This is a genomic window from Streptococcus sp. ZY171113, from assembly GCF_057748235.1.
Genome location: NZ_CM173243.1, coordinates 633,945 through 691,615 on the forward strand (window position 1 = coordinate 633,945; position 57,671 = coordinate 691,615).

Consider the following 57,671-nt stretch of genomic DNA (forward strand, 5'->3'; position numbering starts at 1 on the left):
ACCAAGACAAGGAGACCTACCTGATTAAACTCCAAAGCCCTTTGGATAGGGAAGCTTTCTTGGCCAATCCTGTTTACTACAACCTTCTAAAAAGCTACATCGGTCAGGTTGCTTTGGAGGAGTTGACCCTGAACCTACCGCAAGGATTGGTTGACCTGACCAAACCCTTCTCAGCTGTCTTTACAGACCGAGGGGAAGTCTACCATCGCCCTCGGACAGCTAAGGTGGATTTTGAACTGGCTTACTTCAAGGAACAGATGGCTAGGGACGGCCTGACTTTTACTGATGAGACCAGCGATGTGTTGGCCCTCTATCACCTATCAGAGGAGCGTGGCTTGACCTGGTTTGAACTCTATCAGCTGGCTAAGGCGACGGTTGTTGATAAAAAGATTAGCCTGAACCGCCTGAAAACCCAGCAGGGCCTGTTGAGCCAGGCGATTAGCCCCCAATCATCAGGGAGTACCCAAGAAGGGCAAACTAGCTTGAAACCCAACGAGTTGGCCCTCATCAAGACGGCCAAACGGCATTCTGCTGAGGACTTTCTGAAAATTTGGAAGCAGGAAAAGCGGGCTGTGGTGATTAAAGAAGAACGGGATTTGTTGAAAGAATTGGGACAACAAGGTTTTCTTGACCCCGTGATTAACATCATGGTCTTTCGGACCCTGCAACGCACCCAGTCAGCCAACCTCAACCGTGTCTTTTTGATGAAATTGGCCAATGATCTCAATAGCCGAGGCATCAAGACCCCAGAGGAAGCGCTAGCTCACCTGACCAGGCCCCTTGGTCGACCAAACCGACCAGCCCCAGACAAGGCTAGTACGACCAATGTGCCTGCCTGGAGTGACCAAGATTACAAGAATGACACCAGCCAGGAGGAACAGGCCCGTTTGGAAGCCTACAAACAGCAACGCCTGGCTGAATTAGAAAGGGAGGACTAAGGATGCAAAAAATTGGCGACAGCCTCCGAGGGAGGGTTACGGATTTTCAAGAGCGTCAGGCCCAGGTGCTGGCTCAAGTCCTGCAAGACCCAAGAATTTCGGCTTTTATCGCTGCTAACCACTTGGACCAAGCCACTATCGAGCGGAGCTTGTCCAAGTTCAACCAATACCTCCAAGAGTGGGACAAGTATGCCCAGGGGTCGCCTGACTACCTGGCCAAGGGCTACGAGCCCATCTTGACCATGAACGAGGGCTATGCGGATGTGAGTTATCGAGAAACCAGAGAACTGTTGACCCAACAAGAGGGGCAGGCCGTTCAAGACCGAATTCGCTTGATTAACTTGCCCAGGTCCTACCGTCAGGTGCGTTTGGCAGCTGTTGATCTGGATGACAGCAAGCGAATAGCTGTTTTTGATGAGCTGATGACCATCGTCAAGGCCTATCCCAAGGTGACAAAGGGCCTTTATCTCTATGGGGATATGGGCATTGGCAAGTCCTTTTTGATGGCAGCTTTGGCCCAAGAATTGTCCCAAAAGAAGAAGGCCCAGGTGACCATGCTCCACTACCCAACCTTTGTGGTGGACGTGAAAAACGCCATCTCGTCAGGGTCAGTTAAGGAGCAGATTGACAGCATCAAGCTGGCTCCTGTGCTGATTTTAGACGATATTGGGGCTGAAAATTCCACCGCCTGGGTGCGTGATGAGGTCTTGCAAGTTATTCTCCAACACCGCATGTTGGAAGAGCTGCCCACCTTTTTCACCTCCAATTACAGCATGACTGATTTAGAACGAAAACTTTCCCAAGGCAAGCAGGGCGATGAAACCTGGCAGGCCAAACGGGTGCTGGAACGGATTCGTGCCGTCAGCAAGGAACTTCACCTTCGTGGTGAAAATAGAAGATAGGAGACACCATGGCTTTACCAACAGTTGCCATTGTCGGCCGTCCCAACGTGGGCAAGTCGACCTTATTTAACCGAATTGCGGGGGAGCGGATTTCCATCGTTGAAGACGTGGAAGGCGTGACCCGAGACCGAATTTACACCACCGCAGGCTGGCTCAACCGCCAGTTTTCCATCATTGACACGGGCGGTATCGACGACGTTGATGCCCCTTTCATGGAACAAATCAAGCACCAGGCTGACATCGCCATGACTGAGGCTGATGTTATCGTCTTTGTTGTGTCTGGTAAAGAGGGTGTGACCGATGCCGACGAATACGTGGCTCGGATCCTCTACAAGACCAACAAGCCCGTTATCTTAGCCGTTAACAAGGTGGACAACCCAGAGATGCGTAACGAGATTTACGATTTCTATTCATTGGGCCTTGGCGACCCTTACCCAGTTTCTTCTGTTCACGGTATCGGTACGGGTGATGTTCTGGATGCCATCGTGGAAAACCTGCCAGCAGAAGAAGCAGAGGAAAATCCAGACATCATCCGTTTCAGCCTGATTGGTCGTCCAAATGTCGGCAAGTCCAGCCTAATCAACGCCATCTTGGGTGAGGAGCGGGTGATTGCCAGCCCAATCGCTGGTACCACTCGTGACGCCATCGACACCAGCTTTACCGACAGCGAGGGCCAAGAGTATGTCATGATTGACACGGCTGGTCTGCGTAAATCGGGCAAGGTCTATGAGAACACCGAGAAGTACTCGGTCATGCGGTCCATGCGGGCCATCGACCGCTCGGACGTGGTTCTCATGGTCATCAATGCCGAGGAAGGTATCCGTGAATACGACAAGCGGATTGCAGGTTTCGCCCATGAAGCTGGTAAGGGGATTGTCATCGTGGTCAACAAGTGGGACACGCTTGAGAAGGACAACCACACCGTGGCCAAGTGGGAGGCGGATATCCGTGACAACTTCCAGTTTCTCAGCTATGCGCCGATTATCTTTGTTTCTGCGATGACCAAGCAACGCCTCCACAAGTTGCCAGAGCTGATCAAGCGGATTTCTGAGAGCCAGAACACTCGGATTCCGTCTGCGGTTCTCAACGATGTCATCATGGATGCCATTGCCATCAACCCGACCCCGACCGACAAGGGCAAACGCCTGAAAATCTTCTACGCCACCCAGGTGGCTGTCAAGCCGCCGACCTTCGTGGTCTTTGTCAACGAAGAAGAGCTCATGCATTTCTCTTACATGCGGTTCTTGGAAAACCAGATTCGGGCGGCCTTCAAGTTCGAGGGGACACCCATTCATCTCATTGCTAGAAAACGCCAGTAAAACTGGTAGCCAGCCCCCAGGGCTGGTTTTTTTACGGGACAATAGCTGAGCAGCTCTGCCATTCTCCCAAAGAAAGCCTCTAGTTCAAATCCAGCCAAAGGGGCCAATGTATGCTATAATAGACCTTATGGAAAACAGACAACGCATCGCTCAGGACCTCAGCCTGAGCCCCAATCAAATCGACACCGTCCTGGCCCTGACGGCCGAGGGCAACACCATCCCCTTCATCGCCCGCTACCGCAAGGAGGCGACTGGCAACCTGGATGAGGTCGCCATCAAGGCTATCATCGACCTGGACAAGAGCCTGACCGCCCTGGCTGACCGCAAGGCGACGGTTTTGGGGAAAATAGCTGAGCAGGGTAAACTGACCGACCAACTTAAGGCCGCCATCGAGGAGGCTGACAAGCTGGCCCAGGTCGAGGAGCTCTACGCCCCTTACAAGGAAAAACGCCGCACCAAGGCCACCCAGGCTCGTGAGGCTGGTCTGACCGACCTGGTCCGTCTCATCTTGCAGGATGTGCCAGACCTGGAAGCTCAGGCTGAAACCTTCACCTCAGAAAGCTACCCAACGGCCAAGGACACTCTAGCGGGAGCCTGCGAGATTCTCATCGAAGCCCTGTCTGACGACCACAAGCTCCGCTCCTGGCTCTACAATGACATCTGGTCTTACAGCCAGGTGACTGCCCAGGTTAAGGACGAGGCCTTGGACGAGAAAAAGGTCTTCCAGACCTACTATGACTTCTCAGAAACCACCAGCAAGCTCCAGGGCTACCAGGTCCTGGCCCTCAACCGAGGGGACAAGCTAGGGGTCTTGAAAATCAGCTTTGACCACAAGATGGACAAGATGACCCGCTTTGTGGCCGCCCGTTTCAAGGTGGTCAATAGCCACATTGAGCAGGTCATCCAATCAGCTCTCAAGAAAAAACTCCTGCCCTCTCTGGAACGCCGTATCTGGTCAGAACTCTTGGAGCAGGCCGAGGACGGGGCCATCCAGCTCTTCTCAACCAACCTGCGGAATCTCCTGCTGATCCCGCCCCTCAAGGGCAAGATGGTCCTGGGCTTTGACCCGGCCTTTCGAACAGGGGCCAAGCTGGCCGTGGTTGACCAGACGGGTAAACTCCTTCATACCCAGGTCATCTACCCTGTCAAACCTGCCTCCAGTCGTCAGATTGCAGAGGCCAAGGCCGACCTGCTCAAGCTCATCAAGACCTATGCCATTGAAATTATTGCCATCGGTAACGGAACGGCCAGCCGCGAGAGCGAGGCCTTCGTTGCGGATTGCATCAGGGATTTGGATGGGGTTGCCTACGTTATCGTCAATGAAAGCGGCGCTTCTGTCTACTCGGCCTCTGAACTGGCTCGGACAGAGTTTCCAGACCTGACCGTTGAAAAACGCTCGGCTATTTCCATCGCCAGACGGCTCCAGGACCCCCTGGCGGAGTTGGTTAAGATCGACCCCAAATCCATCGGGGTTGGCCAGTACCAGCACGACGTCAGCCAGAAGAAGCTGGCCGACCAGCTGGGCTTTGTGGTCGATACCGTGGTCAACCAGGTCGGGGTCAACGTCAATACAGCCAGTTCGGCCCTCTTAGCCCATGTGTCGGGCCTCAACAAGACCATTTCCGACAATATCGTGGCCTATCGTGAAGAGAATGGGGCTCTGACCAACCGCAACCAGCTCAAGAAAGTTCCTCGTCTAGGGGCCAAGGCTTTCGAGCAGGCAGCAGGTTTCCTGAGGATTCCAGGTGGGGATAATTTCCTGGACAACACAGGCGTTCACCCAGAGAGCTACCCAGCCGTCAAGCAGCTCTTGGCCGAGCTGGGCATTAGCCAGCTGGACGAGACCGCCCAAGCCCAGCTCAAGGGGCTGGATTTGCCAGTGACAGCCGAGCGACTGGGGCTTGGTCTAGCCACCCTGACCGACATCGTGGCTGACCTGCTCAAGCCTGGCCGTGACCTGCGGGACGACTTTGAGGCACCGACCCTCCGCCAGGACGTTCTGGACGTCAAGGACCTTCGGGTCGGCCAGGAGTTGGAGGGCGTGGTCCGCAACATCGTGGACTTCGGGGCCTTTGTGGACATCGGTGTCCACGAGGACGGCCTCATCCACCAGTCTCGCCTGGTCAAACGCCAACGGGACAAAAAAGGCCGCCTGGCACCCCTGCCTCATCCCAGCCAAATCCTCTCGGTCGGCCAAATCGTCACCGTCTGGGTGGTCGAAGTGGACCTGGACCGCCAGCGGATTGGCCTCAGCCTGGTGAAACCCCATGGACTTGACTAGCTACGTCCGCCAGGTCTCCTTGGAGGACTTTGGTCTGCCCTTTAGCCATGCCGTTTTTTGGAACAATCGCTTGCGCACCACAGGCGGCCGATTTTTCCCAGCAGACGGCCATCTGGACTTCAATCCCAAGGTCCTAGAGGAGCATGGCCTAGACATCTTTCGGAAAATCGTCCGACATGAGCTCTGCCATTACCACCTCTACTATGCAGGCAAGGGCTACCGTCATGCTGACGCGGACTTCAAAGCCCTCCTCAAGCAGGTTGATGGGCTCCGCCATGTGCCAAAATCAAAGCACCAAAAAGCCAAGCACCGCTATGAGTGTCGGGCCTGCCACCAGGCCTACCACCGCCAACGGCAAATCGACCTGACCAAGTATCGTTGTGGCAGGTGTCGTGGGGCCTTGGTCAAAATCAGTCTTATGACCGATGACGGCGGCCACCAGCTGTGATAAACTAGGCTTATCAAGACTATCAAAGGAGAAGCAGATGCCATCAACATTTTACAAACAGCGTCGCCACAAGGCCCTTTCAGGTGTCTTGGCTGGCCTATCAGATAAGTTCGGCTGGGATTTGAGTGTGGTTCGGATTTTGGTGGCCATTGGTGCTTATTTTTCGACAGGTTTTGCCATCTTCCTTTACATCGTTTTGGCCATTTTTCTGCCCTACAAGGAAGACCTGATTGAGGAGCAATATGGCACAGGCCCTCGCAAACGCAAGGAAGCCAAGGGCACTCAGGACAATGACGGCTGGTTTTGGTGATTTCGGAAAGGAAGCGGCAAACACGAAGAAAAATTCCGAAAACAAACACACCGTTTTTGAAAATCAACCTTCTAACCACTCAAGGTATTTTCTGAAATTCAAAAAATCTATCCTGTGTTTTCGAGAAATTTTCTGAAAACCAAGTATCAACCTGTATTTCCTCAAAAGTACGCCTGCCCTTACCCTTTGTAAACAAAACAACAACTTATCACCTCTGAAAACCTCACTCCGTATTTTCGAGAAATTTTCTGAAAACCAAGTATCAACCTGTATTGCCTTAAAAGAAGGCCTGCCCTTACCCCTTGTAAACAAAACAACAACCCCTCACCGCTGAAAACCTCACTCTGTGTTTTCGAGAAATTTTCCCAAAACACGCCTCACCAGAAAGCAGCTGCCTGCATTTTCGTCACCCAGTTTGTTTCGCCCCAACCGCCCAACTTTCAAGCTGGGCGGTTTTGTGCTATAATAGACCCATATCAGAAAAGAAAAAGGAAGGCTTATGAACACTAAATTACGCTTTAAGGCCAAGAAAATCAAGGCCGTCTTCTTCGACATTGACGACACGCTTCGGATCAAGGCCACAGGCTTCATGCCAGAAAAAATCCGCTACGTCTTCGACCAGCTCAAGGAAAAGGGGCTGGTGACGGGGATCGCCTCTGGTCGTGCCATCTACGGGGTGGTGCCAGAAATCCGTGACCTCAAACCGGACTATTTCGTCACCATCAACGGGGCCTATGTTGAGGACAAGAAGGGCAAGGCCATCTACTCTCAGCCCATTCCCCAAGACCTGGTGGGGGCCTTTGTGGCCTGGGCGACCGAGCAGGGCATCGGCTACGGTTTTGTGGGTAGCCAGAAAGCTGTCGTCTCTGAACGGACGGACATTGCCGCCCTGGCTTTAGACCCTGTTTACGGGGAGTTGCCAGTCGAGCCAGATTTCCACAAGGACAATGCCGTCTACCAAATGTGGACCATCGAAGACAAGGGCGACAGCCTGACCCTGCCAGCCAACCTGTCTGACCAGCTCCGCCTGGTCCGCTGGCATGAAAACTCGTCTGATGTCGTCCTAACTGCCACCTCAAAAGCTTTGGGCATTGAGCAAATCGCCAAAACACTCAAACTCAAGCCAGAAAATATCCTGGTCTTTGGCGATGAGAAAAATGACCTGGAAATGTTCGACTATGCTGGCCTGGCCATTGCTATGGGTGGGGCGGTTGACGAACTCAAGGAAAAGGCTGACCATGTGACCGCAAGCGTCGAGGAAGACGGCATCTACAAGGCCCTGGTGGGTCTGGGGCTGATTGAGCCCAAACTAAGCCTGCCCCAGCTCCATCTGGAAGACCATGACGGACCAGTTTTGACCATCCACACCAACCACGGCGATATGACCATCAAGCTCTTCCCTGAGGAAGCTCCCAAAACCGTGGCCAACATCATCGGCCTGGCCAAGTCTGGCTACTACGACGGCGTCATCTTCCACCGCATCATCAAGGACTTCATGATCCAAGGTGGCGACCCCACCGGTACTGGCATGGGCGGCGAGTCCATCTACGGCGACAGCTTCGAGGACGAGTTTAGCCCTGAACTCTACAACATCCGCGGTGCCCTTTCCATGGCCAACGCTGGCCCCAACACCAACGGCAGCCAGTTCTTCATCGTCCAAAACACCAAGCTCCACTTCAGCAAAAAAGAGCTGACCCGTGGCGGCTGGCCCGAGCCCATTGCGGCAGCCTACGCCGAGACAGGCGGCACCCCACATCTGGACCGCCGTCACACCGTCTTTGGGCAAATCGCTGACGCAGCCTCCTTTGAGGTCCTGGACAAGATTGCCTCAGTAGAGACCGACTATTCGGATAGACCTTTAGAGCCAGTTCTTATCCTAAACATGGAGGTGCAGGACTGATGAAAGTTGGAGAAACCTACACAGGCGTGGTCACAGGCATCAAGCCCTACGGGGCCTTTGTCCAGTTGACAGATCAGACCATTGGCCTCGTTCACATCTCTGAGATTAAGACAGGCTACATTGACAACATCTACAAGGAACTCAGCCCAGGGCAGGAAGTGACCGTCCAGGTCATCGACTTTGACGAGTACACCCAGAAGGCCAGCTTTTCCATGAGAAGTTTGGAAAACGACCGCCAACTTCCCCAGCAGAGGCACCGTTTTTCAAAAAGTCACTACAAGATTGGCTTCAAACCCTTACGGGATAACCTTTCAGACTGGATTGAAGACGGTTTAGACTACCTGAGAAGTAAACGACAGGACGACTAATCCCTCCAATCAGGCTGAGAAAACAAGTTCTGTACTTAACTGATTGGTTTGGTGTAAAACAGAGAAAAAATTACTAAAAAAACAACAAAAATCAACTGAAAACAGTTGATTTTTTTCGTTTTTTTGGTTATCATATAGTTATGTAGTTGGAAAACGCTATCAAAATAAAGGAGACAATCATGAAGCATTTGTTTGATAAACAAAACAAATACGGCATTCGCAAGCTCTCAATAGGTGTCTGTTCAGCGGTCATCGGTCTGAGCTTTTTGAGTGCAGGAACGGCTTACGCCAATACGGAAGGGACGACCAACTCCCCTCAAGTCGGCCAAAACGACGGGACAACAGGAGCTACTGGTCCAACCACCGAGCAGAACCCAGCAGCAGGCCAAGCTGGTAGTACAGGTGCTGAACAAACACCACCGCCAGCTGGAAGTGTGAGAGCAGCAACTGACGCAACTCCTCCAGCCCTTGAACCGCTTCCAGAGACCCCAGCTCAAACTGAGGAGAAAAACCTGGCCCAGGGAGTGACAGGAGTTGTTGAAGTACCAGCAGGTCTTCAACCAGTGGATCTTAGCGATCGTAAAGCTGCTTTGGCACATATCACTGATGGTGATGAGTCAACAATCTGGAAAACCCAGTGGAAGAACAATAAAAATGACATGTATCCCACAACGGTAAGCGTGCCGCTTGGGGAAGATGCCCATGTGGAGCGCGTGGAAACTGTTTTTGAGCATTCTGACCTACCTTTCCGCTTTACTGTTACGGTTACTGGTGCAGACGGAAATGAGCAAGAAATTCATAATGACTATAAAAATTATGAAGGTCGATTGTCTGTTAAACGTATTTCTGCTACTGTTCCCGAAAATTTGCGAGATAATGTTCGAAAAGTTAGTGTTAGGTTCTTGGACCGAAACACTGTTACGGGAGGGAATTATTTGCCGTCACCTGCTTTGATGGAACTCAAAGTGGAAGGCTATGAACACCTGGCAAACTATGATGTGGTTCGGGAAGCTATCGGCAGGGTTCCAGATGACTTGAGTGGCTATACTGAGCCTAGTGTTAATAACCTGGTCCAAGCCCGCAACGCCGTTGTTCTTAACAAAAAGCGTTCTGAGCAGTCGGTTGTCAACGGTTATGCGGATGCGATTAACCTGGCTATTCAAAATCTCCAACCAAAACCACGTTATACGACTTTAGCGACAGCCGATCCAGTCACTCTGGAATTGAACGAAAATGTTACAGAGCAACCAGCTAAGGATAAGGTTGCGGCTAATTTGCAGTTCACTGGTGGCAAAACGGGTGGTGTCGTCAAAAAGTTGACACCGACAACAGTGACCAACACTGAGGGTGAAGCTGTTGTGACGGCGACGGTTGAGTTTCCGAATGAGGTGGTTCCAGGGACAGCCTCCTCAGATTATAACGAAGCTAGTTGGGGGTCTCGGCCAGAAAATGTTCTTAATGATAATCCAGATGAATTTTGGGCTAGTAACTGGACAACTGATCGAAATGCCAACAAAGAAGGTAACTATCGCACTCTGACTCTAACTTTTAATGAAGAAACTGAAATTAGTCAGGTGCGTTACCAGCCTAGAAGTACTAGGACAGCTCAAACAGGGGTTATTAAGAAAGGTAGAATTGAATACCGAACGACAGATGGTCAATGGACTACTCTAGATTTGAAGAATACCGTTGGCTCTTCGCCAATTAGTATTGACCCAAATGATAAGACCTTTAGCGTAAGCAATCATCTTGATAGTAATTATCATAGATTAACAACGTTTGATGTTACTCCAGTTACTGCTAAAGAAATTCGGATTATCGGTCTGGAAACTCAAGGAGATCCAAACGTTCCGGCGGGTAGTCTTGTTGCTGTAGGTAGTTTCTATGCTTTGAAAACTCCTAAAGAAACCATTGAAGTTCCTGTACGAGTAGTGGACAGTCGTAACTTGGCTCAGAAAACAGATCCTCAAGCCAAACCAGAGGGACTGACTGTTGTTAGACATAGTACAGTGACCCCTGAGTTGATTAAGTCTGCGATTTCTGGCTTGCCAGCTTCTGCTGTGACCTTGGAGTTCCCGCCTGTTGACACCACGCAAGTAACTGAACAGCCGATTGCTGTGCCTGTGATGGTTCGTTATAGTGATGATTCAGCAGAAGAAGCTCCTCTATCAATCAATGTGCGAGTGATTGATACCCAAACTAGCCTCAAGGCAACCCCTGAACGGGTAGTGATGGAGCAAGGTAGCGATATTAACAGCGATGCTAACAAGGCAAAAATTCGTGAAAAGCTCCAATTCCCAGCAGGAAAAGAGGGGGTAGTTAAAGAAGTTGCTCCATATAGTCCGACGAGTGCCACAACGGCTACGCCAGGTAATGATAAGACTGTAATCGTTGAGGTTGAGCTTCCAAGAGAAACCATTTCCGCAACCGTCGATCCTGTTTCGGAAAACACTCAATGGGGCAATAAAAATAATGTCTTGAATGATACGAACAGTATTTGGGGCAGTGCTTGGAATATCGTTGATGGAAATGGTCCAAACAACCGTGAATACCTCACCCTAATCTTTGATGCAGAGCAAGAAATTTCTCACATCCGTTACCAACCACGTAATAGAGGTATTGGTGCGATTAAAAAAGGTCACATTGAGTACAAAACTGAAACTGGCGACTGGACGCGTCTTGACCTGAAAACGATCGCTGAACCGACATCCATTACCATTGATGCTGAAAATAATTTTATCAACACAGATGTAAATAATGCGAATTCACCTTCTCATAAGGTTCATACCATTGAAGTTGAACGGGTACGAGCCAAGCAGATTCGTCTGGTAGCAGAAGAGACCCATGGCGATAATGCTGCACAAGCTAACCATATGGTTGCTGTGGCGACCTTCTATGCTCAATTAGCTCCTCGAGAAAAAATTGTCGTTCCAGTTGAGGTATTGGATGATCGTCCTAGCCCTGTTGAAAAAGCTGAATTTGTGCGTGGTGAACATGAGATTACCGTAACTGTCTCTGAGAACGCTAAAGCTGGTGAAGAAATCTTTATTCCAACCGTTCTGACAGCGACTGCTACCGTTACAGCAAATGAGGCTGGTATCGTTAATCGTACAGTGACACTGACTGTTCCAGATACCGTTACCTTGGATGAACGCCGTCAAGTTGTGATGGTTCGTAAGGCAGGCACCACAGGTATGGATTCTGTTTCTACCCCTGTTCCTTTAACTCGTATTGAAGCGAAAGATAAGTACGCACCGATTGCAGTTACTCCAGCCAAGGAGTTCGCCCTCGGTGCCACTCTTGCGACAGATGTTGACGGCAACAATGCGGATGCACAAAGTATGGTTACAGGCGAATCAGTAGACAAACCGTTGCCAGCAGGTACTAAGTTTACTTTTGTAGCAGACCATGTTCCAACCACTGCAACTGAAACTGATGGTACTCGTCAAGCTAAGGTTCTGGTAACCTATACAGACGGCAGTTCCGAACCAGTTGATGTGACTTATACCGTTGTTGACAGCCGTACAGACGCTCAAAAACACGACCCAGTTGTATCATCTGAAGCTGTTCGAGTTGAATTGAATGGTGAGGTTACTAAAGACGCTGTTGCGACTAAGATTAGCTTCCCTGACGGTGTTGCTGGTGAAGTTGAGAGCATTACTGTTCCTGAAGGCACAACCGCCAGTCTTGGTGAAAAAGACATCACAGCGACTGTTAAGTACACTCGTGACAATTCAACAGAGAACGTAACCGTTAAGGTCAACGTTGTTGATAGCCGTACAGACGCTCAAAAATACGACCCAGTTGTATCATCTGAGGCTGTTCGAGTTGAATTGAATGGTGAGGTTACTAAAGACGCTGTTGCGACTAAGATTAGCTTCCCTGACGGTGTTGCTGGTGAAGTTGAGAGCATTACCGTTCCTGAAGGCACAACCGCCAGTCTTGGTGAAAAAGACATCACAGCGACTGTTAAGTACACTCGTGATAATTCAACAGAGACCGTAACCGTTAAGGTCAACGTTGTTGATAGCCGTACAGACGCTCAAAAACACGACCCAGTTGTATCATCTGAGGCTGTTCGAGTTGAATTGAATGGTGAGGTTACTAAAGACGCTGTTGCGACTAAGATTAGCTTCCCTGACGGTGTTGCTGGTGAAGTTGAGAGCATTACTGTTCCTGAAGGCACAACCGCCAGTCTTGGTGAAAAAGACATCACAGCGACTGTTAAGTACACTCGTGATAATTCAACAGAGAACGTAACCGTTAAGGTCAACGTTGTTGATAGCCGTACAGACGCTCAAAAACACGACCCAGTTGTATCATCTGAGGCTGTTCGAGTTGAATTGAATGGTGAGGTTACTAAAGACGCTGTTGCGACTAAGATTAGCTTCCCTGACGGTGTTGCTGGTGAAGTTGAGAGCATTACTGTTCCTGAAGGCACAACCGCCAGTCTTGGTGAAAAAGACATCACAGCGACTGTTAAGTACACTCGTGACAATTCAACAGAGAACGTAACCGTTAAGGTCAACGTTGTTGATAGCCGTACAGACGCTCAAAAACACGACCCAGTTGTATCATCTGAGGCTGTTCGAGTTGAATTGAATGGTGAGGTTACTAAAGACGCTGTTGCGACTAAGATTAGCTTCCCTGACGGTGTTGCTGGTGAAGTTGAGAGCATTACTGTTCCTGAAGGCACAACCGCCAGTCTTGGTGAAAAAGACATCACAGCGACTGTTAAGTACACTCGTGACAATTCAACAGAGAACGTAACCGTTAAGGTCAACGTTGTTGATAGCCGTACAGACGCTCAAAAACACGACCCAGTTGTATCATCTGAGGCTGTTCGAGTTGAATTGAATGGTGAGGTTACTAAAGACGCTGTTGCGACTAAGATTAGCTTCCCTGACGGTGTTGCTGGTGAAGTTGAGAGCATTACTGTTCCTGAAGGCACAACCGCCAGTCTTGGTGAAAAAGACATCACAGCGACTGTTAAGTACACTCGTGACAATTCAACAGAGAACGTAACCGTTAAGGTCAACGTTGTTGATAGCCGTACAGACGCTCAAAAACACGACCCAGTTGTATCATCTGAGGCTGTTCGAGTTGAATTGAATGGTGAGGTTACTAAAGACGCTGTTGCGACTAAGATTAGCTTCCCTGACGGTGTTGCTGGTGAAGTTGAGAGCATTACTGTTCCTGAAGGCACAACCGCCAGTCTTGGTGAAAAAGACATCACAGCGACTGTTAAGTACACTCGTGATAATTCAACAGAGAACGTAACCGTTAAGGTCAACGTTGTTGATAGCCGTACAGACGCTCAAAAACACGACCCAGTTGTATCATCTGAGGCTGTTCGAGTTGAATTGAATGGTGAGGTTACTAAAGACGCTGTTGCGACTAAGATTAGCTTCCCTGACGGTGTTGCTGGTGAAGTTGAGAGCATTACTGTTCCTGAAGGCACAACCGCCAGTCTTGGTGAAAAAGACATCACAGCGACTGTTAAGTACACTCGTGATAATTCAACAGAGAACGTAACCGTTAAGGTCAACGTTGTTGATAGCCGTACAGACGCTCAAAAACACGACCCAGTTGTATCATCTGAGGCTGTTCGAGTTGAATTGAATGGTGAGGTTACTAAAGACGCTGTTGCGACTAAGATTAGCTTCCCTGACGGTGTTGCTGGTGAAGTTGAGAGCATTACTGTTCCTGAAGGCACAACCGCCAGTCTTGGTGAAAAAGACATCACAGCGACTGTTAAGTACACTCGTGACAATTCAACAGAGAACGTAACCGTTAAGGTCAACGTTGTTGATAGCCGCAAGAAAGCTGATAAATTCCAACCAACAACAAGCACCATCATTAAGGGTAAAGATGAAGACTTGTCTGATGATGAGATTAAAAATGCGGTGACCCCTCCAGCACAAGCTGGTTCGGTGACCAAAGAAATTGTTGGCACCAAGCCAACAACAACTGAAGCTAAGGAAGATAAGGTTTCAGTTAAAGTCATTTATGATGACAATAGTTTTGACACGGTGGAGGTGACGGTTCGAGTGATTGATGAAACAAATCAAGAGAGCTTGAGAGAGTTGATTGAACGTCAACAAGCAGAGCTTGACCGCATTCGCCAAGAAAAAGAACAGGCGGAAGACGAAAAACGTCAAGCGGAAACAGACAAAGAAGCAGCCAATCGTGACAAAGAACGGGCTGAAGAGGCCAAACGTCAGTCTGACGCTGATAAAGCTAAGGCTGAAGAGGCTTTGAAAGAGGCCCAGGCGAAACTGGCAGAAGCGGAAAAACAAGCCGAGACCGCTAAGTCAGAGGCACAAACCGCTAAAACTCAGGCTGAAGAAGCCAAACGTGAAGCGGTGGAAGCTGAGAATCTAGCTAATCGAGCCATCTTGGCCCACGAACGTGCCCTGCTCTTGCTCGGGAACGCTGAACTTGCTAAGAAAGCTGCTCAAGATGACTTGGCCCAGGCCAAATTAGCAGAGCAGGAAGCAGCCAAAGCTCTCAAAGAGGCAGAAGCAGCCAAGAAAACAGCAGAAGACAACCTAGCTAAGGCTAATCGCGATAATGCAGATGAAGTGGCAGCAGCCAAGCGGGCCAAAGAGGACGCAGAAGCCCAAGCCACTCGTGCTAGAGAAGAATTGGCCCAAGCGACACAAGCTAAATCTGAAGCAGATCGTCTGGCCGTTGAAGCTGTTAAGGCTAAGGAAGCAGCTCAAACGCAAGTGAACCGCTTGATAGCTGAAAAAGCCGTTGCTGAATCCCAAGCTGCGGAAGCCAATCGTTTGAAAGCCGCTGCTGAAGAGCGTTTGACAGCTGCTCAGACAGCCCAAACTACTGCTGAAACAGCTAAACGAACAGCTGAGGAGAATTTGGCTAAGGCTAATCGCGACAAAGACGATGCGATTTCTAAAGCTGAGCGTGACAAGGCTGATACTATCGCAGCAGCTAATCGTGATAAGCTCGCCGCTGAAGCCGCTCGAGATCAAGCAGAGGAGAAAGTTCGTTTGGCTGAAGCAGCCAGAGCGACAGCCCAAGCTGACTTGATTGCCGCTAAGGCAGCCAAGGATTCTGCGGAAACACGTTTAGTTGCTGCAGAGACAGCCCGTCTTGAGGCTGAACGGGCTAAGGCTGAGGCTGTTCGGATTGCCTTGACTGATAAGGCTGCAGCTGAGGCGGCTCGTCAGATTGCAGAATCTCAAGCGACCGCAGCTGAGCAAGCCAAGGCGACAGCTTTGAAAGATCTGGTAGCTGCTCAGACAGCCCAAGCCGCTGCTGAAATGGCTAAGCGGACAGCTGAGGAGAACTTGGCTAAGGCTATTCGAGATAAAGACGATGCGATTTCTAAAGCTGAGCGTGAAAAAGCTGACGCTATCGCAGCAGCTAACCGTGATAAGGTTGCTGCTGAGGCCGCTCGAGATCAAGCAGAGGAGAAAGTTCGTTTGGCTGAAGCAGCTAAAGTGACAGCCCAAGCTGACTTGATCGCCGCTCAGGCAGCCAAGGATTCTGCGGAAACACGTTTGGTTGCCGCAGAGACAGCCCGTCTTGAGGCTGAACGGGCTAAGGCTGAGGCTGTTCGGATTGCCTTGACTGACAAGGCTGCAGCAGAAGCGGCTCGTAAGATTGCAGAAGCTCAAGCGACCGCAGCTGAACAAGCTAAGGCGACAGCTTTGACAGACCTGGCCGCTGCTCAGACAGCACGGACCAAGGCTGAGGCCCGCTTGGAAGTGGCTCAGGCAGAATTGGTTGCTGCTGAACGTGAAAAAGCTACCCTTCTGGCCATTGCTGAGCGTGAGAAATCTGAATTGCTGTCTAAGGTTGAGCGTGAAAAAGCAGAGCTCTTAGCAGCAACTGAACGGGACAAAGCAGCTATCGAAGCCGCTCGGATTTTAGCAGAAGCTCAGGCTACCGCTGCCGAACGTGCCAAGTTAGCCGCTCAAGCAGATCTTGAAACAGCAGAAGCTGCTCGTTTGGCAGCAGAAAACCGCTACAAGGCTGCAGAAGCTGCTCGTCAAGAGGCAGAACGTGCCAAAGTGGAAGCCTTGACCATTGCCCAAACGGATAAAGCTGCAGCTGAGACTGCTAAGGCCATCGCTGAAGCTAAGGCTAAGGCTGCTGAAGACGCTAAGTTGGCGGCTCAAGCTGAATTGGCCAATGCCCAAACAGCGAAAAAAGCTGCTGAGGCTCGCTTGCTGGCCGCAGAAGCCGCTCAAGTTCAAGCTGAACGTGAGAAAAATGAAGCCATTGCCATTGCCAACCATGAGAAGGCTGTTGCTCTGGCTGCACAAGCAGAAGCCGAACGTGAACGTGCTACCGCTCTCGCTGCCAAGGCAGAAGCTGAGCGTGTTCAAGCTGAATTGCTTGCTAAATTAGCCGAGGTTGAGCGAGCTCGTGCCGAGGCCATTGCCATTGCTGATCATGAGAAAGCCGTTGCTCTGGCAGCCAAATTGGCCGCTGAAAAAGAAGCAGCTGCAGCCCTGGCAGCTAAAGAAGCAGCCCTTCAAGAACTGGCTAAGAAAACTGAACCGACTACCCCACCAGTGGTTAGCCAGCCAGCAGATTCAGTTCCAACCCCACCAGTGGTTAGCCAGCCAACTGTTCCAACTCCAACGACACCAGTGGTTAGCCAGCCAGCAGAGCCAGCTCTAACCACACCAGCAGGCCAACCAGCTCGTTCAGAGCGTCGGGAGTTGATTGACCCAGTCACTCGTGTTCGGGTTCAGTTGGACCGTGAAGAAAATCCAGAGATTGTTTCTCTGAAAGTGCTTCATAAGGAAACAGGTGCTACGGATACACCGTCAGTATTGGCAGGTAAAGATTACGACCTCTTTGACATTGTCGTGACCGATCAACACGATCGTCCTGTGCCAATCAGCAAACCAGCTTTGGTCCTCCTGCCAGTCGATGCTGGTAAGGAAGTTGAGAAAGTCTTCTACTTGCCAGATGGTGGACAACCTGATGAACGGGTCTTCACCATGACCAAGATGGTTGACATTGATGGTAAAGAAGTTGATGCGGTTGCCTTTATCGCAGACCACTTCAGTTACTATGGCATTGTTTACAAGCCAAAAGCCACTCAAGCGACCGATAATCCGTCTGATGCAGGTCAGCAAACCCCAGCTTCTCCAGAAGCAGGCCAAGCAGCTGCAACTCTGCCGTTGGATTCTGTGGTCGTGGCACGCTTGACACCGAAGGTTCCAGAAGCCACTTCAACAGCGGCTCCTGCCCCAGCCAGTCAAGCCAGCTTGCCAAATACTGGTGATAGCTCAGACCACTTGTCTGGTATCGCTCTTGCCAGCGTGATGTCAGCTCTCGGTTTGATGGGTGTTAAACGCCGTCAAGAAGACTAAAACCAAGTCAGCTAGTCGAGGTTGATAAGTTGAAATAGGGAAGGTTTAGGCCTTCCCTATTTTTATGGTTTAGACTATCAAAAATCCTGAAAATTTGCTACAATAGAGCTATGAAACCGATTGAAAAACTCTTTGTGTCCGACATGGACGGGACTTTTTTGGATGGGCAGGGCCAGTACGACCGCCAGCGGTTTGAAGCCTTGCTGGATGATTTTGAGGCCAAGGGCTACCTTTTTGGAGTGGCTAGTGGCCGAGGCCTCTTGGCCCTGGATAACCTTTTCGCTGGTTTGACGGATCGGATAGCAGTCATTGCTGAAAACGGCGGCTTGGTCCGTTACCAAGGCCAAGTTCTCTACGAGCAGGCCATGACCAGGCGCGAGTACCTGGAGGTGGTTGACCTCTTGGAGACCAACCCCTATGGTCAGGACAAACGCTTCCTCCTTTCTGGCAAGGCGGCGGCTTACGCTCGCCCCGATGCCGACCCTGCCTACCTGACCCACGTCCAACGCTATTATGACAATGTCCAACTCTTGACGGACTTTGCCAGGATTGACGACACCATCTACAAGCTGACGGCCAAGTTCACTCAGGAGACCCTGGCAGCGGCCATTGCTGACTTCAACATCCGTAGCCAGGACTTTGTGGCCGTTATGACCAACAAGGACTCGGTGGACATTATCCGCCGTGGCTTGGATAAGAGCGTTGGCTTGACCAAGCTCTGCCAGCACCTTGGTTTGCCCCTTGACCGGGTGACAGCCTTTGGTGACAACAGCAACGACATGGAGCTTTTGACCTTGGCTGGTCGGTCTGTGGCTGTCGCCAATGGCCGAGCAGAGGTTCAGGAACTTGCAGATGAGGTGATTGGGACCAACCAGACGGGTGCAGTTTTGACCTATCTGGAACAGGCTGTCGCTGACATCCGCCTAGTGGCCTTGGACTTGGACAACACCCTTTTCACCACAGACAAGCAAATCAGTCCAGCCAACCGTTCAGCTCTGCAATTGGCCCAAGAAAAGGGCGTTCAGGTGGTCATCACCACAGGGCGGCCGCTCAAGGCCATCACTTGGCTGCTGGAGGATTTGGGCCTGACTGGGGCCAGCCAGTACAGCATCACCTTCAACGGCGGCCTGGTCCAGCGAAATGACGGCCAAATTCTGGCTCAGGCGGGTATGCCTGCGGCTGATGTGGCCAAGGTTCATGTGGTTATGGCGGCCTTGGATTTGCCCATGGATGTGCTCAGTGATGAGACGGTTTATCGCTTGCCGTCGAGCTCTGGGTTTTCGGCCTATGGGGAGGTGAACCCCAACCTGACCTTTGTTGATTTGGCCAGCCCAGCTGATTTGCCCAGCGAGTTGACCTACAATAAGGTGGTCATTGTGGCTGACCAGGTCTATCTTGATGAGCGGATTAGCCAGCTGCCAGCCCAGCTTTATGACCAGTTTGAGGTCTTTAAGTCTCGGGAGATTATTTTAGAAGTCCTGCCCAAGGGCGTTCATAAGGCGGCTGGTCTAGCCCAGTTGACGGCTCATCTGGGTCTCGAACCCCATCAGGTCATGACCGTGGGTGATGAGGAAAATGACTTGACCATGCTGGCCTGGGCTGGCTGGGGCATGGCAGTGGCCAATGCTGTTCCAGCTGCCAAAGCAGCCGCTCGCTTGACACTAGAGGCAACCAATAACCAATCTGCGGTGGCTGAGGCCATTAACCGCTACGTTTTGAAAAAAGGAGATGACCATGGGCTTATTTGATCGCCTATTTGGCAAGAAAAAAGAAACTCCTGCTCAGCAAGAGCAGGTGCTAGAACCTGTTGACTTGGCTACTGAACCAGAAGCGGAGACCGATCCTGGTCAGTTTGAGACCTTAGACCTTGACCTAGTAGACCTGGAAACTGCTGACCGCCAAGACGAGCTGACCGCTGAACCAGAAATTGAGACGGAGTTTCATCAATCTGAAGTGTCAGGGGGCCTTGAGCCATCTGCTGACTTGGCTGAGGAGATGGAGCTTGGGGACGAGGTTCACAGCCAGCTTCTGGAGGCAACCCAGTCTACTGAGGTAGGGGCTGATGACAGTGGCAGCCATGCAGACGAGTTTGAGGCTGTTACGCCTGCCCAAGACCTGGAAACTGCTGACCGTCAAGATGAACTGGCCGCTGAGTCAGAAACTGAGACCCAGCTTAATCAACCTGAGGTAGCAGGGCTTGATGAACCATCTGCTGACTTGGCTGAGGAGCCTGAAGCCCCGGAACCATCGGAAAGTCAGCTTGACCAGGCCCAGCAAGACCACTTTACTGCCCTGATGGCGGATTACTACGCTAAAAAAGCGGCCCTTAAGGCAGCGGCTGAGCGGGGAGAAGAGCTGGTGCTTGAGGCCCAGACCACCCGTCCTGTCCAGGAGCCTGAGGCGATTCAGACTGTTTCAGACCAGCCAGAAGGCCTTGACCAGACTGAAAGCAGGGAAGAAAAGTACCACCGTACCCTGAAAAAAACCCGAACAGGCTTTGGAGCTAGGCTCAATGCCTTCCTGGCCAATTTCCGCCGGGTGGATGAGGAATTTTTTGAGGAGTTGGAAGAACTGCTCATCCTCTCCGACGTGGGCGTGACGGTTGCGACCAAACTGACTGAGGAGCTCCGCTATGAGGCCAAACTCGAAAAAGCCAAGAAGCCAGAGGACCTGCGACGGGTTATCATCGCCAAGCTGGTGGAGATTTACGAGAAGGACGGCTTTGAGAGCGAGCGGGTTAACTTTCAAGAGGGCCTGACGGTCATGCTCTTTGTCGGCGTCAACGGTGTGGGCAAGACCACCTCTATCGGCAAACTGGCCCACCAATACAAGCAGGCGGGCAAGCGGGTTATGCTGGTGGCGGCGGATACCTTCCGTGCGGGGGCGGTGGCCCAGCTGGTCGAGTGGGGCCGTCGGGTGGACGTTCCTGTGGTTACTGGCCCTGAAAAGTCCGACCCAGCCTCTGTGGTTTTTGATGGCATGGAAAAAGCTGTCGCAGAAGGCGTGGATATCCTCCTGATTGACACGGCTGGCCGTCTCCAAAATAAGGACAACCTCATGGCAGAGCTGGAAAAAATTGGCCGCATCATCAAACGAGTGGTGCCAGAGGCACCCCATGAAACCTTGCTGGCCCTGGATGCCTCGACCGGTCAAAACGCCCTCTCTCAGGCCAAGGAATTTTCAAAAATCACCCCGCTGACAGGTCTGGTCCTGACCAAGCTGGACGGCACCGCCAAGGGTGGTGTGGTCCTGGCCATCCGAGAGGAGCTGGACATCCCTGTTAAGTTCATCGGTTTTGGTGAGAAGATCGACGACATCGGGGCCTTCCGTTCCGAAGACTTCATGAAAGGCCTCTTGGACGGCTTGGTCTAGAATAAGGGCGTTTTCGGAATGAAAAAGAAGTTTGACTTGATTTTTGGGATTATTTTGGCCCTCAATTTCTGGTTCAACGGTCGCAACATCATCTTTTGGGCCCTGGCCCTGACCAACTTTACAAGCTTTTTGTTGGCCAATAGCCGAGCTGGTCTAGCTCGCTTGGTCCTGCTAGTCGGTGGCTTGGCTGGTCTCTGGTTTTTCCTGTCAACCAAGCCTTTAACGACCTGGCCAGTCTGGTTGAGCTTAGCTTTTTATCTGGCTGTTCTTGGCTTTAACGCTTGGCTGACCTATCATCCCATAAAAAAGATTTTGTAATCTGAACACGAAAACACCAGCCCTCGGGCTGGTGTTTGTCGTCTTAAACACCCTGAACAGCGTAGTATTGGCCGCTCGGTGACGCAAAGTTGAAGTGTTTGAAAGGCACTTCTGAGATGTCATTGCAGACTGGGGCGTGAGCCTTAACCTTGGCATGCAGGCCTTCCAAATCAGAGGACTGGAAGAGGATGCTTGGCTGGTGGTCAGCCACTTCAGGGGAAACCTCTTGGATAAAGGTCTTGTCAAAAACGGTGAAGGTCAAGGTGCTGTCAGCAGCAGGAATCATGTCAAAGGTCAGGTAGCCAGCCATCTCCTCTTCCTTGGTGATGGTAAAGCCAACAGCCTCCCAGAAGGCTTTCTCGGTAGGGACGTCAGCGACATAGAGCATGACATGAAGTTGTGCGTTAAACATGGTGTTCCTCTTTTCATTAAAAATACGCCCCATTATAGCACAGGGCGATGGATTTGTCTAGAAACTCTCACGAACCGTATAAAAGTGCCCGCTCGGTGATTCGAAGCTGAAATTTTTATAGGGTTCGAGGTTCATGTCACTGACCACAGGACTGACATGTTTGACCAGTTGGTAAATCATATCAATGTGAGGGGTGAAAAAGAGGAGATTGGGCTGGTTGTTGAGCAGTTCAGGAGAAAATTTTTCGATGAACTCCCTAGCATAGACCACAAAACTGCACTCCGCATCAGGAGACAGCTTCATTTCAAAGCTAGGGTAGTCTAACACCATCTCCTCTTTCACGATAATGAAGCCCATCTTCCCCCAAAATTCCTTTTCGGCGGCAACGTCAGTGGCATAAATCATGGTCTTAAAGGTATTGGTAAACATAAAAATCCTCGTTTCTAATAAAAAGGTCGATAGACATAAGGTTTCTCTGGCTGGTCAATAGCAGAGCTGTCCGTGATGGTCAGGGTTGGCAGGTATTGTTTTAAGGCTTGGTTATAGGTATTGGTCAAGGTACCGGTAACTTGAACCCAGGTATTATCATCATAACGGATAGACCCACCCTTTGTCAAGAGGCCATAGACCCCAGAATCGGCGATGCAGTGGATGATGCCAAACCGAAAGAGAAACTGCTGGTCTGCTACCTTGGGATCATTGTAAACAAAACCCGTGTAGCTGATTTCCTTGCCCTCAAAAGCCTCTGGATAGAGGTAGATGACCTCCATCAGGGCCATGTAGTTGTCGTTGGTGATGGTGACGGTCTTTTGGTCCTTATAGTGGTCAAGGAGCTCAGCCATTTGCTTTTGATAGGTCTTTTGGGTGAAATAGAGGCTGGTATCAGGTTTGAGGTACTGGATAGCCTGACCGTCCTCCTCAGCCAGCTGGGGATTGGCTCCCGCTGCTAGGGGAAAATAGTAGCCCTTGGCTGCCACCGTCGTCGAATCTAAGCTAACCGTAGGGACAAAAAAGCCGACCAGAATAGGCAGGAGCAAGCCAACCAACCCTAAAAAGGACTGCCTTTTTAAGCCAGCTGGTGGCTGGTTTTTCACCCAGATGATGAGCTGGGTGGTGGCTAGGACAAAGGCTAAAATCAGGGAGACAAAGGTCAGGTAGCTGTATCTGGCATTGATGTAATGGTCTAGTTTCCCCGACCAATAGAGGTACATGGACAGTTGGCAGTAAGCAAAGAGAATCAGAAAACGCCGCATTAGAGAACCTCCAAGATTAGGCAGTAGGTGAGAATCATCAGGCCTGAAACACCGACATACCGTCTGATGAAGCGGGCCTCAAAGACCCGACCCATGAGCAAGAGGTTCTTGATGTCGATGACGGGGCCAAAGAGCAGGAAGGCCATGACAGGAGCAAGGCCAAAACTGGACAGGAGTGAGGCCCCGATAAAGGCATCAGCCTCTGAACACAGGGACATGATAAAGGCCACAGCCATGAGGAGTAAAATGGCGGTCGCAGGCGTGTGACTGATGGCTGTCAACCACTTGGTCGGCACATAAATCTGCATGCTGGCGGCAAAGAGTGCCCCGAAAATCAGGTAGGGTCCAACTTCAAAAAAGTCCTCGATGGCATGCTCCAGGCTGGAAAAGAGTTTCTGAGGCAGGCTTAACTCTCGGTGACCAGCTCGGTGGTCATGGCCTGTGCTGGCCTTTTTCTGGCCTGACTGGTGTTGGTGAGGCTTGCTAATGGGGTCTGTCCAGACGAAGCCAAGGAGCAGGCCCAGGGTCAGGGCTAGGAGACTAGCACCTAGAACCCTCAAGAGAACCAGCCGCCAGGAATTGCCGAAGGCCGAATAGGTGGCTAGGAGGACAATCGGGTTGATGACAGGGGCTGTGGTCATGAAGGGAATGGCCGTGTAGCTGGGCACCCTTTTTTCCAAAAAACGACTGACGATTGGGACGATGCCGCACTCGCAAGAGGGGAAAATCAGGCCCATCAGGCTACCAAAGAGAATGCGGGCCAGTTTGTTTTTGGGCAGGAGCCGCTCCACGACATCCGGGGTGATAAAGACCTCAATCAGGCCCGATAGGACGGCACCCAAGAGAACAAAGGGTAGGGCCTCGATGATGATGGACAAAAAAATGGCCAAGAGCTGCAAGAGGCTGGCAGGGAGTTGGTTAAATAGGGACATAGGACCTCCTTGCTTTCTATTATACACTAAAAAGGGCTGATAGGGCCAGCTCTGAGCAGGGGGCTTGCAAAACTCACTAAATAGTGATAAAATAAGCCATAAGCTAAAAGGAGCAAGCAGATGAAACAGATTGAACTTGGCATTTCGACCTTTGGTGACACCAGCCCGCTGGTGGGGACTGATCAGCCTCTGGCCCATGACCAGAGGATTCGCGACATGATTGAGGAGATGGCCTTGGCGGACCAGGTGGGGTTGGATTTTTACGGCATCGGGGAGCATCACCGCGAGGACTTTGCCGTATCGGCCCCTGAAATTCTCTTGGCCGCAGGTGCCGTTAAGACCAAGAGGCTCCGCCTGTCTTCGGCGGTGACAGTCCTGTCCTCCATAGATCCTGTTCGCCTCTACCAGCAGTATGCCAGCATTGATGCTTTGTCAAATGGCCGAGCGGAAATCATGGCTGGTCGAGGGTCCTTTACTGAGAGCTTTCCACTTTTTGGTTACGACCTCAGAGACTATGACAATTTGTTTGATGAAAAACTGGCCATGCTCTTGGCCATCAACAAGGACACCTATCTGAATTGGCCAGGGACTACCCATACCCAGGCCGTTGATAACAAGCCAGTCCTGCCTCGGGCGGTTCAGGAGACCTTGCCGATCTGGGTGGCCACAGGAGGCAACCTGGAATCCACGGTTAAGATTGCCCAGCAGGGCCTGCCCATCGCCTATGCCATCATCGGTGGCAATCCACGGGCCTTCCGCCAATTGGTTCAGGCCTACAAGCAAATCGGCCACGAGGCAGGCCATCCGGAAAGCCAGCTCAGGGTAGCGGCCCATTCTTGGGGCTGGTTGGCTGAGGACCAGACCCAGGCGGTGGAGGAGTATTTTCTGCCAACCAAGCGGGCCTCTGACAGCATTGGCAAGTCCCGCCCTTACTGGCGGCCCATGACCAGGGCCTACTATGACCAGGCGGTCTCTCCTGACGGGGCCATGTTTGTCGGTGACGCCAAGACGGTGGCGGACAAAATCATCCGCCTGGTGGAGGACTTGGACCTGGATCGCTTCATGCTCCATTTGCCCATTGGCTCCATGCCCCACGAGGCTACCCTCAAGGCCATTCGGATTTATGGCGAGCAGGTTGCTCCAAGGGTGCGTGCCCATTTTGCTAAAAAATAAGGCCATCAGGAAGGAGTTTTGCCAAGCTCCTTTCTTTTTTGTTATAATAGGTTCATGAGAGAGAAAATTTTTCGTGACCCTGTTCACAACGATATTTTGATTACCGAGCCCATTATTGATCAGCTCATTAATACACCAGAATTCCAGCGGCTTCGCCGCATTAAGCAGCTGGGAACGACTGGCTACACCTTTCATGGTGGCGAGCACAGCCGTTTTTCCCACTGCCTGGGGGTTTATGACATTGCCAGACGAATGGTAGAACGTTTCAACACGGCCTATCCTCATATCTGGAAAACTGAAGACAGCCTTTTGACACTTGTCGCTGCTCTCCTGCATGATATTGGTCACGGGGCTTATTCCCATACCTTTGAACGCTTGTTTGAGACCGACCATGAGGCAATTACTCAGGTCATCATTACTAGCCCAGGGACGGCTGTTCATGAGGTTTTGCGTAAGGTTTCTCCTGATTTTCCAGCCAAGGTAGCGGCAGTTATTGCCCATACCTATCCCAACAAGCAGGTTGAAGCCATGATTTCCAGTCAAATCGATGCTGATCGGATGGATTATTTACTGCGGGATTCCTATTTTACAGGAGTTAGCTATGGTCAGTTTGATTTGACACGGATTCTTAGCATTATCCAACCCGTGGAGAATGGGGTAGCCTTTGCCCATAGCGGTATGCATGCTGTGGAAGATTATTTGGTCCGCCGGTACCAGATGTATATGCAGGTCTATTTCCACCCTGCCAGCCGGGCGATGGAAGTTTTGTTGCAAAATCTCCTCAAACGGGCCAAGGCTCTCTATACTGACCATCAAGCTTACTTTCGCCTAACCTCCCCTCATCTCATTCCTTTTTTTGAGCAAAAGGTCAGCTTGGACGACTACTTAAAACTGGATGATGGGGTGATGAACACTTATTTTCAAGCATGGATGACCAGTCCAGATACCATTTTAGCTGACTTGGCTACCCGTTTTATCAACCGTCAGGTCTTTAAGTCCATCACTTTTGATGAGGTTGATTTGCCGAAACTAGACCAACTGCGAGAGCTCATTGCTGGTGTAGGTTTTGACCCCGATTATTATACGGCTGTTCACTATAACTTTGATTTGCCCTATGATATTTACCGTCCCGAGGCCAAAAAGCCCCGAACGGCCATTACCATTCTTGAAAAAAACGGGACCATGGCAGAGCTGTCGAGCTTGTCACCTTTGGTGGCAGCTTTAACGGGGACCAGTCATGGGGATCGCCGCTTTTATTTCCCCAAAGAAATGCTGACGATGGAAGGCTTATTCATCAAAGACAAGGAAATTTTCCAATCCTTAATGGAAAATAATCATTTTTTTCCAAAATCACAGGGATAGGATTTGCAGAATTCGCGAGATAATGCTATAATCAATTTTAAGTGATTTTTGTTAGTAAGGAATTTAAGGGAAATGTCAAACATGAAAAAGCAAGATTTCTTGTACCTCTTCCTGAGTGTTGTTCTGGTTATCTTATCAAGTTACATCTATGTGACCTATGGCAACACTCATGTGGTTGAGCAAAAAAACAAGGTGGTTAAACCGATTGTGGTCCAAGAAAAACCGAGTTCGGAAAAGCCTGCTCCAAGTAACCCGCTGGAAGGTCTGACTAAAAAAATTGACGAATTGGAAAAACACCCGACAGCAGAGGCGATAGTTGCCGTAAAGACGGAGTTGGAACAGTTGCCGACCAGCACCCAGCGGGAGGACTTGTTGGCTCGTTTGAACCGTTTGAACGATGATTTGCCTCGAATCGCAGAAGCAGAGACGGCTCTCCAGGCAACGATTGATAGCCCAACCCAGGCCAATATTGCTTACACCCAAGGCCTGATTGATCAAGTGACCACGCCAGCCAAAAAGCAATCCCTGCAAGACCAGTTGAACAGTTTAGGTTCAGGCATCACAGAAACCACCACCTCATCGAGCAGTTCAGTGAGTCAAGAGACATCAACTGAGGAAGAGGAAGTCTTTGTGCCAGCTCCTTCAGTAGCACCAGCTGTCGACATTGCACCTAGTGTGCCAGTCGTAGAGACAAGGACAGAGGTGACGGAAGTTAGCACCGTGCAGAGTAGTGAGCCAGCGTCTTCAACCGAACCGACAACGACTGAGCCAAGCAGTGGTAACTAAGCAAGACAGTAGGTCTATCAAGAGCTATTTGTGGCTAATTATTTATTCAAAAAAGTGGGGAGCCCCACTTTTTTGTTTTAGAAAAACGTACAGAAATTTTCGGAAAACATGAAAACAATCATCCTTCCAGTTCTTTCTTGCTTTTCCATAGGAAGCGTTTTATAATTAAGAAGAGAAAATTAAAAGGAGATTTTTATATGTATCTGATTGAACCCATTCGTGACGGTCAGTATGTGACCGATGGGGCCTATGCCCTGGCCATGCAGGTCTATGTCCAGAACAACATTTTCTTGGACGACGACATCCTCTTCCCTTACTACTGCGACCCCAAGGTTGAAATCGGCAAATTCCAAAATGCGGTTGCTGAAATCAACCAAGACTACTTGGATGAGAACAATATTCTCCTGGTTCGTCGGGATACGGGTGGCGGTGCCGTTTATGTGGATTCAGGTGCGGTCAACATTTGTTACCTGATGGCTGACAATGGCATTTTTGGGGATTTCAAACGGGCTTACGAGCCTGCCCTGGCTGCCCTGCATAGCCTGGGGGTGACTGAGGTGGAGCAGCGTGGCCGTAATGACCTGGTTATCGAGGGGAAAAAGGTGTCGGGCTCTGCTATGACCATTAGTAACGGTCGGGTCTACGGCGGCTACTCCCTGCTCTTGGACGTGGACTTTGAGGCCATGGACAAGGTCCTCAACCCCAACCGTAAGAAGCTGGCGTCCAAGGGGATTGCCTCGGTTCGCAGTCGAGTGGGCCAGATTCGGGACTACCTGGCCCCTGAGTTTGCTCAAGTGACCACCCACGAGTTCAAGGACCTCATGGTTTGCCGCCTCTTGGGGCTCAACCATATCGATGAGGCCAAGCGTTATGTTCTGACCGCTGACGACTGGGTCGGCATTGACCGCCTGGTGGCCGACAAGTACAAGAACTGGGAGTGGAACTACGGCAATTCGCCCCAGTACAGCTACCAGCGGGACGGCCGTTTCGCCTGCGGGACCATCGACATTCACCTGGAGATTGAGAAGAGCCGGATCGCCAACTGCCGGATTTATGGGGATTTCTTCGGCAAGGCCGACATAGCAGAGCTGGAAAACAGCCTGATCGGTACCCGCATGATTGCCGAGGAAGTTGAGGCTGTTCTGGCCAGCCAGGACCTGACCAACTACTTTGGCCAGGTGACTAGCCAAGAGCTGACAGATTTGATTTTTAGCTAAGAGCCCTAAGGCAAAGATAGTGAGGGAGGTGTAGGGGATGAGGTTACGTTTTACAGCAACGATTTTCTAAGATTAAGCAAAGAAAAGGAGTAGCTGATGATTACCTACACAACCAACCCAACCTTGACCCTTGACCAAGTTCTGCCCCTCTATGAGGCGGTGGAATGGACGAACTATACAGCCAACCCAGACCGCCTACAAGCTGGTTTGGATGGAACCCTCTTTATGAGGGCAGCCTATGACGGTGACCGCCTAGTTGGCCTCTTGCGGGCTGTCGGTGATGGGGCCACCATTCTCTTTATCCAGGATATTCTGGTCTTGCCTGCCTACCAGCGACAGGGTATCGGAACCCGCCTCTTGACCGATTGTCTAGCTGCCTATGAGGGCATCTACCAATGCCACCTGATGACAGACCAGACAGAGAAAACAAGGTCCTTTTATGAAAGCCTTGGCTTTACTGACGTTGGAGACCTAGCTGGTCGGGCTTATACCTATTGGAAAAATTAGTCCATTCATACAAGAACCCCGCCTTTTCCGGTAAATGGAAAGGGCGGGGTTTTGATCAGTTGTCTTAAACGTTCAAGACCTTATCCAAGAAGTCTTTCAAACGCGGGTGTTGTGGGTTGTCGAAGATTTGTTCTGGGCTGCCGTCTTCGAGGAATTGGCCACCGTCGGTGAAAATGACGCGGTTGGCAACCTTTCTGGCAAAGCCCATCTCGTGGGTGACAATCAGCATGGTCATGCCTTGCTCAGCCAAATCTTTCATAACCTTGAGGACATCGCCGACCATTTCTGGGTCAAGGGCTGATGTCGGTTCGTCAAAGAGCATGATGTCTGGATTCATGGCTAGGCTTCGGGCGATGGCCACCCGTTGCTTTTGACCACCTGACAGGCTGTCTGGGTAGGCGTCAGCCTTATCCGCCAAACCAACTTTTTCCAGCAGGTCACGGCCTGTTTTTTCAGCCTCTGCTTGACTGGCCTTGCCCAGCTCAACTGGGGCAAAGGTGATGTTCTGAAGAACTGTCATGTGGGGGAAGAGGTTGAAGTGCTGGAAAACCATGCCGATGTTTTCACGGGCCTTGTCCACATTGGTGTGGGGGTCTGAGAGTTCAAAGCCGTCCACCACCACTTTACCACTGGTAATGGTCTCAAGCAGGTTGAGGGTCCGCAGGAAGGTTGATTTACCAGAGCCTGATGGGCCGATGATGCAGACCACGTCACCCTCGTAGAATTTGGCATCAATCCCTTTGAGGACTTCGTTTTTGCCGTAGTATTTGTGCAGGTCTTGCACATCAATTTTTAATTCTCTTGTTTGTGTCATGGCTTATCCTTTCTTTTCCAAGCGTTTGGCCAGGCGTGTGAGCAAGGTGATAATCACCAAGTACATGACAGCCAAGATGGCGTACATCCGGAAAGATTGGTAGTTACGGGCGATGATGATTTTACCCGTTTGGAAGAGTTCCACCATACCGATGGCTGAAATAATGGTCGTGTCCTTGAGGGAAATCACAAACTGGTTGATGAAGTTTGGCAACATGAGCTTCACTGCCTGTGGCAGGATAATCTTTCTCATGGTTGTGCTGTAAGGGATTCCCAGGCTCCGTGAGGCCTCCATTTGACCGACTGGAACGGCTTGGATACCACCGCGGACAATCTCAGCGATGTAGGCACCGCCGTTCAGGGACAGGGCAATGGTACCAGCCACAAAGTCATTGATTGGGCTTTGTTGGCCAGTCAGGCTCTCAATCAGGTTTGGCACACCCCAGAAGATGAAGGCTGCGACAATCATGAGTGGAATACCACGAACCACATCAACGAAGATACCAGACAGGACACGGAGGGCCTTGACAGGACTAACAGACATCATGCCAACAATCAAACCGATGACTGTCGCGATGGCAAAGGATACCAGAGCCAAAGAAATGGTGGTCCAAAGACCAGAGAGGAGCTGCTTGTAATTATTTGACAAGAGGCCAGCAATGGTGGTTTCATCCACGCTGCTGGTCGTTGAGCTGGTCGCTCCCAGGTACTTGGCCACGATTTTATCGTAGTCGCCGCTGGCCTTGAGGGCTGCTAGACCGTTGTTGAACATCTCGATCAACTCAGGGTTGCTGCCCTTTTTAACGGCAAAACCGTATTCGCCCGACGGTTCGCCAGGGATTGGGGTGTCAAAGTTTCGGCCTTGGGTAATGGCATAGCGGAGAACCGCTTCATCATCCATCAGAGCGTCAATGGCTCCAGAGTTGAGGCTGTCGTACATGGCTGACGCCTCGTCAAAGGCTTTGAGGGTGTAGCCGTAAGTGGCCTTGTTGTCCTCAAAGAACTTGTAAGAAGCGGTACCGTTCTTGGCACCGACAGTCTTGCCAGACAGGTCAGCGTAGCTGGCGATAGCACTGCCTTTTTTAACCGCCAAGAGGATGTTTGAAGTGTAGTAAGAATCAGAGAAATCAAAGATTTCTTTACGGGCATCCGTGATGGACATACCAGCGATAACGGCATCGGCTTGACCTGCCTGAACCGTGTTGAGAGCCGCATCGAAACCAGGGTTGCTGACGGAAATCTTGAAGCCCTGCTGGTCAGCAATGGCCTGAATCAATTCCATGTCGATACCGACATACTTGCCGCTATCGTCTTGGTATTCAAACGGTGCAAATGATGAATCTGAAACAATGGTGTAGTTGGCTTTTACAGGGATTGCCTTGGCTGAGGCATTACCAGTTGCGGGACCTGTGGTCGCAGTGCCCGTGCTTGAACCAGCTGTCCACTTGTTGATGATGGCATCGTAGCTGCCGTCTGACTTCATTTGGGCCAGGGCCTTGTTGAAGTCCTCAACCAAGTACTCGTACTTGCTGCCTTTTTTAACGGCAAAGGCAAAGCTACCAACAGACTCGCCTTCCATCTCGATACGGAGGTCTTGGCCTTGACTGATGGCGTACTGGGCAACAGGCTTGTCATCCATGACAGCATCAACAGCACCAGTTGCCAGGGAGTTATACATGGTATCGTTGGTGTCAAAGGTCTTGAGGGTGTAGCCGTAGGTTTCCTGGTTGTCCACCAGGAAGGTTTGGGCGGCAGTGCCGTTTTTGACCCCGACCACCTTGCCCCGCAACTGGTCATAGGTAGTGACCTTATTGGCCTTGGTTGTCACGATAACAACCTTGGTGTCATAGTAGGTGTCAGAGAAGGTGAAGACCTTTTTTCGTGGCTCTGTAACGGACATACCGGCCATGATGGCGTCGGCTTGTCCAGCTTGAACGGCGTTGACCGCTGCGTCAAAGCCAGGGAAGGTCATGTTATAGTCCCAGCCGCTGCGTTCAGCGACCTCGGTGATGATGTCAACGTCAATTCCTTTATAAGTTTGGTCAGTGTCCTTGAACTCAAATGGGGCATAGGCCGTGTCAGACACGATATCGATGGTGTCAGCTAGAGCCTTGGTTCCAGTCAAGGTCAATACTGAAAAAATAGCTAGCATAAAGCTTAATAGTTTGCTTTTCATGTTAGCCTCCTTTCTAAAATATAGAGACCATTATAGCAGAATGAAATACCTCTGTCAAATTTTCTGAATCATATGTTAGGTTTTCTGACATGCTGTGAGTTGTTTTGGAGGAAGATAGTTAGATTTTCGCTTGCTAACCAGTGGTTTTTAGATTATAATGGTAGAAAACCTTATCAGAGGAGGTCGTCACCATGAAACGCCTATTAGATTTTCCGACACGCTTTTATGACAGGTGGCCCGTCTGGCTTCTGGTGCCATTTGGTCTCTTGTCGGTAGAAGTCTTTTTTCTTCTCGGAATAATCTTATCTAGTTTGGCGATTGGTCCTGCTTTAGGCCTGTACCTTACGTTAACCCAAAACTGGGTTGCTTTTACTGACTTCAGCCTCCCCCTCCACTTGGAGTTGCTGACCTTTTTGGGCGTTGCCTTGCTCAATCTGGCCTGGGTCAAATGGGTAGAAAAACGCCCTTTAGCCAGTCTTGGTTTTTTCAAGACGAGTTGGTTCAAGGAGCTGAGCCTGGGCTTTGGTCTGGGAGGCTTACAGTTCAGTCTGCTCTTGGCCCTGATATGGCTATTGGGTGGGCTTGAGCTGACAGGGATCAACCTGACAGGAAGAAGTTTCCTCTATGTCCTGTCCTTGATTCCCTTCTGGCTGATTCAAGGTGGCACGGAAGAACTGCTGACCAGAGGTTGGCTTTTGCCCCTGCTCAAGAGCAAGACCAACCTGGCTTGGGCTGTCGGTCTGAGCAGTAGCCTGTTTGGCCTGATTCATCTGGGCAATGAGGGCGTGACGCTCCTGGCCTTGGTCAACCTGATTTTAGCAGGTGTCAGCATGGCCCTTTACATGCTGTGGCGGGACAATCTTTGGAGTGTCGTTGGCCTCCATGCAGCCTGGAATTTTTTCCAGGGCAATGTCTATGGGGTTGCTGTTTCAGGCATTGATGCTCAAGCGAGTCTCTTGTCCATGACCAACAAGTCTGGTGTTGCAGACTGGCTATCAGGTGGCCTGTTTGGTCCAGAAGGGAGCCTTCTGGCCACCGTGGTTGAACTGGCCTTTATCCTTTACTTTGCCTATCGCTTGCGTAGCGAGCAAGGAAAAGGAGCTAAGCAGTAGCAAGATAAGATGAAATGGGAGGTCTTGACCTCCTTTTTCTTGTTAGCCTAGCTCATCAGGTCAGCTTATCTTATGCTATAATATAATGGAAGAAAATCAGTTCAAGGAGTTGTCATGATTGACCGTAAAACCACCAACCAATTCAAGCTCGTTTCCAAGTATTCCCCTTCTGGTGACCAGCCCCGTGCTATTGAGCAGCTGGTGGACAACCTAGAAGGTGGCGAGAAGGCACAAATCCTCCTGGGAGCAACGGGAACAGGAAAGACCTACACCATGAGCCAGGTGATTGCTCGGGTCAACAAGCCGACGCTTGTCATTGCCCACAACAAGACCCTGGCTGGCCAGCTTTACGGGGAGTTCAAGGAGTTTTTCCCTGACAATGCCGTTGAGTATTTTGTGTCCTACTATGATTACTACCAGCCTGAGGCCTATGTGCCGTCCAGCGACACCTATATTGAAAAAGACAGTTCGGTCAATGATGAGATTGACAAGCTTCGCCACTCGGCGACCTCGGCTCTTCTGGAGCGAAATGACGTCATCGTTGTCGCCTCGGTGTCCTGTATCTACGGTCTGGGAAATCCCAAGGAGTATTCAGAGAGCGTGGTCAGCCTGCGACCTGGTCAGGAGATTTCTCGTGATGAGCTCTTGAATGCTCTTGTGGACATCCAGTTTGAGCGGAATGACATTGACTTCCAACGGGGGCAGTTCCGGGTTCGTGGCGATGTAGTGGAAATCTTCCCTGCCAGCCGAGACCAGCACGCCTTCCGAGTGGAATTTTTCGGGGATGAGATTGACCGCATTCGGGAAATCGAAAGCCTGACAGGTCGAGTTTTGGGCGAGGTAGACCACTTGGCCATTTTCCCAGCCACCCACTTTGTGACCAACGAGGACCACTTAGAAGCGTCTATCGCTAAAATTCAGGCGGAACTGGAGGACCAGCTCAAGGTCTTCGAAACTGAGGGCAAACTCTTAGAAGCTCAGCGATTGAAACAGAGAACCGACTACGACATCGAAATGCTCCGCGAAATGGGCTACACCAACGGGGTGGAGAACTATTCCCGCCACATGGATGGGCGGAGAGAGGGCGAGCCGCCCTACACCCTGCTGGACTTTTTCCCTGAGGATTTTCTTATCATGATTGACGAGAGCCACATGACCATGGGCCAGATCAAGGGCATGTACAATGGCGACCGCAGCCGCAAGCAGATGCTGGTGGATTATGGTTTCCGCCTGCCGTCTGCTCTGGACAACCGTCCCCTGCGCCGTGAGGAGTTCGAGAGCCACGTCCACCAGATTGTCTACGTGTCCGCCACCCCTGGCGACTACGAGCACGAGCAGACCGAGACTGTGGTCGAGCAGATTATCCGACCGACGGGGCTCCTGGACCCTGAGGTGGAGGTCCGTCCGACCATGGGGCAGATGGATGATTTGTTGGGCGAAATCAATAGCAGAGCTGACAAGGGCGAGCGGGTCTTTGTCACGACCTTGACCAAGAAGATGGCCGAGGACCTGACCGACTACCTCAAAGAAATGGGCGTCAAGGTCAAGTACATGCACTCCGACATCAAGACCCTGGAGCGGACCGAGATTATCCGCGACCTCCGCTTGGGCGTTTTTGATGTCTTGATTGGGATTAACCTCCTCCGTGAGGGGATTGATGTTCCGGAAGTTAGCCTGGTCGCTATTCTGGATGCCGACAAGGAAGGTTTCCTCCGCAACGAACGTGGCTTGATTCAGACCATCGGACGTGCCGCTCGAAACTCCGAAGGTCATGTCATTATGTATGCGGACAAGGTGACAGACTCCATGCAACGAGCCATGGATGAAACCGCCCGCAGACGAAGCATCCAGATGGCATATAACAAGGAACACGGCATTGTCCCTCAAACTATCAAGAAGGAAATCCGCGACCTGATTGCCATCACCAAGTCCAGCTCATCAGAAGTCGCTGAAGAAACAGTGGACTACTCAAGCCTCAACAAGACTGAACGCCAAGCCGCCATCAAAAAACTGGAAAAAGAAATGCAGGCCGCTGCAGAACTGCTTGATTTCGAACTGGCTGCCCAGATTCGGGATATGGTGCTGGAATTGAAGGGGATGGGGTAGGAGAGAAGATATGACTCAAAAACAACTGAAAAAATTAGTTAAAGAATACGACATTTTACTGGAGAAAGAAAGTAGAACCTATAGGCCCGACTGGGCAACTTATTTTGAAACATTAGATATTGAGGGGAGGATTAAGAGATTTAGTGAAAGTAGCAAGGTTGAGCGAACTGCTGATGAGGCCTTTGCACTAGCTTATTTGCTTCTGTTTGATACTGTTTGGTATCGCTCACAAAAGAATGTCCTTCTCTATGAAGCTTTTAAGACTGGGGACCTGACTGCCCTGAATGACGCCCTCTATCAGATTTCTGTGATGGCTAGATTAAGCAATACTGCTGGAACTTCAGCAGGCCGTCTCTTCTATGCGTACAACATTTTGCCAGAACTCTTAGCAGCCAATCGCTTCACTGAAGTGTCTAAAGTCATTCCTCAGGTTGATGACATCAATGGCGGTCGTTTGGCCTATATTGATTTATTCAGAGCGGTTTTCTACGGTGCAGCTACCTATGAGGAGGGGGTATTTCCTGATTTGGATAATGATGAGAAATTTCTTTTGGCTCTCTTGAAAGACCAGCCTCAAGAAGCCTCGGTGCATCTGGCTGAAATCTGTAAGCAGGATAAACGGCCCCGTCAGTTTGGCGAAACCCGATTTACCAGAGGTTTTTCTGTTCGTGGGCATGCTTACTACAACCTCAGTCAGCAGGTCTTTGATGGGGCTTTTAGAGGACTGATTGAGAAACCCAAGGTTGATAATTTTTTGATGGAATTGGCAGAGTGGCAGGAGCAGCAAGATTTTCAGCCAGGAACAATTTTTCAACCCTTTCCAGAAAAACTAGCTTTTGCTAATGAGGTGATGACCCTAGATTTGCCAGCAATGCACCTTCATCGTCCCTATGCTGACCGATGTCCTCTTGTCAAGACTTCCTGGTGTTCGACCTTGATTTTGGCGAGGTAAACAGACTTTTATTCGACAGCCAAGCAGGTCAAAAGGTTTAACAATTAGAAAAAACGCCTAATATTAGTTTCTGGTAATTTTAGGCGTTTTTGATTGGTTATTTTTAGATTAGAGTGTTAGGGGGTAGAGTGACGCCCTTTGTCGTGGATAGCTATAGGAAACTGAAAGGCTTAAACCGCTGAGTTTGCTAACCTCAGTCAGGCTGGTAGGTTCCTTAGCCTAAGCGAATCACCTGATCGTAGCGGGCCAAACTCTCCTCGTCATAGTGGTGAATGACCTCAATGACCGTTTGAGGGAGAGAGAACAGGAGGTTTTCAATTTGCTTGGCATTTTTCTTATCCAGATTAGACTTGATTTCATCAGCCAAAATCAGGCTACTGTGATGGTAGAGGCAACGAGCGATGTCCAAGCGTTGTCGCTCCCCTCCCGACAGTTTTGCTGCATCATCTGACAGTCTGTCAAGGTTGACAGCCGTCACCACCTGTTTGAGTTTTCCCAAGTCGCTTGCTTGTCCAAGAGAGATGTTATCCATCAGGCTTAAAGAGGTAAAAACGTGACTGTCTTGCAGGATGTAAGCTGTTTGGGAACGACGGGCTTCCATTGGCAATTCCTGCCCATTAAATAGGATTTCTCCAGCGTCAGCTTGAATTTCTCCAGCAAGCAGATTGAGCAAGCTTGACTTTCCCGAGCCGCTTTCACCGATGATAGCAATTTTTTCGCCCTGCTTGATTCGCAGAGAAAAATCATCAAGAATAAGCCTTCCCCCAAGAGTGAGTGTGAGGTTCTTGAGCTCGATGGGAAAAAGCTGACGCGGTTGATGGGAATCAAGCTGAAATGGATTTGGTTTTAGGGCAAATTGATACTTGTCCCTCAGCTGTTGGGTTGATTTGTAGGTGTTGATGAAATATGAGAGCTCATTAAACTGATAACCAATAGTGTAGGATACCAGGTAAATAGCAATTAAGGAAGAGCCAGAGAGATAGCCCTTGTAGGTCATTAGGCCTCCGATGACCAGGGGAAAAATAGAGCAGAAGCTGTCAATGACTTTGATAATGGTGCTGTTTAGGGTTCGTTGCTTTTCGAAGCGAATCCCCTGTTGAATGGTCTTGTCTAAATCAGTCTGAAAGCGTTGGAAGAAGAAGCCTTCTGCCTGGTAGGTTTTGATAACCCTGCTTCCTGAAATAAAACTGTTCAAGGCGGCGAGATAAGACTGGTTGACCGTGGTTTTTTCCAGAGAGAGTTTATCCAGTTTTTTCGCCCCAATGCCGCTACTGAGGGCAGGGATAGAGTAAAAGAGGATGAAGACCAGCCCCAACCAAAAATTAACGCTTAGGGCATAGATGATGGAAATCGTGGTGAAGCCAAGGGAGGAAAGGATGATAACCGCAGATTCCAGATAGTTATTTTCTAACTGCTTGACATCATTTTCCAGATTTGACAGAAGGTCTTCCGATTTAATGTCATCGCTGGTCAGAAAGTGTTGAAAAATACGTTCTTTCAACTGCTTATTAAAGTCGGCGACAAGATGAGCATAGTAGTAGCGTTTGCCAGCCAAACCAATCAGAAGAATGAAATTTCCAAGAATTCCGATGAACAAGGCTTGCCAAAGTTGATTAAGTTGCTGAGCTTCGATACTGGCAACTATCATACTGACCAGACTAGGGTAGATAATGGCTTCCAACCAAGTGATGGCGATAGAAGTATGGCGATAGAAGTAAAGTAGAGCAAAAGATGTTTTTTAGAGACAAAAGATCTAAGTATAGCGGATGAATCCCCCGAAGTTATTGACTAATTTGGAAAGATTGTTGCTGGAGTAGGATAATTCAAGGATTTCTGAAAATCAGAACCTCTCTTTGTTCGCTTTTTTGATTTTTTTGTTTCAGCAGAGAATCATGGTATGTGATTTCGAAAACTCAAAATCGTTTTGTCCCAGCCTCTATGTGCTGAGCGAGTTTGTTAGTTAATACCCAAACACCACAAACCTCACTCCCCACAGGATTAGCAGGTGGAGAGGGTAAAAGGCGTAGAAGCCCCAGTTGAGCCAGCGGGGGGCGTAGCCCCGTTGGCCATTGTAGAGGGCTAGAAGGGGGATAACGGCCAAGAGGCCCAAGGTTGAATAAAAGCTAACGGGGTCATAAATCAGGTTACCCTGATTGAACCAGAGCATAGCGGCACAAGCGATAGCAGGAACGGCTAAGCTGGCCCTTGGTTTGCCGTGGGTCTTATAAAAACCAAAGATGATGGGCATGCCGAAAATCATCCAGTCTGAAAAGAAGGTCAGTGCCGTGGCAAAGAGGAGCACCAAAACTTGGAGGGCTGGGTGCTTGACCGCCTCACAGGCTATCAGCATCAGGACCCCAACCATGAGGGTGAACATGATGTTATTGGTGGGCAGAACCGGCAGGTAGGTCTGGAAGGCTCCCTGAAAGGGCAGAAAAGCCAGGCAGGCGAAGAGGCCTAGGCGGCCAGCGTACCGCCAGCGGCTGCGGGTGTAGTGAAAGCCCTCGACCAGCAGGTAAGCCATGATGGGAAAGGTCAAGAGTCCGATGGTTAGGTAGGCAAACCGCCAAGTTGACGACAGCAAAATCCCATCAAAGGTGTGGCCGATGTGGTTAATCAGCATGGCAGCGATAGCCACCGTTTTTAGCTCAAAAGCAGTCAGTTTTTTCATGATAAATCCTCCTAGCTTTACTTTAGCACATGGGTCCAGACTTGGCAAGGATTTATCGGTTCTTTTGGGAAATAGCCGAGCAGGTTAGGGTCGTGAGGTCAGGTTTTCAGGTCTTACTGCTTGGTTCAGCCACTGGCCAGGAGAGGGCTTGCTGAGCAGGCGATGGGGTCATGAACAGCCGCTCCTGGTGAGAAGCCCAGCGATTTTCCCAAGAAAAAAATCCCGAGTTATGGTAAAATAGAAGAAAAGGAGGTTTCCATGTTTTACAGCTATTTGCGGACCCTGGTGGTCTTTTTGCTCTGGGTAGCCAACGGCAACGCCCACTATCACAATGAAGACAAGATTTTGGACCAGGAGGAGAACTACATTTTGGTGGCTCCTCATAGAACCTTTTGGGACCCAGTTTACATGGCCTTTGCGGCCCGTCCCAAGCAGTTTATCTTTATGGCCAAGAAGGAGCTTTTTGCCAACCGCATGTTTAACTGGTGGATCCGCATGTGTGGGGCCTTTCCTGTTGACCGAGAAAACCCTAGCCGTGAGGCCATCCGTTATCCTATTGACATGTTGAAAAAGAGCAATCGCTCCCTGGTCATGTTTCCGTCTGGCAGCCGCCATTCCAGCGATGTTAAGGGCGGTGTGGCCATCATCGCCAAGATGGCCAAGGTCAAAATCATGCCTGCCAGCTACCGTGGTCCCATGACCATCAAGGGCCTTTTGGCTGGTGACCGAGTGGACATGAACTTTGGCAATCCCATTGATGTGTCCGACATCAAGAAGATGAATGATGAGGGTGTTGCTGAGGTGGCTCGTCGGATTCAGGCGGAATTTGACCGCCTGGATGCGGAGAATGCCAGCTACGACAATGGCAAGAGGGTCAATCCCCTGTCCTACCTGATTCGGCTTCCAGCCCTTCTCGTGGCGGTGGTCTGGGTGCTTTTGACCCTGCTCTTTAGCCTTGTGGCCAGCTTTGTCTGGGACCCTGCGAAAAAATTTAAGAACTTGTCGTCATAGAGATGAGTTATCCAAGGCTGTTCCTTTTGGCTCCAATCTAGGCAGATTTTTGCAGGCATACTGGCTGTATGGCAAAAAAATCTAAGGACGAAGGGGGCTAAAAGGATCAGGAACGGTGGATAACATCAGCTATGACGACCAGTTCTAAGGCTTAGTCTTATCAAACCTGCTCTTGTGGCAGGTTTTTTCGTTTGCCTTACGAATAATCAGGTAGAAAGATTATGGAGGTTGCTATGTTGGACGATATTATCGAAAAAATCAAGGCCTGTAAGGTGGCTCTTGCTCTGGGAGGGGCGGGTCTAGTGGCTGCTGGTCTGGTTGGGAGCCAGGTCCTCGCTAGCCCACCTGCGCCAGCTGATTTTCCCACAATCGAAACCAGCTCCAGTCCCACGGCGATAGAAGAAGAGGCGGCTCAGCCTGAGGTGACCACCATCTTGGTCGATGTCAAGGGGGCGGTGGTACGTGAGGGGCTTTACGAGCTACCAGTCGGCAGTCGGGTCAACGATGCGATAAAAGCTGCTGGTGGTCTCTTGGAGACGGCCGAGAAAACCTCGGTCAATCTGGCTCAAAAACTGGCTGACGAGGCGGTGGTCTATGTGGCCAGTCAGGGCGAGGCCGTCCCTGGGGTGGCGGTCGGTCTAGTGGGGAGCAGTTCCGTGACCAGTAACGCTACTGGCAAGGTCAACCTCAACACGGCTGACCTGAGCCAGCTTCAGACCATCACGGGCATCGGGGCCAAGCGGGCCCAGGACATCATTGACTACCGGGAGACCAGCGGTGGGTTCAGGAGCGTGGACGACCTCAAAAAGGTGTCGGGCATCGGCGATAAGACCTTGGAGAAAATCCGTGAGGAGGTGACGGTTGATTAGCCGCCTGCCCCTCAAACCAGCCTATCTGGCCTACCTAACGGTTCTGGTCTATTTCACCGTCCACCGCTTTTCTTGGCTGGTTTTGGGGCTCTTGGCCTTTTCCTTGGTCCGCCTTTGGGGCAATGGCCGAGCGATTTTTCTAAAGACGCTGGTCATCTTGTCCCTCTTTACTAGCCTCTTTTGGGTTCAGAGTAAAAAAGCCGAGCAGGCCTATGGAACTGAGCCCGCCCAGCTGACCCGAGTGACCATCTTGCCCGATACCCTATCCATCAACGGGGACAGCCTGTCCTTTCGGGGGCGGTCTGGCGGGCGGCTCTATCAGGTCTTTTACAAATTACCCAGTCAAGACCAGCAGGCCTATTTTCAACACCTGACCCAGCAGGTGACCCTTGAGGGGCAGTTGGAGTTGTCTGAGGCTGAGCCAGCTGGTAACTTTCGTGGCTTTGATTACCGTTCTTATCTCAAAACTCAAAGCATTTACCGCCTGGCCAAATTGACGGTCATTGACGAGACAGGCCCTGCTCAGGAGCCAGGACCACTTGATGTCTTGCGGGTTTGGCGGCGGCGGGCCCTGGTTCATATCAAGCAGACCTTTCCAGCTCCCATGAGTCACTACCTGACCGGTCTTCTTTTTGGTCACTTGGACAAGGACTTTGAGGAGATGGGGGAGGTTTATTCCAGTCTGGGCATCATTCACCTCTTTGCCCTGTCAGGCATGCAGGTGGGCTTTTTCCTGGGCTGGTTTCGGAAGATTCTTTTGCGACTGGGATTGACCCAAACCCAGGTTGACGGCCTCCAGGTGCCTTTTTCGCTAGTCTATGCGGGCTTGACCGGTTTTCAGGTCTCGGTGGTCAGGAGCCTGGTTCAGGCTGGCCTGTCCCGTCTGGGTGTCAAGGGCTTGGATAATCTGGGCCTGACAGCCTTAACCCTCTTTGTCTTCATGCCCAATTACCTTTTGACGGCAGGAGGTGTCCTCTCCATGACCTATGCCCTGGTCCTGACCGTTCTCAAACTGGATGAGTTGGCGGGCTGGCGGCGGTCGGTGGCCGAAAGTCTGGCTCTCTCGCTGGCCGTTCTGCCCTTGCTCATCTGGTATTTTGCCAGCTTCCAGCCCCTGTCCATTGTCTTGACGGCGGTTCTGGCCCTGCTCTTTGATGGCCTCATGCTGCCTGTCCTGACTCTGGTTTTCCTGATTTCACCCCTGGTCGCCTTGGATGGCCTTAACCCGCTCTTTGTGGGTTTAGAGGCGGTTTTGTCGGCCCTTGGCCAATGGCTGAGCAGGCCTCTGGTTTTTGGCAGTCCTAGTTTGCTGGTTCTGGTCAGTTTGCTGGTGCTTCTGGGCATCCTTTACGACTACCGCAGGCAGAAAAAACTGGTGGTGGGGCTGAGCCTGCTTATCGCTCTGCTATTTTTCCTAACAAAACACCCGCTGGAGCAGGAGGTCACGGTCATCAATGTGGGTCAGGGGGACAGCATCTTTCTGAGGGATGTGTGGGGGAAAACGCTGATGATTGATGTGGGGGGCAGGCCTGACTTTGGGGCTAAGGAGCCTTGGCAGGAGCGGCGGACCAGCAACAATGCCAGTCGGACGGTCATCCCTTATCTTCGCAGTCGAGGCGTGGGGCGGATTGACCAGCTGGTCTTGACCCATACCGATGCCGACCATATCGGCGATTTGGAGGAGGTGGCTAAGGCCTTTGCCATCGGGGAAATTTTGGTCAGTCAGGGCAGCTTGACCGAGGAGGCCTTTGTCGCTCGGCTCAAGGATTTGAGGGTCAGGGTGCGAGTGCTAACTGCTGGCGATAGCCTGCCTATTATGGGCAGTCACTTGCAGGCCCTCTACCCCTGGGAAACTGGCGACGGTGGCAACAATGATTCCATCGTGCTCTACGGCCGTTTGCTGGATAAGAACTTTCTCTTTACGGGCGACTTGGAAGAGGGGGAGCTGGACTTGGTCAAGCGTTACCCAGACCTGCCGGTTGATGTCCTCAAGGCTGGCCACCACGGGTCCAAAGGGTCTTCCTATCCCGAATTTCTAGCCCATATCGGGGCCGATGTAGCCCTGGTCTCGGCTGGTCTCAATAACCGCTACCAGCACCCCCACCAGGAAACCTTGGAGCGGTTTGAGGAGGCTGGTATGACCGTTTATCGGACTGACCAGGATGGGGCCATTCGCTTTAGAGGATTGCGAACCTGGAAACTTGAGACGGTGCGGTAGTTCGGTATGGTCAGGTGTTTGTTTACTCAAAAGAGAGTAGGATTCAATCGGTAACCCGCAGGGTTCGATTTCTCCTCACTTTTCTTGTTTTTATAGCTCGGGCTGAAACAGTCCCCCAGATTGTTTCGCTCCCACCTCCGCACAGCTCCAATCGCCTCACAGACGATTGAAGCTTGCAGATTGAGCGAGCAAAGCTCGCTACTGTCGTAAGGGCTGTTCAGCTGATAAAATCAGCGAAGAGAGGAGAGAGTTGCCGTGCAACTCAGGATTTCCCACCTTCAAGGCTGACACGCCTTGAAGCACTCAACCACTGCGTCACCTTTAACTAAGGAGAAAAAACTAATGAGGCCGAGACTTAGTCCCGGCCTTATGGTGTTCAGTGGATGACAAGCTGGTTATAGGAGGTGAAGTGTTTGCTTGGGCGATGGGAAATGTGAATAAGGCTCAAATCTTGTCGCTGGAGAAGGTAATGTTCGATGGTGTCGTAGAGGTCTTCGTCTAGGGCTGACAAGGCTTCATCAAGGATTAGCCAAGGTTTGTTTTCCAAGAGGGCTCGGATGAGGAGGAGCCGTTGCACTTGTCCGCCTGAGAGTTTGGTATCGTCATGATAGATTTCTTGAAGGGAGGCTAAATCTGGGAAGCGTTCGGTCAGTTGAAAGATTTCGAGGAGGGAAATGATGTCCTCAGCTCTGCCATTGTTCTGAGAAAAGCCAGTCAGGTTGTTCCAGATGCTATCGTGGAAGAGGCGACTGTTTTGGGAGAGGTAGGCCATTTGGTTTTGCAGGCTTTGGTAGCTCACTTGGCGAGCATCTTTTCCTTCCAATAATACCTGACCAGAATAGTCCTGGATGTTTCCTGTGAGGATATTGAGCAAGGTGGATTTACCGCTGCCACTAGGACCAGTGATGAGGTAATGACTACCTTGCTGGAAGTGATAGCTAAGGGGTTTTAGCAACTCCTGTTCATTCCGTTGACAGGCCAGTTGTTTGATGCTAATGGTGTCAAGTTTAGTCAGTTGGTCGCCAGTGTCTGGTTGGGCTGGTTGAAGCAACTGAGCTCGGATGGTCTTGACAGACTGAATGTCGGTCAAGGCATCTGAGATGAGGCTGGTCGGTAGGGTCAGCTCTTGGGCAATCGAGAGGAGCGTGACCAACCCACCGATACTTAGCCTTCCTTGAAAAACCTGCCACCCCCCCAAGAGGAGAATCACCAGCATGGTGCTGTAAAAAGCCAAGCCTGTGAGGACGTTGATGAGGGCTGAGGTTCGTTCCCTGCGGTAAACGGCTGTGTTCATTTCCTGGTAGCTGGTCAAGGTATCTGCGGTTACCTCTGCATGGGCAGAATGGTTTTGAATCGCTCGAAGATTTTCCAGGTAGTCGGTCGCCTTGAGGTTGTAGCGTGCCTTGGTGGTGGCCACGCCCTCTTGGTTGGCAATCAGGACAGTTTGAAAGAGTAGGGGCAGGACGATGGGGACCAGCAAGGTCAAGAGGATTCCAAGAGCCGTGAGCAGATTGAGGGATAGGAGGGCGGTGAAGGCAAAGAGGAAGGACACGACACCTTGAATCAGAGAAATCACCGTGTCATAGTGGAGGCTTTTGACCATCTCGATGTCGTTGTTTAGGGCAGAGACTTGCTCGGATGGGGATTGGCTTGTTCTTGTGTCATGGGTTGAAAAATAGCGGAGCAGGCTAGTTTGATGGATTTGGGCACCGATTTGATTGAGGTAGCTGGCGTTTAGGACTTGACGACCGTATTCAAAGGCTAAGAGGAGGGCGATGGTTCCTACAATCCAGCTGCTGGCCCGATAGAACCCCGTCTGGTCTCCCTGGCGGACAGCCTCGATAACAAACTGAATTTGGTAATTAAACCAAACTGACAGGCCAGCTACGGCTGTTAAACAACAAATGGTAAAGAACCAGGTGATTTTTTTCATGGGCTAAAACTCCTTTTTATGATATAATAACAGGTTGTTAAGTGGGTGTCAAGCTGTACTCCAAAAGGCATTTTCTGGTATAATGGTGGAAAGGGAGAGAAACGATGATTATTCAGAGCATCAAACTGGATTGGACCAGGATTCCATCTGACAGCTACTTGCGAGGCATCAGGAGTTTGAGGGGGCTAGAACAGCTGAATTTTTCCAGTCCTGTAACCTGTTTTGTTGGGGAAAATGGTTCTGGTAAGTCAACCCTCTTGGAAGCCATAGCCCTTGCCTACGGCTTTAACCCCGAGGGTGGGAGTCGGAATTACCAGTTTTCCACCTACGATTCCCATTCGGAGCTGGGGGATTGTTTGACCCTCATCAAGGGACTAGACCGACAAAAACGAGGCTATTTTCTCCGAGCAGAGAGTTTCTACAATGTAGCCAGTCAGGAGGAGGCTTATTTTGGCACTCAATCTGCGGGCTACCATCGCAAGTCCCATGGAGAAGCTTTTTTGGCGGTTCTGGAGCGGCATTGTAAGGGCAGGGGGCTTTATTTGTTGGATGAGCCTGAATCCGCCCTATCACCCCAACGGCAGCTGAGCCTCTTGAAGTTGATTGACGATGGGGTCAAGGCTGGTGGTCAATTTATTCTGGCCACACACTCGCCCATTTTGCTGGCCTATCCTGGGGCCGGTCTCTTGAATTTTGATGGGGAGGGCTTGACCGCTTGTGCCTACAAGGACACGGCTAGTTATCAGGTGACCAAGCTCATGCTGGATCAGCCTGATCGACTCTTACACTATTTATTGGAGGATTAAGTGATGAAAACTGTTTTTGATTACCAACAAGAGGGGCAACTGACAGGTTTTGACCAGGTTGTGCTCTTATCGACCTCGCCCCGCCGTCGAGAACTCTTGTCCTTTCTCAATCCAGATATTCGCTCGGTTGAGGTGGACGAGCGAGCAGTGGAAGAGCAGTTTATGGCTGTTTATGCGGATGAGGATTTTGTGACCCGAGCGGCTAAAACCTGTTGCGAGATTTCCAAGGCCAAGTCGGACATGGGCCTAGAAGCGGGCAAACTCTATGTGTCAGCCGACACCATTGTACTTTCCGATGAGCAAGTTTTTAACAAGCCTGGGGACTTGGCCGAGGCCAAACGCATGCTCCTGTCCTACTTTGGCAAGAGCCATTATGTGGTGACCTCGGTTTGCCTGCGGGCGGTGGGTTATCTGGAGGTCTTTTACACCATAGCCAAGCTGGATTTCGTGGACTACTATGAGGAACTCGGTCAGGCGGTTGATGACTATGTCAGGACCAAGAAACCTCTGGACAAGTCAGGTGCCTACGGCATTCAGGAACTGGATTCCCGTTTTGTCAAGGCCATTCACGGTGATATCTACACCATTGTTGGCTTGCCAGTAGCAGAATTATCCGCTCGGCTATTTTCCAAAAGGTAAAACTAGGGAAGTGATATGTAAAATTTTTATATAAATCACGTGACGGTTGGGAAAGTTTATGATATAATAATCTCCAGAATTGTTGTGCCAAGGAGGTTAATATGAAGAAAATTCTCAAGGTCGTGTGCTTGTTTCTAGTCTTGTTTGTGTTTGGTGCCCTGCCAGTTTCAGCAAATGACGATTTGGTTCGGATGGCTCAGGAAGCTGGCTACCCAGCGACAGCGAGTATTGCCCCAAAATCTGCGATCGTCATTGATGCCGATACGGGGCAGATTCTTTGGGGCCATGATTTGGACTTGCAGCGAGACCCTGCGAGTACCACTAAGACCATGGTGATTTACTTGACCATGGAAGCCATCAAGGCAGGTAAAATCAGCATGGATACAGAAGTGGTTGCGACCAAGACCGATCAAGCTATCGCTAATATCTTTGAATTGTCTAATAACAAGATTGTGGCTGGGGTGACCTATACAGTAGAGGAACTCTTGACCATGACCTTTGTGCCATCGTCTAACGTGACCACCCTCATGCTGGCCCATCTCATTCATGACGGGGATGACGCCTCCTTTATCGAGCTCATGAATGCGACAGCACAGGAGCTGGGCATGGCCAATACCATTTTTTACAATGGTACAGGGGCAAACATTGGGGCTTTTCAAGGTTATTATGCACCTGTTGGCTACGATTTGGAGCGCTATAACCTGATGACCGTTAAAGATTTGGCCATTCTGGCACGTGCCTTGATTACCAAACACCCAGAGGTCCTGGACTTTACCGACGATGTCAAGGTGACGGTGAAAAAGGGCACGCCTTATGAAGAGACGTTTGACACCTATAACCATTCCCTACCAGGAGATAAGCTGGCCTTTGAAGGGGTTGATGGCTTGAAAACGGGGTCTAGTCCGACAGCGGGTTACAATTCGATTGTGACGGCAGAGCGAAATGGTCGTCGCCTGATTGCGGTTGTTTTGGGAGCTAGTCAATGGGGCGATCCTCAAGGTGAATACGTTCGGCATTACTTTGTCAATGGGTTGCTCAATCATGCCTTTACGAATTTTGAGAAAAAGGAAATTTTGTCAGCAGGTCAAGCCACCATTGACGGCCAGACCTATCAGGTTGACAAGGCCTTGGTAGCCTATGTTGAAAAAGGTCAGCCTCTGCCTCAGGTAGAAGTGATTGGCAACCAGGCCAGTCTAGTGGGAATTGAGACCACAACTGGTCCCATGACCACAAGTGTTCAGGTGTCGACCTCGACGCCGAGTTCACAAATCAAGGCAATGACTCGGCCAGCTGAAGGGGCAAGTGAGGTGAAACCAGCCTCTCCCTTGACGACTATTCATTGGATATTCTTTGTCCTGATAGGTTTTATCCTCTTTTTGATCAGTTTTATCATCTGGTTGATTAAGGATTTGAAGGAATCAGAAGATTAGTGCGAAATAAGGAGGCTGGGATTTGGTCCCAGCCTTAGTCGTTTATTCTCCTTAGATAGACACGCAACTGGCCTCCTGATTGGCTGACTAGTCTGAATGATGACAATAAGGGAGTGAGGCAACTCGACCCCTTTGGGTCACAGATTGAATTCCCTTTCTTTTTTATGTGTCAAAAGAGACGGCGACTGGATTTTATGGTAAAATGAAAGAAATAAAGGAGGCAACATGACAGTAACAGTAAACATGTTGGCAGAAAAGGTCAAATTGGATGTGGTTTATGGGACGCCGGACCTCTTAGAAAAGCCAATTACCAGTGCTGACATTTCTCGGCCAGGACTTGAGATGACAGGGTATTTTGATTATTACAGTCCCGAACGAATCCAGTTGCTAGGCATGAAGGAGTGGTCTTACATGATGGCCATGACGGCCCATAACCGCTATTCAGTCCTTAAACACATGGTTCGACCTGAGACCCCAGCCATCGTTGTTGCAAGGGGCTTGGCCATTCCGCCAGAAATGCTTGAAGCTGCCAAGGAAGAAGGGATTGCCATTCTTCAAAGTCGGGTGCCGACCAGCCGCCTGTCTGGTGAGATGTCCTGGTACTTGGACGCTTGCTTAGCGGAGCGAACCAGTATCCACGGTGTTTTGATGGATATCTATGGCATGGGGGTTTTGATTCAGGGAGACAGCGGGATTGGTAAGAGTGAGACGGGACTAGAATTGGTCAAACGTGGTCATCGCCTGGTTGCAGATGATCGTGTAGATGTTTATGCCAAGGATGAGGAGACTCTCTGGGGGGAACCTGCGGAAATTCTTCGCCACATGCTGGAAATTCGCGGTGTTGGCATCATCGACATCATGAGCCTCTACGGGGCAAGTGCGGTTAAGGATTCGTCTCAGGTTCAACTGGCGGTTTATCTGGAGAATTTTGAAGCAGGCAAGGTGTTCGATCGTCTAGGCAATGGTAACGAAGAAATTGAGTTTGCTGGAGTGAAAATTCCAAGGGTTAGAATTCCTGTAAAAACAGGTCGGAACGTTTCAGTTGTGATTGAAGCAGCCGCCATGAACTACCGTGCCAAGCAGATGGGTTTTGACGCTACTGAGACCTTTGAGCATCGCTTAACCGATTTGATTAGTAGAAATGGAGCTTCCCATGATTAACCCGATTGCATTTGAATTTGGGCCCTTTACTGTTCACTGGTATGCCCTCTGCATCGTCGCTGGCCTTTTTCTAGCGGTTTACCTGGCCCAAAAAGAAGCCCCGCGAAAAAAAATCAGGCCTGATGACGTTATCGACTTTATCCTTTGGGCCTTCCCACTAGCTATCCTGGGGGCCAGGCTCTACTACGTCATCTTTCAGTGGGAATCCTATGCTCCCGACCCCATCAAGGTCTTTGCCATCTGGGAGGGCGGCCTAGCCATCTATGGCGGCCTCATCACAGGAGCCATCGTCCTCTTTGTCTATTCCTACTATCATTTGATTGACCCGATTGATTTTTTGGACATCGCTGCGCCTGGTGTCATGATTGCCCAGAGTATCGGCCGTTGGGGCAACTTCATCAACCAAGAAGCCTATGGCGGAGCGGTCAAATCGCTGGACTACCTCCCAGCCTTTATCCGTGACCAGATGTTTATCGAGGGTAGCTATCGCCAGCCTACTTTTCTCTATGAGAGCCTATGGAACCTGCTCGGCTTTGCCATTATCATGGTCTTGCGTCGCAGGCCCCGCCTGCTCAAGCAGGGAGAGGTGACCTTCTTCTACCTGGTTTGGTATGGCCTTGGCCGCTTTGTGATTGAAGGCCTGCGGACCGATAGCCTGATGTTAGGTGGTCTTCGGGTTTCCCAGTGGTTGTCACTGGCCCTGGTCATTTTCGGTAGCTTTCTTATCACTTACCGTCGCAAAAATGTGGCGACCCCATATTATCAAGATTAAAGGAGACATATTATGGATTTAATTGGAATTTCCCTGCTCATTATCGCAGTTGCCTTTGTTGCACTGGTTGTTTATGTCATCATCTTACTCAAAACAGCCAATGAAACCCTAGCTGAAGCCAAGCAAACGGTCAAACTCCTGACCAGTGATTTGGATAATACCCTCTATCATACCAATCAACTCTTAGCTAAAACCAATGTCTTGGTTGAGGATATCAATGGTAAGGTGAACACCATTGACCCTGTCTTTACCACCCTGGCAGACCTGTCTGTTAGTGTGGCAGACCTCAACCAACAGGCTCGAAAATTGAGTAACAAGGCCAGTCAAAACACAGGGACACTGAGCAAGGTTGGTGCTGTCGCAGCAGTTGCAGGAAAAATGTTTAAAGGGAGAAAGTAAATGGTAAAATTAGTGAGTAAATTTGGTTTAGGGCTGGTACTTGGTGCTTGGGCAGGCCACTATTTGTCAACAGAAAAAGGCCAGGCCCAACTGGATAAATTAAAGTCAGAGTTCCAAGCCTATCAGGCAGATCCTGAAGCCTATAAGGTGGAAGTCCTGCCAAGGATTAAATCAGCGTTTGAAGAACAGTTGCAAACGGTTTATGAGAAGAAAGAAGAATTACTTTCTGAACTCACACCGTCAGAAGACGAGGTCACAACTGCCGCTGAGGTTGATGACATTGTCATTACCTACACGGAAGAGGAGATTCACCCCTCTTCTCAAGACTTATAATGGCAAAGAGGCTGGGACAAAAAAGTGTCCTAGCCTCATTAGTTTTTTTCAATAGTTAAACTTGACGCAGTGGTTGAGTGGGACAACAAAACCGAACCCTACGGGTTACCGATTGAGTCCCACTCCCTTTTTACGTTTTGAAAACCTCATCCAACTGATGCCAGAAGGTTGTTGTTGAGTTCAAAAGAAAAAATCACCAGCTGGACTGATGATTGCTTAAATCAAACGGGTGATGAGGGTGCGGATACCGACCACGAGACCAGCTCCAAGAAGCATGGCCACGGGAACAGCCAAGAGAGCCAGAACTTTTGAGGCTAATAGGAAGAAAGACAAGGCAACAGTCAAAACGCAGAAAGCTGACAACTGAGCAAAAAAGAAAAGTTCTTCAAACTGAATGGTCTGTTCTTCTTTAGGGGCCTGATAGGCCTGAAATTTAGGGGTGGCATCAGCTTCTTGTTGCAACCTAGGGGCATCAAACTGCTGTTTGAGTGCTTGAGACATGGCTTTCCTCCTTTCTATCTGCTTCTATGATAGCATAAAATGAATCGTTTTATATTACAGAATGATTACATTTTTTACAAAAGCGTGTCTAAAAGAAGACGATTTCACCAACAAATCAATCTTCAGTTACAGAGAGATTAAAAAAGAGGTGATTTTTGAGTGCCAATTTTTTCCATTTCTGATATAATGGAACAGATAAGGAGATAGGAGGTATCAGATGACTTATGCAACCTTATTAGACCGTTTCTTGGTCTACGTCAAAGAAAATACCCGTAGTAACCCGACCAGCACCACAACACCATCCAGTCAGAACCAGGTGGATTTTGCCCTCAATATCCTCAAGCCTGAGATGGAACGGATTGGTCTGGTTGATGTTCATTACATTAAGGAAAATGGTTTTATCATCGGTACATTGCCAGCCAATGATGACAGTTTCCCACATAAGATTGGCTTCATTTCCCACATGGACACGGCTGATTTCAATGCTGAAGGGGTGAGTCCACAAATCATTGACAAGTATGACGGTGGCGATATCGTTTTGGGTCAGTCAGGCTATGTCTTGTCACCAAAGGATTTTGATAACCTCAACAAGTATCTGGGTCAGACCTTGATCACGACTGACGGAACCACCTTACTGGGGGCTGATGATAAGGCCGGTATTGCTGAAATCATGACAGCTGTTGAGTACCTGGCGGCCCACCCAGAAATCAAGCACGGCGAAATTCGTGTTGGTTTTGGTCCTGATGAAGAGATTGGTGTCGGAGCCGACAAGTTCGACGTGGCTGATTTCGATGTTGATTTTGCCTACACCGTTGACGGTGGTCCACTGGGCGAACTCCAGTACGAAACCTTCAGTGCTGCTGGTGCTGAATTGACCTTCTTGGGTCGCAATGTTCACCCAGGAACGGCCAAGGATCAGATGATTAACGCCCTGCAGATGGCCATTGATTTCCACAGCCAACTGCCAGCAACTGACCGCCCAGAGCATACTGAGGGTCGTCAAGGCTTCTATCACCTGATGCAAGTGTCAGGAACTGTCGATGAAGCCAAAGCCAGCTATATCATCCGTGATTTCGAGGACGCTGATTTTGAGGGGCGTAAGGCCACCATGCAGGCTATTGCTGACCAGATGAATGCTGGTTTTGGTAGCGAGCGTGTGGTTTTAACCATGAAAGACCAGTACTACAACATGAAGAAAGTCATCGAAAAAGACATGACACCTGTTGATTTGGCCAAAAAAGCCATGGAAAAACTAAACATCAGCCCAATTATTGAGCCCATTCGTGGTGGAACAGACGGGTCTAAGATTTCCTTTATGGGTATCCCGACCCCTAACCTCTTTGCGGGTGGTGAGAACATGCACGGTCGCTTTGAGTACGTTAGCTTGCAAACCATGGAAAAGGCAGTTGATACCATCATTGGTATCGTAACCCACAAGGACTAGTCATGATTAAGATTTTTGGCAAGGAACGTTACCATTGGCAGCCTGAGCTGTCTTTGGCGGTGATTTATTGGTCAATGGCCCTCATTCCTGCCTTACTTTCCCTCATCTTGATTTTTGAACATAGCCGAGCGACTAAGTTGATTTTTGGTGGATTCATTATCACCTTGATGATGACTGGACTAGGTTGTCGTCGCTATTTTACGATTGGTCAGACGGACCAGTTGACCATCAGTGATTTCAATCCTCTAAACAAGACCAGCTTGCCGATCTCAAGCATTACTAAATTAGAAATCAGCAAATACCGCCTCAGCCTTTGGCTGACGGGAGGGAAAAAAAAGACCGTCTTCATGCGAAAATGGCCTAAGAAATATTTTATTGATGCCCTGGTGATTCATCCAGATTTTCATGGAGAGGTTGAGCTCAATGACAACTTGACTAGGGTTGATTATTTTGAGCGGTACCGCAAGGAGAAAAGGCCCTTAGTCAAGAACTAGGGCTTTGGTCGGGCAGGACTTGACCGCCAAGAGGGTGTCAGGGCTGTCTGGGACTTCCTTGCTCAGCTCTTCAGAATCCGCAAACTTAACGATGCCATCATCGTGGTAATCAAAAACAGGAGAGTAGGTCTGGCAAAGGCCACAAGCAATACATTTTTCAGGAATAAGAGATACTTTCATACTATTATTGTAATACGAAAACTTAGAATAGACAAGAGGAATGATACATGAAAAAATTATGGGATACTAAAGCATTTTCATCTGGCGAGCATGACACGCGAAAAGGCAAGGCCTTGTTGTTGTTTAGCAGCCATCTGCTGACAATTTTGCTGTCTTTGTTTTTACTGATTGTCGTGTCGATTTTGGCCCTGGTGATTTGGACCTCTAACGGTGGTGGCAACCAGAAAGAAGCTGAACAAGCCTTTTATGACCCTAATAAACCAGCTCAGGTGGCAACGACAGAAACACCAGCTTCGGTAGCACCAGACATGACTGCACAAACGCCAGCACCTGATGAAGCAGCTGCGGCAGCTGAACAACAAGCTCAACATCAGCTCCAGACGGGAGAAACGCTTCACATCACGCCTACTAATGGAGGTACCCTTGTTGTTGAAGCTGGTGAAGGGGCAGGGCAAATTGCTGCTCGAGCAGGCATCAGTGTGGAAGAATTGATGGCTCTTAACCCAGGCATGCGTGGCCCTTCAGGTGAATGGTGGGCCAACCCAGGTGATGTGGTTTACATCAACTAGGTAAGAATCATGAAGAAGATTAGCATTGCAATTGACGGCCCAGCTTCTAGCGGGAAAAGCACGGTAGCCAAGATTTTGGCCAAGGATTTGGGCTACACTTACTTGGACACGGGTGCCATGTATCGGGTGGCGACCTATCTAGCCTTGAAAGCTGGACTGAAGGAGCATCAGGTGTCGGCCATTCTTGATTTGATTGACCAGTATCCGATTGGTTTTGGCTTGGCTGCTGATGGTAGCCAGACCGTCTTTGCTGGCCATGAGGATGTGACCCTGGCCATTCGCCAGAACGATGTGACCAGTCAGGTGTCTTGGGTTTCGGCCTTGGGCTCGGTTCGTGAAAAACTGGTGGCTGAGCAACAGCGGATTGCTCAGAACGGCGGCATCATCATGGACGGTCGTGACATCGGCACAGTGGTTCTGCCCCATGCGGAGCTCAAGATTTTCTTGGTGGCTTCGGTTGAGGAAAGGGCAGAGCGGCGTTACAAGGAAAACCTTGAAAAGGGGATTCCAGCAGACTTAGACTTGCTCAAGCAGGAAATTGCCGAGCGGGACCACAAGGACTCGACCAGAGCGGTTTCCCCCCTGAAACCAGCTGACGATGCCATTCATTTTGACACCACAGGTGTCCCGATTGAGGGTGTGGTCAACTTTATTTCAGAAAAAGCAAAACAAATCCTTGACAAGGGATAAAAAATGGTCTATAATGGTCATAATGAGAAAAGCAGAAGTGAGAGCTTCTCGCCTTGCGACGAACGTTGTCTGGCCCTACATCTGACCTTCCCGTATGGGAGAGACTGTGTAGAGCGGACTTGTTTCAAGTCCGTTTTCGTTTTTCTCTAAAAACAAAAAGAGGTGAAAGACATAGCAAAGAAAGATTTGTTCATTAACGACGAGATTCGTGTTCGTGAAGTTCGTCTTGTTGGCCTTGAAGGTGAGCAACTGGGCATCAAACCCCTCTCAGAAGCGCAAGCCATTGCGGACAGCGCAAACGTGGATTTGGTCTTGATTCAACCCCAAGCGACACCACCTGTTGCAAAAATTATGGACTACGGTAAGTTCAAATTTGAGTATCAGAAGAAACAAAAGGAGCAACGCAAGAAACAAAGCGTTGTGACGGTTAAGGAAGTTCGTCTCAGTCCAGTTATTGACAAGGGCGACTTTGAAACCAAGCTCCGTAACGGCCGTAAGTTCCTTGAAAAAGGCAACAAGGTTAAGGTTTCTATCCGTTTCAAAGGACGGATGATTACTCATAAAGAAATCGGAGCCAAGGTTTTAGCAGACTTCGCTGAGGCAACACAAGACATTGCTATCATCGAACAACGGGCTAAAATGGATGGTCGCCAAATGTTTATGCAACTTGCACCAATTCCTGACAAAAAATAGTCAGACAAACTAAATCAGAGGAGAATTTTATCATGCCAAAACAGAAAACACACCGTGCATCAGCTAAGCGTTTCAAACGTACTGGTTCAGGCGGTCTCAAGCGTTTCCGTGCTTACACATCTCACCGTTTCCACGGTAAGACTAAGAAGCAACGTCGTCACCTGCGTAAAGCATCTATGGTGAGCTCAGGCGACTTCAAACGCATTAAGTCAATGTTGACTCGTCTTCGCTAAGATAGACTACCCGCACGATTATTAGAGAATTTTTGGAGGATATATAAATGGCACGTGTTAAAGGTGGCGTTGTATCACGCAAACGCCGTAAACGTATTTTGAAACTGGCTAAAGGTTACTATGGAGCTAAGCATATCTTGTTCCGCACTGCTAAAGAGCAAGTGATGAACTCATACTACTATGCTTACCGTGACCGTCGTCAGAAAAAACGCGACTTCCGTAAGTTGTGGATTACTCGTATCAACGCAGCAGCTCGTCTTAACGGCCTGTCTTACTCTAAGTTGATGAATGGCTTGAAGAAAGCTGAGATCGAAGTGAACCGCAAGATGCTTGCTGACTTGGCTGTTAACGATGCCGCAGCATTCACAGCTCTTGCAGAAGCAGCTAAAGCAGCTTTGGCTAAATAATTTTAAAGCTCTCCTATGGGGAGCTTTTCTTGTCTTTTCTCGGAAGGTTTGAGCTCATTTCTAGAGTGGTCAGAAGCCTAATCAGCAGGTTTTGCCCTTTTATGGTATAATAGAGGCAAAGAAACGAGGTTATCATGTCATTTAAGGATTTTAATTTTAAAACATACATTCAGTCTGCCCTGGCAGGGATTAAGTTTACGGAGCCGACACCTGTTCAGGCCAAGCTGATTCCAGTTGTTCGGTCAGGTCGTGATTTGGTCGGCGAGTCCAAAACAGGTTCGGGCAAGACCCATACTTTTTTGCTGCCGATTTTTGAAAAGCTGGACGAGAACTTGGACCAGGTTCAGGTGGTGATTACGGCCCCGTCTCGTGAGCTGGCCACCCAGATTTATCAGGCCACCAAGCAGATTGCCGACCATTCAGAAACCGAGATTCGGGTGGTCAACTATGTTGGTGGGACCGACAAGCTCCGCCAGATTGACAAGCTTAAGCACAGCCAACCCCATATCGTTATCGGTACCCCTGGTCGGGTTTACGATTTGGTCAAGTCTGGCGATTTGGCCATTCACAAGGCCCATACCTTTGTGGTGGACGAGGCTGACATGACCCTGGACATGGGCTTTTTGGACACGGTTGACAAGATTGCGGCAAGCCTGCCTAAGCAGGTCCAAATCCTGGTCTTCTCAGCGACTATTCCTCAGAAGCTTCAGCCATTTCTCAAAAAATACCTGACCAACCCCGTCATGGAGCAAATCAAGAGCCAGACGGTCATCGCCGACACCATCGACAACTGGCTGGTGTCCACCAAGGGCCGGGACAAGAACAGCCAGATTTTGGCGACGGCCAAGGCCCTCCAGCCCTATCTGGCCATGATTTTCGTTAACACCAAGGAGCGGGCGGATGACCTCCACAGCTACCTGGTGGCCAATGGCCTCAAGGTGGCCAAGATTCACGGCGGCATCCCCCCTCGGGAACGCAAACGCATCATGAACCAGGTCAAGAACCTGGACTATGAGTACATCGTGGCGACCGACCTAGCGGCTCGCGGCATCGACATCGAGGGCGTCAGCCACGTTATTAACGATGCCATCCCTCAGGATTTGTCCTTCTTCGTTCACCGGGTCGGCCGTACCGGCCGAAATGGCTTGCGCGGCACAGCCATCACCCTCTACCAGCCGAGCGACGACAGCGACATCCGTGAGCTGGAAAAGCTAGGCGTCAAATTTGTGCCAAAAACGCTTAAAGACGGCGAGTTTCAAGACACCCATGACCGTGACCGCAGGGTCAACCGTGAGAAGTCTCGTGAAAAACTGGACATCGAGATGATCGGTCTGGTCAAGAAGAAAAAGAAAAAAATCAAACCAGGCTACAAGAAGAAAATCCAATGGGCCGTTAACGAAAAACGCAAGAAAGAAAAACGGATTGAAGCCCGTGCCAAGGGCCGTGCCGAACGCAAGGCTAAACGGCAGAGTTTTTAGGGTCTTACAGGTATCTTTTTAAGTTGATGAAATATTTATTATCAAATATATTTTATAACGTAAGAATTGTTTTTTTCAATAAAAAAGTGTATAATTGGGGAAAATGAAATAAATATTTTTGAAGTTAGGAGTGATTGATTTTAGTGTATGGATTATGGTTGGCTAGAGTATTTTAAAAAGTTTTTTACATACAACGTTCCAATTGGGGTTGTGTTGATAGCTGTTTTTACTATTCTTCTTTTCTACATGTTATCTACAGCTCATATTAGAAAGTCACAGAAATTGTTTATTGATGGTCATAGTAAACTTAATGAGCACTTAAGAAAGGTTAATGAAGATTTAAGAAAGGATAACGAAGAGTTACGTCGTGAAAACAAGGAACTTAGAAAGTTGTAAGTTCCTTTGGATGGTGGCTAAAATGAATTAT

The 57,671-nt window shown here is 49.9% G+C and carries 48 protein-coding genes, 3 pseudogenes and 1 other annotated feature (2 of these 52 cut by a window edge); of the genes and pseudogenes, 40 read left to right on the plus strand and 11 right to left on the minus strand.

Annotated features, from left to right (window positions below; genetic code table 11):
* The 13 genes and pseudogenes from AC3ARB_RS02965 to AC3ARB_RS03025 form a co-directional block, all read left to right on the plus strand.
* A protein-coding gene (locus AC3ARB_RS02965; protein ID WP_488321080.1) for a replication initiation and membrane attachment family protein crosses the window boundary here: on the plus strand, nt 1–938 show its 3' portion. It extends 250 nt beyond the left edge of the window; only the last 938 of its 1,188 coding nucleotides appear in the window; its start codon lies off the left edge, out of view; it ends in the stop codon at nt 936–938.
* A 2-nt stretch (nt 939–940) separates the two neighbouring features.
* Nucleotides 941–1,840, plus strand: coding sequence for a primosomal protein DnaI (dnaI, locus tag AC3ARB_RS02970; protein ID WP_488321081.1), 900 nt, complete (start codon nt 941–943; stop codon nt 1,838–1,840).
* Nucleotides 1,841–1,848: 8 nt separating this feature from the next.
* A complete protein-coding gene (gene der / locus AC3ARB_RS02975) occupies nt 1,849–3,159 on the plus strand; it encodes a ribosome biogenesis GTPase Der (RefSeq protein ID WP_488321082.1) in 1,311 nt (436 codons plus the stop codon).
* Between the two features lie 127 nt (nt 3,160–3,286).
* Nucleotides 3,287–5,440 (plus strand): Tex family protein, encoded by a 2,154-nt coding sequence (locus AC3ARB_RS02980; RefSeq protein WP_488321083.1) that lies wholly within the window; start codon nt 3,287–3,289, stop codon nt 5,438–5,440.
* Nucleotides 5,427–5,888 (plus strand): SprT family protein, encoded by a 462-nt coding sequence (locus AC3ARB_RS02985; RefSeq protein ID WP_488321084.1) that lies wholly within the window; start codon nt 5,427–5,429, stop codon nt 5,886–5,888. Before AC3ARB_RS02980 ends, AC3ARB_RS02985 begins: the two co-directional genes overlap by 14 nt.
* A gap of 37 nt (nt 5,889–5,925) precedes the next feature.
* Complete coding sequence (locus AC3ARB_RS02990; protein ID WP_488321085.1) at nt 5,926–6,198, plus strand: PspC domain-containing protein; 273 nt, start codon at nt 5,926–5,928, stop codon at nt 6,196–6,198.
* A gap of 499 nt (nt 6,199–6,697) precedes the next feature.
* Nucleotides 6,698–8,098, plus strand: coding sequence for a Cof-type HAD-IIB family hydrolase (locus AC3ARB_RS02995; protein ID WP_488321086.1), 1,401 nt, complete (start codon nt 6,698–6,700; stop codon nt 8,096–8,098).
* Nucleotides 8,098–8,466: a CvfD/Ygs/GSP13 family RNA-binding post-transcriptional regulator gene (locus AC3ARB_RS03000; RefSeq protein ID WP_488321087.1), complete on the plus strand. Its 369-nt coding sequence runs from the start codon at nt 8,098–8,100 to the stop codon at nt 8,464–8,466. Before AC3ARB_RS02995 ends, AC3ARB_RS03000 begins: the two co-directional genes overlap by 1 nt.
* A gap of 179 nt (nt 8,467–8,645) precedes the next feature.
* Nucleotides 8,646–17,822: a Rib/alpha-like domain-containing protein gene (locus AC3ARB_RS03005; RefSeq protein WP_488321088.1), complete on the plus strand. Its 9,177-nt coding sequence runs from the start codon at nt 8,646–8,648 to the stop codon at nt 17,820–17,822.
* Between the two features lie 110 nt (nt 17,823–17,932).
* A pseudogene (locus AC3ARB_RS03010) lies at nt 17,933–18,709 on the plus strand (HAD family hydrolase); the annotation flags it as partial.
* 9 nt (nt 18,710–18,718) lie between these two features.
* Nucleotides 18,719–19,570 (plus strand): Cof-type HAD-IIB family hydrolase, encoded by an 852-nt coding sequence (locus tag AC3ARB_RS03015; protein WP_488321520.1) that lies wholly within the window; start codon nt 18,719–18,721, stop codon nt 19,568–19,570.
* Between the two features lie 697 nt (nt 19,571–20,267).
* A pseudogene (gene ftsY / locus AC3ARB_RS03020) lies at nt 20,268–21,194 on the plus strand (signal recognition particle-docking protein FtsY); the annotation flags it as partial.
* An 18-nt stretch (nt 21,195–21,212) separates the two neighbouring features.
* Nucleotides 21,213–21,512: a hypothetical protein gene (locus AC3ARB_RS03025; protein ID WP_488321089.1), complete on the plus strand. Its 300-nt coding sequence runs from the start codon at nt 21,213–21,215 to the stop codon at nt 21,510–21,512.
* Nucleotides 21,513–21,555: 43 nt separating this feature from the next.
* On the opposite strand, the gene AC3ARB_RS03030 is transcribed toward AC3ARB_RS03025, so the two are convergent.
* The 4 genes from AC3ARB_RS03030 to AC3ARB_RS03045 are packed head-to-tail and all read right to left on the minus strand — an operon-like array spanning nt 21,556 to nt 24,109.
* Entirely contained in the window at nt 21,556–21,924 is a 369-nt protein-coding gene (locus AC3ARB_RS03030; protein ID WP_488321090.1) for a VOC family protein, read from the minus strand.
* Nucleotides 21,925–21,981: 57 nt separating this feature from the next.
* Nucleotides 21,982–22,353 carry a VOC family protein gene (locus AC3ARB_RS03035; protein ID WP_488321091.1) on the minus strand — a complete coding sequence of 124 codons (372 nt, stop codon included), beginning with the start codon at nt 22,351–22,353 and terminating at the stop codon, nt 21,982–21,984.
* A gap of 14 nt (nt 22,354–22,367) precedes the next feature.
* Nucleotides 22,368–23,177: a TIGR03943 family putative permease subunit gene (locus AC3ARB_RS03040; RefSeq protein ID WP_488321092.1), complete on the minus strand. Its 810-nt coding sequence runs from the start codon at nt 23,175–23,177 to the stop codon at nt 22,368–22,370.
* Nucleotides 23,177–24,109, minus strand: a complete 933-nt coding sequence (locus AC3ARB_RS03045) for a permease (protein ID WP_488321093.1) — start codon at nt 24,107–24,109, stop codon at nt 23,177–23,179. The genes AC3ARB_RS03040 and AC3ARB_RS03045 overlap by 1 nt, the downstream gene beginning before the upstream one ends.
* Nucleotides 24,110–24,229: 120 nt before the next feature.
* Here AC3ARB_RS03045 and AC3ARB_RS03050 point away from each other — a divergent pair, with 120 nt between their 5' ends.
* From AC3ARB_RS03050 to AC3ARB_RS03070, 5 genes are all read left to right on the plus strand, one after another.
* Nucleotides 24,230–25,282: an LLM class flavin-dependent oxidoreductase gene (locus AC3ARB_RS03050; RefSeq protein ID WP_488321094.1), complete on the plus strand. Its 1,053-nt coding sequence runs from the start codon at nt 24,230–24,232 to the stop codon at nt 25,280–25,282.
* A 54-nt stretch (nt 25,283–25,336) separates the two neighbouring features.
* The gene (locus tag AC3ARB_RS03055; RefSeq protein WP_488321095.1) at nt 25,337–26,644 is read left to right on the plus strand and encodes an HD domain-containing protein; all 1,308 of its coding nucleotides are present in this window, start codon (nt 25,337–25,339) and stop codon (nt 26,642–26,644) included.
* Nucleotides 26,645–26,725: 81 nt separating this feature from the next.
* Entirely contained in the window at nt 26,726–27,430 is a 705-nt protein-coding gene (locus AC3ARB_RS03060; protein WP_488321096.1) for a hypothetical protein, read from the plus strand.
* Nucleotides 27,431–27,627: 197 nt separating this feature from the next.
* Nucleotides 27,628–28,647, plus strand: a complete 1,020-nt coding sequence (lplA, locus tag AC3ARB_RS03065) for a lipoate--protein ligase (protein ID WP_488321097.1) — start codon at nt 27,628–27,630, stop codon at nt 28,645–28,647.
* A 96-nt stretch (nt 28,648–28,743) separates the two neighbouring features.
* Nucleotides 28,744–29,154, plus strand: coding sequence for a GNAT family N-acetyltransferase (locus AC3ARB_RS03070; protein WP_488321098.1), 411 nt, complete (start codon nt 28,744–28,746; stop codon nt 29,152–29,154).
* 64 nt (nt 29,155–29,218) lie between these two features.
* Here the strand turns inward: AC3ARB_RS03070 and AC3ARB_RS03075 are convergent, their stop codons facing one another.
* Together AC3ARB_RS03075 and AC3ARB_RS03080 are read right to left on the minus strand one after the other, a co-directional pair.
* Entirely contained in the window at nt 29,219–29,968 is a 750-nt protein-coding gene (locus AC3ARB_RS03075) for an amino acid ABC transporter ATP-binding protein (RefSeq protein ID WP_488321099.1), read from the minus strand.
* A 3-nt stretch (nt 29,969–29,971) separates the two neighbouring features.
* Nucleotides 29,972–32,143 (minus strand): ABC transporter substrate-binding protein/permease, encoded by a 2,172-nt coding sequence (locus AC3ARB_RS03080; protein WP_488321100.1) that lies wholly within the window; start codon nt 32,141–32,143, stop codon nt 29,972–29,974.
* A 191-nt stretch (nt 32,144–32,334) separates the two neighbouring features.
* On the opposite strand from AC3ARB_RS03080, the gene AC3ARB_RS03085 reads away from it, so the two are divergent.
* The 3 genes from AC3ARB_RS03085 (at nt 32,335) to AC3ARB_RS03095 (ending at nt 36,313) form a co-directional block, all read left to right on the plus strand.
* Nucleotides 32,335–33,255: a CPBP family intramembrane glutamic endopeptidase gene (locus AC3ARB_RS03085; protein WP_488321101.1), complete on the plus strand. Its 921-nt coding sequence runs from the start codon at nt 32,335–32,337 to the stop codon at nt 33,253–33,255.
* Between the two features lie 114 nt (nt 33,256–33,369).
* Entirely contained in the window at nt 33,370–35,361 is a 1,992-nt protein-coding gene (gene uvrB, locus AC3ARB_RS03090) for an excinuclease ABC subunit UvrB (RefSeq protein ID WP_488321102.1), read from the plus strand.
* Between the two features lie 10 nt (nt 35,362–35,371).
* Complete coding sequence (locus AC3ARB_RS03095) at nt 35,372–36,313, plus strand: hypothetical protein (RefSeq protein ID WP_488321103.1); 942 nt, start codon at nt 35,372–35,374, stop codon at nt 36,311–36,313.
* 214 nt (nt 36,314–36,527) lie between these two features.
* Here the strand turns inward: AC3ARB_RS03095 and gggC are convergent.
* Nucleotides 36,528–38,074: pseudogene (gene gggC / locus AC3ARB_RS03100) on the minus strand (streptosactin export ABC transporter GggC).
* Between the two features lie 199 nt (nt 38,075–38,273).
* On the minus strand, nt 38,274–38,984 hold the full coding sequence (locus AC3ARB_RS03105) for a TraX family protein (RefSeq protein ID WP_488321104.1): 711 nt from the start codon (nt 38,982–38,984) through the stop codon (nt 38,274–38,276).
* Between the two features lie 258 nt (nt 38,985–39,242).
* Here AC3ARB_RS03105 and AC3ARB_RS03110 point away from each other — a divergent pair, with 258 nt between their 5' ends.
* The 3 genes from AC3ARB_RS03110 (at nt 39,243) to AC3ARB_RS03120 (ending at nt 43,082) form a co-directional block, all read left to right on the plus strand.
* Nucleotides 39,243–39,995 carry a lysophospholipid acyltransferase family protein gene (locus AC3ARB_RS03110; RefSeq protein WP_488321105.1) on the plus strand — a complete coding sequence of 251 codons (753 nt, stop codon included), beginning with the start codon at nt 39,243–39,245 and terminating at the stop codon, nt 39,993–39,995.
* A 233-nt stretch (nt 39,996–40,228) separates the two neighbouring features.
* On the plus strand, nt 40,229–40,864 hold the full coding sequence (locus AC3ARB_RS03115; protein WP_488321106.1) for a helix-hairpin-helix domain-containing protein: 636 nt from the start codon (nt 40,229–40,231) through the stop codon (nt 40,862–40,864).
* The gene (locus tag AC3ARB_RS03120; protein ID WP_488321107.1) at nt 40,857–43,082 is read left to right on the plus strand and encodes a DNA internalization-related competence protein ComEC/Rec2; all 2,226 of its coding nucleotides are present in this window, start codon (nt 40,857–40,859) and stop codon (nt 43,080–43,082) included. Before AC3ARB_RS03115 ends, AC3ARB_RS03120 begins: the two co-directional genes overlap by 8 nt.
* Before the next feature lie 376 nt (nt 43,083–43,458).
* Here AC3ARB_RS03120 and AC3ARB_RS03125 read toward each other — a convergent pair whose 3' ends face one another.
* Nucleotides 43,459–45,015 carry an ATP-binding cassette domain-containing protein gene (locus tag AC3ARB_RS03125; RefSeq protein ID WP_488321108.1) on the minus strand — a complete coding sequence of 519 codons (1,557 nt, stop codon included), beginning with the start codon at nt 45,013–45,015 and terminating at the stop codon, nt 43,459–43,461.
* A gap of 104 nt (nt 45,016–45,119) precedes the next feature.
* Between AC3ARB_RS03125 and AC3ARB_RS03130 the strand changes: the two genes are divergently transcribed.
* From AC3ARB_RS03130 to AC3ARB_RS03160, 7 genes are all read left to right on the plus strand, one after another.
* Nucleotides 45,120–45,821 carry an AAA family ATPase gene (locus AC3ARB_RS03130; RefSeq protein ID WP_488321109.1) on the plus strand — a complete coding sequence of 234 codons (702 nt, stop codon included), beginning with the start codon at nt 45,120–45,122 and terminating at the stop codon, nt 45,819–45,821.
* A 3-nt stretch (nt 45,822–45,824) separates the two neighbouring features.
* Nucleotides 45,825–46,460 carry a Maf family protein gene (locus AC3ARB_RS03135; RefSeq protein ID WP_488321110.1) on the plus strand — a complete coding sequence of 212 codons (636 nt, stop codon included), beginning with the start codon at nt 45,825–45,827 and terminating at the stop codon, nt 46,458–46,460.
* 101 nt (nt 46,461–46,561) lie between these two features.
* Nucleotides 46,562–47,890: a DUF1958 domain-containing protein gene (locus tag AC3ARB_RS03140; protein WP_488321111.1), complete on the plus strand. Its 1,329-nt coding sequence runs from the start codon at nt 46,562–46,564 to the stop codon at nt 47,888–47,890.
* Nucleotides 47,891–48,115: 225 nt separating this feature from the next.
* Nucleotides 48,116–49,051, plus strand: coding sequence for an HPr(Ser) kinase/phosphatase (hprK, locus tag AC3ARB_RS03145; protein ID WP_488321112.1), 936 nt, complete (start codon nt 48,116–48,118; stop codon nt 49,049–49,051).
* Nucleotides 49,044–49,823 carry a prolipoprotein diacylglyceryl transferase gene (gene lgt / locus AC3ARB_RS03150; RefSeq protein ID WP_488321113.1) on the plus strand — a complete coding sequence of 260 codons (780 nt, stop codon included), beginning with the start codon at nt 49,044–49,046 and terminating at the stop codon, nt 49,821–49,823. Before hprK ends, lgt begins: the two co-directional genes overlap by 8 nt.
* Nucleotides 49,824–49,835: 12 nt before the next feature.
* On the plus strand, nt 49,836–50,222 hold the full coding sequence (locus tag AC3ARB_RS03155) for a DUF948 domain-containing protein (RefSeq protein WP_488321114.1): 387 nt from the start codon (nt 49,836–49,838) through the stop codon (nt 50,220–50,222).
* Entirely contained in the window at nt 50,223–50,555 is a 333-nt protein-coding gene (locus AC3ARB_RS03160; protein ID WP_488321115.1) for a hypothetical protein, read from the plus strand. It abuts the gene before it with no gap.
* Between the two features lie 216 nt (nt 50,556–50,771).
* Here AC3ARB_RS03160 and AC3ARB_RS03165 read toward each other — a convergent pair whose 3' ends face one another.
* A complete protein-coding gene (locus AC3ARB_RS03165; RefSeq protein ID WP_488321116.1) occupies nt 50,772–51,056 on the minus strand; it encodes a DUF3270 family protein in 285 nt (94 codons plus the stop codon).
* A gap of 217 nt (nt 51,057–51,273) precedes the next feature.
* Between AC3ARB_RS03165 and pepT the strand changes: the two genes are divergently transcribed.
* Both pepT and AC3ARB_RS03175 read left to right on the plus strand, forming a co-directional pair.
* Nucleotides 51,274–52,500, plus strand: a complete 1,227-nt coding sequence (pepT, locus tag AC3ARB_RS03170; protein WP_488321117.1) for a peptidase T — start codon at nt 51,274–51,276, stop codon at nt 52,498–52,500.
* A 2-nt stretch (nt 52,501–52,502) separates the two neighbouring features.
* Complete coding sequence (locus AC3ARB_RS03175) at nt 52,503–52,994, plus strand: EbsA family protein (RefSeq protein WP_488321118.1); 492 nt, start codon at nt 52,503–52,505, stop codon at nt 52,992–52,994.
* On the opposite strand, the gene AC3ARB_RS03180 is transcribed toward AC3ARB_RS03175, so the two are convergent.
* Nucleotides 52,980–53,174: a ferredoxin gene (locus AC3ARB_RS03180; RefSeq protein ID WP_488321119.1), complete on the minus strand. Its 195-nt coding sequence runs from the start codon at nt 53,172–53,174 to the stop codon at nt 52,980–52,982. The two genes, AC3ARB_RS03175 and AC3ARB_RS03180, sit on opposite strands and share 15 nt — an antisense overlap.
* Before the next feature lie 47 nt (nt 53,175–53,221).
* Here AC3ARB_RS03180 and AC3ARB_RS03185 point away from each other — a divergent pair, with 47 nt between their 5' ends.
* From AC3ARB_RS03185 to AC3ARB_RS03215, 7 genes are all read left to right on the plus strand, one after another.
* Nucleotides 53,222–53,743 carry an SAG1386/EF1546 family surface-associated protein gene (locus AC3ARB_RS03185; protein WP_488321120.1) on the plus strand — a complete coding sequence of 174 codons (522 nt, stop codon included), beginning with the start codon at nt 53,222–53,224 and terminating at the stop codon, nt 53,741–53,743.
* Nucleotides 53,744–53,752: 9 nt separating this feature from the next.
* Nucleotides 53,753–54,433, plus strand: coding sequence for a (d)CMP kinase (cmk, locus tag AC3ARB_RS03190; RefSeq protein WP_488321121.1), 681 nt, complete (start codon nt 53,753–53,755; stop codon nt 54,431–54,433).
* Nucleotides 54,434–54,456: 23 nt separating this feature from the next.
* Nucleotides 54,457–54,581 (plus strand) — a sequence feature (ribosomal protein L20 leader region).
* Nucleotides 54,582–54,595: 14 nt separating this feature from the next.
* Complete coding sequence (gene infC, locus AC3ARB_RS03195) at nt 54,596–55,126, plus strand: translation initiation factor IF-3 (RefSeq protein ID WP_488321122.1); 531 nt, start codon at nt 54,596–54,598, stop codon at nt 55,124–55,126.
* 32 nt (nt 55,127–55,158) lie between these two features.
* Nucleotides 55,159–55,359, plus strand: a complete 201-nt coding sequence (gene rpmI / locus AC3ARB_RS03200) for a 50S ribosomal protein L35 (RefSeq protein ID WP_488321123.1) — start codon at nt 55,159–55,161, stop codon at nt 55,357–55,359.
* A 47-nt stretch (nt 55,360–55,406) separates the two neighbouring features.
* Complete coding sequence (gene rplT / locus AC3ARB_RS03205; protein WP_488321124.1) at nt 55,407–55,766, plus strand: 50S ribosomal protein L20; 360 nt, start codon at nt 55,407–55,409, stop codon at nt 55,764–55,766.
* 134 nt (nt 55,767–55,900) lie between these two features.
* Nucleotides 55,901–57,244 (plus strand): DEAD/DEAH box helicase, encoded by a 1,344-nt coding sequence (locus AC3ARB_RS03210; RefSeq protein WP_488321125.1) that lies wholly within the window; start codon nt 55,901–55,903, stop codon nt 57,242–57,244.
* Nucleotides 57,245–57,662: 418 nt separating this feature from the next.
* Nucleotides 57,663–57,671, plus strand: the 5' end (the start) of a protein-coding gene (locus tag AC3ARB_RS03215) for a hypothetical protein (RefSeq protein ID WP_488321126.1). 486 nt of this gene lie beyond the right edge of the window; only the first 9 of its 495 coding nucleotides appear in the window; its start codon is at nt 57,663–57,665; the stop codon falls past the right edge of the window.

Coding starts and splice junctions, on each gene's coding strand:
- dnaI (WP_488321081.1), top strand. CDS start 941: ATGCAAAAAATTGGCGACAGCCTCCGAGGGAGGGTTACGGATTTTCAA.
- der (WP_488321082.1), top strand. CDS start 1,849: ATGGCTTTACCAACAGTTGCCATTGTCGGCCGTCCCAACGTGGGCAAG.
- AC3ARB_RS02980 (WP_488321083.1), top strand. CDS start 3,287: ATGGAAAACAGACAACGCATCGCTCAGGACCTCAGCCTGAGCCCCAAT.
- AC3ARB_RS02985 (WP_488321084.1), top strand. CDS start 5,427: ATGGACTTGACTAGCTACGTCCGCCAGGTCTCCTTGGAGGACTTTGGT.
- AC3ARB_RS02990 (WP_488321085.1), top strand. CDS start 5,926: ATGCCATCAACATTTTACAAACAGCGTCGCCACAAGGCCCTTTCAGGT.
- AC3ARB_RS02995 (WP_488321086.1), top strand. CDS start 6,698: ATGAACACTAAATTACGCTTTAAGGCCAAGAAAATCAAGGCCGTCTTC.
- AC3ARB_RS03000 (WP_488321087.1), top strand. CDS start 8,098: ATGAAAGTTGGAGAAACCTACACAGGCGTGGTCACAGGCATCAAGCCC.
- AC3ARB_RS03005 (WP_488321088.1), top strand. CDS start 8,646: ATGAAGCATTTGTTTGATAAACAAAACAAATACGGCATTCGCAAGCTC.
- AC3ARB_RS03025 (WP_488321089.1), top strand. CDS start 21,213: ATGAAAAAGAAGTTTGACTTGATTTTTGGGATTATTTTGGCCCTCAAT.
- AC3ARB_RS03030 (WP_488321090.1), bottom strand. CDS start 21,924: ATGTTTAACGCACAACTTCATGTCATGCTCTATGTCGCTGACGTCCCT.
- AC3ARB_RS03035 (WP_488321091.1), bottom strand. CDS start 22,353: ATGTTTACCAATACCTTTAAGACCATGATTTATGCCACTGACGTTGCC.
- AC3ARB_RS03040 (WP_488321092.1), bottom strand. CDS start 23,177: ATGCGGCGTTTTCTGATTCTCTTTGCTTACTGCCAACTGTCCATGTAC.
- AC3ARB_RS03045 (WP_488321093.1), bottom strand. CDS start 24,109: ATGTCCCTATTTAACCAACTCCCTGCCAGCCTCTTGCAGCTCTTGGCC.
- AC3ARB_RS03050 (WP_488321094.1), top strand. CDS start 24,230: ATGAAACAGATTGAACTTGGCATTTCGACCTTTGGTGACACCAGCCCG.
- AC3ARB_RS03055 (WP_488321095.1), top strand. CDS start 25,337: ATGAGAGAGAAAATTTTTCGTGACCCTGTTCACAACGATATTTTGATT.
- AC3ARB_RS03060 (WP_488321096.1), top strand. CDS start 26,726: ATGAAAAAGCAAGATTTCTTGTACCTCTTCCTGAGTGTTGTTCTGGTT.
- lplA (WP_488321097.1), top strand. CDS start 27,628: ATGTATCTGATTGAACCCATTCGTGACGGTCAGTATGTGACCGATGGG.
- AC3ARB_RS03070 (WP_488321098.1), top strand. CDS start 28,744: ATGATTACCTACACAACCAACCCAACCTTGACCCTTGACCAAGTTCTG.
- AC3ARB_RS03075 (WP_488321099.1), bottom strand. CDS start 29,968: ATGACACAAACAAGAGAATTAAAAATTGATGTGCAAGACCTGCACAAA.
- AC3ARB_RS03080 (WP_488321100.1), bottom strand. CDS start 32,143: ATGAAAAGCAAACTATTAAGCTTTATGCTAGCTATTTTTTCAGTATTG.
- AC3ARB_RS03085 (WP_488321101.1), top strand. CDS start 32,335: ATGAAACGCCTATTAGATTTTCCGACACGCTTTTATGACAGGTGGCCC.
- uvrB (WP_488321102.1), top strand. CDS start 33,370: ATGATTGACCGTAAAACCACCAACCAATTCAAGCTCGTTTCCAAGTAT.
- AC3ARB_RS03095 (WP_488321103.1), top strand. CDS start 35,372: ATGACTCAAAAACAACTGAAAAAATTAGTTAAAGAATACGACATTTTA.
- AC3ARB_RS03105 (WP_488321104.1), bottom strand. CDS start 38,984: ATGAAAAAACTGACTGCTTTTGAGCTAAAAACGGTGGCTATCGCTGCC.
- AC3ARB_RS03110 (WP_488321105.1), top strand. CDS start 39,243: ATGTTTTACAGCTATTTGCGGACCCTGGTGGTCTTTTTGCTCTGGGTA.
- AC3ARB_RS03115 (WP_488321106.1), top strand. CDS start 40,229: ATGTTGGACGATATTATCGAAAAAATCAAGGCCTGTAAGGTGGCTCTT.
- AC3ARB_RS03125 (WP_488321108.1), bottom strand. CDS start 45,015: ATGAAAAAAATCACCTGGTTCTTTACCATTTGTTGTTTAACAGCCGTA.
- AC3ARB_RS03130 (WP_488321109.1), top strand. CDS start 45,120: ATGATTATTCAGAGCATCAAACTGGATTGGACCAGGATTCCATCTGAC.
- AC3ARB_RS03135 (WP_488321110.1), top strand. CDS start 45,825: ATGAAAACTGTTTTTGATTACCAACAAGAGGGGCAACTGACAGGTTTT.
- AC3ARB_RS03140 (WP_488321111.1), top strand. CDS start 46,562: ATGAAGAAAATTCTCAAGGTCGTGTGCTTGTTTCTAGTCTTGTTTGTG.
- hprK (WP_488321112.1), top strand. CDS start 48,116: ATGACAGTAACAGTAAACATGTTGGCAGAAAAGGTCAAATTGGATGTG.
- lgt (WP_488321113.1), top strand. CDS start 49,044: ATGATTAACCCGATTGCATTTGAATTTGGGCCCTTTACTGTTCACTGG.
- AC3ARB_RS03155 (WP_488321114.1), top strand. CDS start 49,836: ATGGATTTAATTGGAATTTCCCTGCTCATTATCGCAGTTGCCTTTGTT.
- AC3ARB_RS03160 (WP_488321115.1), top strand. CDS start 50,223: ATGGTAAAATTAGTGAGTAAATTTGGTTTAGGGCTGGTACTTGGTGCT.
- AC3ARB_RS03165 (WP_488321116.1), bottom strand. CDS start 51,056: ATGTCTCAAGCACTCAAACAGCAGTTTGATGCCCCTAGGTTGCAACAA.
- pepT (WP_488321117.1), top strand. CDS start 51,274: ATGACTTATGCAACCTTATTAGACCGTTTCTTGGTCTACGTCAAAGAA.
- AC3ARB_RS03175 (WP_488321118.1), top strand. CDS start 52,503: ATGATTAAGATTTTTGGCAAGGAACGTTACCATTGGCAGCCTGAGCTG.
- AC3ARB_RS03180 (WP_488321119.1), bottom strand. CDS start 53,174: ATGAAAGTATCTCTTATTCCTGAAAAATGTATTGCTTGTGGCCTTTGC.
- AC3ARB_RS03185 (WP_488321120.1), top strand. CDS start 53,222: ATGAAAAAATTATGGGATACTAAAGCATTTTCATCTGGCGAGCATGAC.
- cmk (WP_488321121.1), top strand. CDS start 53,753: ATGAAGAAGATTAGCATTGCAATTGACGGCCCAGCTTCTAGCGGGAAA.
- rpmI (WP_488321123.1), top strand. CDS start 55,159: ATGCCAAAACAGAAAACACACCGTGCATCAGCTAAGCGTTTCAAACGT.
- rplT (WP_488321124.1), top strand. CDS start 55,407: ATGGCACGTGTTAAAGGTGGCGTTGTATCACGCAAACGCCGTAAACGT.
- AC3ARB_RS03210 (WP_488321125.1), top strand. CDS start 55,901: ATGTCATTTAAGGATTTTAATTTTAAAACATACATTCAGTCTGCCCTG.